Here is a 57375-nt window from a genome sequence, read left to right on the forward strand (position 1 = left end):
ATCCGTTACCGACAACGGTGGGATCTTCGGTACACGACGATTCACACCAAACCAACGATGAATCTCTGACTCAGGTCACTAGTAGTGCTTCGTTAGGTTCTGGAGCTGCTGGTCGGCAACGGTCGGCCGCAGGTGGTGCAGGTGCCGGTCCAGCACCTCAGCAGGTCCTGGATGACGTTAAGGACCTGGTAGAGGGTCAGGCCGGCATCGGGACTTTTGGGTCGAGCCGCCGCAGAGTGAGGAAGGCCTGGGCGGCGGTGACGAGGGTGACGTGGTGGTGCCAGCCGCGCCAGGTGCGGCCTTCGAAGTGGTCCAGGCCCAGCCCGTGCTTGAGTTCGCGGTAGTCGTCCTCGATCCGCCAGCGCATCTTCGCCCACCGCACCAGGTCGGCGACCGGCGTGGTGGCGGGCAGGTTGCTCATCCAGTAGCCGGTCGGCTCGGCCTCGTCTGCGGACTGCTCGACCCAGCAGGGTCCGCAGCGGCAGCACCCCGTCCCACCGGCTGCGTCCGCCGGCCTGTTCCTGGGCGGTGCGGGACGCTTCCTTGCCCGAGGGCCGCACCTGGAGCACGGCGAAGCGCGAGGTCATCATGCCCTTGCTGCCCTGCCGCCAGGTGACCTCCTCGAACACCGCGGCCTCGGCAACGAGACCGGGCAGCGAGCGGGGCGCCTCACGGTACTGGGGCAGGGTCGGCGGTCCCAGCCCGCCATAAGACGTCGTTTCAGTTGGTGAGTTTGCGGTAGCTGATGAGGGCCGCGGCGATGCCGACGAAGGCCAGGAAGTGCTCGGCCTTTCGCTCGTAACGGCTGTGCAGCCTTCGGCATCCGGCCAGCCAGGAGACCGTTCTCTCGACGACCCAGCGGTGTCGGCCCAGCCGGGTGGAAGACTCGATGCCCTTGCGGGCGATACGGTGGCGGATGCGACGCTCGCGAAGCCATTTCCGCAGGTGGTCGTAGTCGTAGCCCTTGTCGGCATGGAGCTTGGCCGGACGCCGGCGGCGGGGTCCGCGGCGGGAACGGATGGGCGGGATCCCACGCACGAACGGTTCCAGGCCGAGGCTGTCGTGCAGGTTGGCGCCGGAGACCCCCAGCGACAGCGGCACGCCGTTGTGGTCGGTGATGAGGTGGATTTTCGATCCCGGCTTGCCGCGATCGGTCGGATTCGGTCCCGTCAGCGGCCCCCCTTTTTTGCCGCCCGGACGCTGACGGAGTCGATCGCGCACCGCGACCAGTCCAGCTCGCCCCGAGCACCGAGTTCGTCGAGGATGACGCGGTGCAGCCGGGCCCACACCCGCTCCCGGCTCCACTGGGCGAAGCGCCGGTAGACCGTGGGCCAGGCCGGCCCGAAAACCGGCGGCAACTGCCGCCAGGCGCAGCCCGAGGTGGCGACGAAGATGATCGCCGCCAGGCATTCACGGTCCCCGGCACGCCGGCGACCGCCACCCTGCGGGCGTATGACCTCCGTCGGCGGGACCACCCGCCGAAACAGCGTCCACAACTCGCCCGGCACCAACCGCTCCACCAGATCCGTCACGCACGGCTCAACGAGCGAACACACCAACAGAAACGGCGTCTTACCCTCGCCGACGGTACCTCGGTGATCGGCGAGCGCATCTACCCCCGCCGCGACACCCACGTTCAGGGACTGCGCGCCTTCGTTGCGCACATCACCGCCACCGGCTCGACCCTCCACGTCCGCGGCCCGGCCCGCCTGTGCGGCGCCACGGTGGAGGCCGCGGGCATCCGTGCGGTGACCGCGCTGCTGATCGCCGCACTCGCCGCTCACGGCACGTTCCATCTCCGGCGCGGCTACGCACGCCTGCTGCCTCATCTGGCCACGCTGGGAGCCGAGATCACCACCACCAACCCGCAGGCCCGTGATGCCCGTCCCGTTCACCACCGATGACAGCACCCGCCTGCAGGACACCCTTGAGCGGGTCGTCGCCGACGGCGCCGCCCCGGGTGGCGTCATCGCCTATGGCACCACCGACGGCAGCCCCGGTTCCTCAGCGCCGGCGCAGTCGCTCCCGAGTGCGGCAACACCGCCCCGGGCCGGGACACTATGTACGACATCGCCTCGCTGACCAAGGTCGTGGCCACCTGGCCCCTGACCGGCCAGGCTCTGGGCGCCGGGCTGCTCGACCTCGACGCCCCCGATCCGCGACTTCCTGCCGCCGGTGAACAGCGAGACCCCCAGCGGCGAGGCGACCGTGCGCCAGTTGATCGCGCGCACCTCCGGCCTTCGTGCCTCCCCCCCCGCCTCGACCACTACCGCGGTTCCGACTTGCCGTTGCACGAACTCCTGTGCCGCGAACCACTGTAAGACACCCCTGGCCGGCACCGGTACATCAACCGCGGCTACATCCTGCTCGGTCTGGCCCTCACCCACATCCACCACCGCCCCCTCGACCAGCTCGGCAAAGCCCTGTGGAAGACGCTGGGGATGCACGCCACCGTGTACGGCCCCGTCGCCCGCACCCCCCAGGTTGCCCCGACCGAGCAGCGCATCCCCGGCGCCCCGCGGATCTGGGGCGCTGCGCACGACGACAACGCCGCCCTGCTCGGCGGCGTCGCCGGCCACGCCGGGGTGTTCTCCACCCCGGGCGACCTGGCCGTCTACGCCCACCGGCTCCTCGCCGCGCACGGGGACGGTGACGAGCGGGGCCTGGGCGCATGGCTGCACGCCAGCCTCGTCCCCCAAGCCCCGATCGAACCCGGTCTGGACCGCGGACTGTCCTGGATCCTCGCCGCGAGCGGGCGGGTTGCCTACCACCACGGGTTCACCGGCACGAGCCTCTACCTCGCGCCGGAGACCGGCCGCTACATCGTCATCTGCACCAACGCCGTCTACGGCGGCAACGCCCGCACCAAGATCGCCCCGCTGCGGGCTCTCGCGCTCAAGACGATCTCCGCCACCTGAGACACGGAGGCATCCCCATGGGTGAGCTGCTGGCCGACCACACCACCCTCTGTCTCGGCGGACCCGCCGACCAGTTCCTCACCCATACCGCCCCCGCCGCCTGGCCCGAACTCACCCACGCCGCACGCCGCAGCGGCACGGCGCCGTTCGTGCTCGGCGGCGGCAGCAACACCCTCGCCGCCGACACCGGCTACCCCGGCACGGTGATCCGCATGGCCACCCGCGGCATCGCCATACGTCCGCTCGGAGACAACCTCGTGGAGGTCACCGTCCAGGCGGGAGAGCCGCTCGGCTCACTGGTCGCCTTCACCGTCACCGAGAGCCTGTCCGGCATCGAATACCTCGGCGGGATCCCCGGTACCACTGGAGCCGCGCCAGTGCAGAACACCGGCGCCTACGGACAGCAGGTATCCGACACCCTCACACGCCTGACCGTCCACGACTGGGCCCTCGGCCGCACCCGCAAACTCCGCCCGGACCAGTGCCGCTTCGGCTACTGGACCAGCACGTTCAAGACCCAGCCCGGACGATTCACGATCCTCGACGTCAGCCTGCGTCTCACGCGGCGGACGTACGCCTCCCCTATCCGCTACCAGCATCTCGCCGACGCGCTGGCCGTACGCCTCGGCGGCCGGCCACCGCTCGCCGAGGCGGCCCAGGCCGTCCTCACCGACCGGCACAACCGCGGCCTCACCCTGCCCGCCGGCGGACCGGACGCCCGCCAGGCCGGCTCCGTCTTTCTCAACCCGTCTGTCGCCCCCGCGCAGGCGACGGCCATCCGCGCGGCCGGCGGCCCCGTGCACCACAGCCCGGACGGCAGCCAGCGCGCCAGCGCGGGATGGCTGCTGGAACAGGCCGGATTCCTCCCCGGCACCCGGGTAAGCCCCGGCGTGTACTGCTCCCAGGCCCGAGCCCTCACCCTCACCGCCCGCGACGGCGCCACGGCGCCACTGCCGCATCCTTCACGACCGCCCTCGACGTTCTCGCCCACGCGGTTCTCACCACACACCAGATCCGCCTACAGCCCGAACCTGGCCAGCCACACCCAAGCTGCCCTGCACAGTGGCGGAACCCACCATCGGGCACACAGTGCCGATCATGACCCCGGAGGCGACCGCGTCAAGCTGCCGAGTGGACGCGGTCGCGGATCAGGGCGCGCGGTGCGGGGGGCTGTGTCCGGCGCTCGAAGGCGGCGCGTCCTTCTCCGACCCTGTCGGTCGAGCACAGGGACCACAGACTGTGCAGGCTGTCCACCAGCACCTGGGCAGGACGTGATCCGGACGGGTACGCCTGTCGTGCGGTGGTCCATTCCGCGAGCATGCGGCCGGCCAGCCGGGCGTGCGCAGATGTTTCGAGGGGAAAGTGGCGGCTGCGCCCTTCTGATGCCATGAACCACATGGCATCCAGTGAGCGTTTTCAGCGCTGACGCTCCACGGTGAGGATGGCTGCGGCGATTGACGAAAGGCGGTTCGGACTGCAGCGTGCCCTGCGGAAGACCCGCCAGGACTTCAACCTTGCGACACCCCGTTCGACCGGTGCTCGCGCCGCTGACACGCTCGGTTCGTCGTGCGCTGAGTCGCTGTGCGTTCTCGGTGGGGCGGGCGTCAGACGGGTGTGGTCACCCAGGGGCCGGCGCCGATGTAGGCGCGGTCGGCGAGGACGGGGACGCCCTGGCGTTCGCAGATATGATCTTGTGAGTGCGGGCCGCAGTGAGGTCGTGTGTGTGCGGCCGGGCAGCGCGGGTGAGACCCACAGCAGTCTGCCCGTGGGATCGGTCATGACCTGCACGTTCACGCCGTGGCGGCGGTGCTTGTGGGAGTAGTCGGCCCGGCTGTCGCCGACCCGGTCGCACTCGGCAAGCGTTCCGTCGAGCAGGACGTGCTTGGGACCGGCCTCCCGCAGCACCCGCAACAGGCCGGGCGCACGTACGGACAGGTGGTGGATGACGGCGGCGGTGTAGGCATGGGCGGTGCCGACCGAGATCCCGAAGCCGGCCGCGATCTGCGCCAGGGCGTCGTGTCGGCGCAGGTACACCAGGCCGACCAGGGCACGCTGGTGCGGCGGGAGCTTGCAGCGGCGGTCACCCTCGCGGGTGACGATGAGCATGGTGACCCACTCGACCAGGGCGTGAGGCAGGTCGAGTGCGGCAGGATAGACAACCAACGAGGCTCCCGCGCCGATGGGTTGAGACGTAGAACACCTCCTCCAACGGCACGGGAGCCCTGTGCGTTGCGGGGACCGGTCCCGTCACCCGATCAGTGGCCACGTTGAAAGAGCTCAGTGACTCCCGCACCTGCTCCCTCAGAACGCCCAGCTCTTCGCCGGTCACCGCCATAAGGTTCTCGCGTCGTTCCCGGGCGCAGGTCTCGCTGCGCTTGGCGAGTTGCTGGCTGTGGCAGACGGCTGCGAGCAGCCACGCCGCGCGGGAGTTTACGGGCGGCCCGCAGAAGGCCATGGCGGCGCGCAGGTCCCCCATGAACTCGCTGTCGTGGACGGGCAGGGCCGGCATGTTCAGCCAGATCAGCACGCCGCGGACGCGACCGTCGAGTTCGTCCTGCGATGCCGCCGCCAGGTCACGGCGGCCCCGCAGGTTGTCTCGCATCTGTCGGACGGCCGCCTCGTACTCCTCCATGTCGGAAGCGGCTACGGCCTCTGCCCAGTCGTACTCGGGCCCGTGTTCCCCGCGGTGCTCCACCGGGATCCGCTGCAGATGCATGTTCTCCTGCTCGCGGGCCTCGGCATGCTGTGGGAAATAGACGTCGGCCAGGGCCTCACGGACAGCATCCGGGGGCACCGGCACCTCGTTGAAGAACGCCAGGAGTGCCAGGTCCTCATGCCTCCTGCATAAGGGAGCGCATGTCGCGAGCCCCGCTACGAGGACGGCCGTCGCCGGCGTATGAATCTTGCTGTCTCCGCTCCGCATCAGGGTGTGCGGTCCAAGCCGGGGAATGAGACCGACTGTGCGCCACCGCTCCAGTCGGTAAGGAATCAGCTTCAGATGTATGGACGGGCCTCGCTCCCACTCCTACGCAAACGAGTCCTCCTCGCATGACTCTCCGTCACTGCTTCACAGTCAACCCTGCTGTCTGCTCGGCGAAGGTTCGACGAGCACAGCGGGTGGTATCGCAGAACAAGCGCCGGACACTCAGGTCAATGACGACCGGGCGACTTCCCATGGCGGCATCGGCCAGATGCCGCCGGTAGCGACTGTGGACTCGCCGAGCCGACATACCGCAGTCGGGACAGGGCACGGCTGTGCCAACCCGGGTCCGAGCGACGACCAGTACCTTTCCTCCTCCACTCGCACCTGCTCCACCAGCACCGCGGCCAGATGCGGGAGGAACTGCTGCAGCATCGCCTCACACGATCGCAGCGTCCTACTGCCCCGACCGGCGCGTCACCGGCGCAGCACAGCACAGACCGTGCACGCCAGCCCAACATGACGTTCCGTCACCGCTTCACGAAAATCTTGACTGAACCCATCGAGAAGCCGGCCTCGTCCTCGAAGACGATCCAGGCACCGGACGCCGCCGCGAGCCTTTTACCTGCGGCCACACCTCCCTCTTCCACAGCTCCACCGTATGCTCGTCGCGTTCGAGTGCTCTGCGGGCAGGTGCCTGCCAGGACCAGCCGTGCCGTTTCAGCAGCCGCCAGACCGTCGCCACCAACAGGCTCACCCGCAGACGCCGGCGGATCACCGTCTGCACCCGCGTCAGGGTCCAGCTTTCGTCCTCCAAGCCGTGTGCGGCCGGTCCCTTGCCGAGTTCTTCCTCGAGCACGGCGAACTGGGCGTCTGTGACGGTCGGGGAGTTCGCCGGACCCGCCGAGCGCAGGGCCTCCATGCCGCCCTCGCGCCAGGCACGACGCCAGCGCTCCACCGACCGCACACTCACCCGCAGCTCCTTCGCGATCGCCGCCGTCTTCTCGCCCGCCGCGAACCTCTGCCGGCCTGAAGCCGGATCCCCTCACGAAACGCCCGACGCTCAGCGGTCAGGCCCCCCACCCTCTGGACACCTCACCTCATCGGCATACTGCGGGGATCATGAACCGTCACCACCCGACGACAACCCGAAAACCTCAGAAAGACCTGGAAGACCTCCCGGGACCCGGACTACGCGGCCAAGAAGGCCCGCGGCGAGCACCTCTACGCGATCGCCGACGGCGAGGTCATGCCCGAGGACGGCGAGCCTGAAGTCGTCTTCTGCCTGGACGAGTTCGGTCCGCTCAACCTCCAGCCCCACCCGGGACAGCAGTGGGCCGAGCGCGGAGGACGGCACAGGGATCCTGCCCGCCAGCCACGGCATCGAAGGCGGGCGACCTACACCCGCCTGCACGGGGTCAGGCACCTGTTCGCCGCCTACGAACTCGAGTTCTGCCGCTATCTGCGCAGCCTCTACCCGCCGAAGATCCGCATCGCGATCGTGCTCGACGACTTCTCGCCGCACCTGACCACGAAGAAGGACAGCCAGGTCGGTTACTGGGCCGCAGCCCACAACGTCGAATTCGCCTACACACCGACCAACAGCTCCTGGCTGAACCGCATCGAGGCCCAGTTCACCGCCCTGCGCTACTTCGCACTCGACGGCACCCACCACGCCAGCCACAAGGAGCAGGGCAGCATGATCTGCCGCTACATCATCTGGCGGAACAAGCACGCCGCCGACGAACGGCTACGCGAGGTCGTCGCCACGGCGAACGTTGCCTGATGCGGCACTAGCGTGCACCGGCGGTCATGTTGGGGTGCACGTCTCGGTGTCGTCTCTGACAGCGCCGGAGATATGGCTCCAGGGCCCTGTCTTGCCGCGGTCCGGCCGGATCATCACCACGCCGTCGTACTCCCCCTGGAGCGATCCGGGGGTCATCAGCGTGGCGCACCCGTCACCCGTGTTGTTGTAGGCGTAGTACACCGTGAGGTCCTGATTCATGTCCCGGGTCAGGGCGGTCATCGGTGACGAGGGTGACGTCCAGGCGCAGACGTCTCCGTAGGGGCAGCCGCTCACCTCTATTTGAGGGGCTTTGGGGGCGGCGTGTGCTGCTGATGACAAAGTGAGGCCAGCGGCGGGGACCGTGGCTGCGAGCGCGGCATGAATCTTGGGGTTCACGTCGGCTCCTTCCCGTCCCGAGCGCAGCAGCGTGGGCTGTTGAGGCTGGTGGATTGCCTTGCGGGCTCAAGTACGGAACCCGCCCGCGGCGAGAGATGGCGGCTGAGGCTGCCTCGGCTGTTGCAGGCGCGTGTGAACCGCCACTGGTATCCGACGGTATGGCCGAGCTGTGAGGGTGCCAACTCGAAGGCTGTTCGAGGCTAGTCTGTCGCACTTCCTGGCGCCACTGATCGGCGTCTGCGCTGTCCACCCAGCCGGTGTTGACATTTTCTGATCCGACCCGGAGCACCCGGGCCAGCGCGAGTATCGCCGACGCGCGAAGCGAGGCTGGCAGTTCGGGCAGTGGTTCCCTGAAGCCGTCATCGGGGTCAATCACGATGGGGCTGTCCGGGAGGGTGCTGGCCACGAGAGCGGCAACGGCTTCGGCTCCGTCTGCGGTATCGACGCGCTCTCCCGAGTCGGTGACTCGCTGAAACGCCCGCCCCAGCACGTCGATGCCCTGCTGGGGGGAGAGTCCCGCCGGCGACCCAAGCCGAAAGAGGGCCGAGCAGGCGTTCACCAAGGCCGCGGCGGAGACCCGGAAGGGCCAGGACCGAATTGGACGGCTGGCCGAGAGCGCACAAGCCGAGCTGGCCGCGGACAACGCCCGCCGTGCGAAGGTGGCGACGGTCCTCGAGGCCGGAGAGCGTGCGCGCACCCGGTTGCGGGTACGCCTGCGCGGCCGGTTGCCCGACGCGCTCACCGGCACCGACCTGCTGCCCGTGTGGTTCACGACGGCACTCGGCCCCATGACTCCACCACGCCGGGCAGAGGAATGACTGGAGACCGCCCTGGATGTCCTGTCCTACCGAGTGACCTACCAGGTCACCGATCCCGTCCTCGCACTCGGCAGCGCACCCGATACGAGCCGAGCCCCTCGCCGGGCCGCACGGTTCAAGGAGCTGAAACGGGACCTGCGGAACCGGGGATAACCGTGCGCTCCCTGGCCTGCCCAATGGTGCAGTCCGGGCCGGACCGAGTCCGCCCTCCCTGGTCCGGGTGAACCCGTCAGGCCCGTGAGGCATTCACCAGCAGCGAACTGAAAGGGCCCGTCACTTCCCGGCGCGCATGCGGGTCACATCCCTGCGAGGTCCAGCCGGGCGCGCTGTTCGTCGAGCATGCGCAGGAAGCTGCGGACCTCGGCCATGCGGGCCGGGTCCAGGTCGGCCAGGATCGTGCCCTCCTTGTCCGTGCCGGCGCCGGCCACCAGGGTGCCGTCCGGCGCGTACACGACGCTCCCGCCGCGCGCAGGGCGGGCCGCCGGTCCGCCGACCGGGTTGGCGAACACGCTGTAGACGGTGTTCTCCAGGGCCCGGGCCGCCAGGTAGACGGCGGCGCGGTGTTCGTTTCCGGACGCGAAGGCGCCGAGACACAGGTAGGCGTGCGCGCCGGACAGCGCGGCCGCCCTGGCGTGCTCGGGGAACGACATGTCGTAGCAGACCGCGAGCCCCAGCCGCCAGCCGTCGGCCTCCAGCGCCGCGCCTGCCCGCCCGGCCGTGAACAGCCGGGCCTCGTCCGCGTGCCACAGGTGCTGCTTGTCGTACACGGCGGCCACGGCGCCGGAGGGCCGCGCGGCCACGACGGAGTTCGCCAGCCGCCCGTCGGGCCGGCGGATCGCGGCCCCCGCCAGGATCAGTGCCCCGGTGCGGGAGGCCGCCTCGGCCAGGGGCTCCAGCCTGCCGTCCGTGATCACCCCGGACTCGTCCGCGGCGATCTCACACTCCGCGGGCGCCGCGGCGACGGTCGGCAGGTCGTAGGCGCACAGATGCAGTTCGGGCAGGACCACGACACGCGCACCGCGCGCGGCGGCGCCTGCGGCGAGATCGGCCGCCCGGCGGGCGTTGTCCGCGACGGCCCCCGGCGTCGCCTCGATCTGCACGGCGGCCACCCGCAGCGGTGCGGACGGCAGCTCCGGCACGGCGGACGCCCGGGCGGACGGCTGCTCGGCCGGCCCGTTCACGGCCGCGCGCTCCTCTCCGGCAGGCGCGCGAAGCCCGGCTTGGCGCCCTCGCGTTCCACCACGACCCGCATCCCGGCAGCCGGCGGAAGGTCCCGAGGGAGCGGCAGGTCGACCAGGAAGTCGCCGTACTCGGCCGACGGGTGTTCGCCGAGGTCGGTCCGGGTGCCGTCGGCACACACCAGGCTCACCCGCCAGACGTCGGCGCCCGGTGCCGCGGGCCCCGTGGCCGCCACCCGCAGCGTGCCGTCGGGCAGCACCTGCGCGGCGGCCGCGACGGCCGTGCGCTGCACGGGCTCCCCGAGTGTGTGCATGGGGCCGTGCTTCACCAGCGGCCGGCGGGCGGTCTCGGGCAGGTGGGCGGCCACGACCTCGGCGACGAACATGGTGTGCACGGGAAACGGTACGGTCTCGCGCAGCACGCACTCCAGAGCGACCAGGCCGCCCCCGACCCAGGGGGTGCTGGTGGCCCGCGGGGTGCCGAACTCGATGAGTTCGCAGCTCGTCTTGTCGAGGTCGCCCAGGGAGAAGCTGCCGGCGAAGTCGGCCAGCTCGGCCTGCTCCTCGGAGCACAGCGTCAGGCTGAACTCACCGCGCTCGGGGATCAGTTCGCGGCTGCGCGCCCGGGGACTGAGCACCACGGCCGCGTACAGCGGGTCCTTGTTGACGAAGTAGGACCACTCGGCGGACATCACGTTCACACCATGATCGTGGCGCACGGCGATGAGACCGATGGTGCTCGTCGCCTTCTTCCACAGCTGGTCGGGGATCTCCGGGGACACGTACCACCCTCATCACCTGTATCGACCCGGCTCACTGAGCCCTTGGGAACGGTCACTCTAATCCGGGGGTACGGTCCGACACCGATGCTTTTCGGCCAATCATCTCCGGTGCCGTGCCACCCTGGATGGGCACATGCCGAGAGTGGCGCAGATCACTCTGGCGGCCTCTTGTCACTCTCGAAGGACGGTCCCTTCCATTGAGTCGCAAGTTTGCTGTCGGATACCCGGAGGGGGGTGCTTTCCCATGAAGAAGCCGATCCGCCGCAACGTGCGCACCAACAAGTGACGCGCTGATCACTTCGCGGTCCACAGCCCGCGAACCACACGGTCCGGCCGACCGCCGATTCGTCGCGGCCGGCCGGGCCGCCGACCCGGCAGAAAATCTCGTACGAGGAATGTGGAAAGCCGCCGTGAAGCTGACAGACCGCGCCATGCGCATCCTCCACGTCGCGGGCGAAGGACTTCTCGTCTCGGATACCTTCGGCCGCGTGCACCTGCTCGACGACGAGTTCCATGTGATCCGCTCCTCGCCCCGGGTCCGGGAGGGCAGACCGCTGTACGGGCTTGCCGTCGCCGACGGCTGGGTCATCGGCAAGGACCGCATGGGAGCCGTGCTGCGCTGGTCGCTCGACACGCTCGACCTGGTCAACCGCCTCGACCCGGTGACCGTGTGCGACCCGTCGGGGCTGATCGAGGGGGAGGAACCCTCCCCGGTGAGCTCCCGCGGGATCGGCGTGTGGGACGGCCGGGTCTTCGTCACCAGCGGCTACCACCACCAGATGCTCGTGCTCGACCTGCACACCTTCGACGTGCTCGAGATCCGCCCCAACATCTGCGGGAACAGCCCCATGGAATGGGCCTGCGTCGAGCACCCCACCCGGCATGCCGTGTCCGACAAGGAAGGAAACCTTCGGTTCGGCAGCTTCACCGACCTGGAATTCTCCGACCACGTCAAACTGGACGACGGAAATATCCACCGGGTCCGCTACGACAGCCGTCACGACCGGTTCTGGTGCACACAGGACTTCGGCGAGGGCGACAACGCCGACATCGCCAACGGCGTGGTCGTCGTCTCGGTCGACGGCGAGAAGCAGGACGAATACCTTTTCGCCCGCGACGACGTCGAATTCGTCGCCTTCTCCCCTGATTTCAGCAAGGCCTACTCCGGCGGATTCGACGGCGAACTGCACATCTTCGACAACAGCACCCCCGAACTGCGGGTCCAACGCGTGGTCAGCGGCTTCTCCCACCAGCTCAGCGACATCACCGTCAGCCCTTCCGGCGATGTGTTCGTCCTGTGCCAGGACGGCGAGATCACCCGGCTCACCGCGGACGGCACCTTCGTCCGCGCGATGGGTTTCCGGCGGCAGGCCGTCTGGGACATCCAGCCCTCCCGCGAGGACCCGGCCGTCCTGTACTGCGCCACGGACTCCGGCGTCGCCGTCGCCGAGGTGCACCAGAGGGCGAGCGGGCCGACGCTGCACATCACGGAGGACCACGAGACCGGACTCGGTTTCACCCGCCGCGTCGCCCCGGTCGAGGGCGGCTGGCTGGCCGTCACCCGGGACCGCCACGTCCTGCGCGCCCGGCGCGGCGGCGAGGTCGTATGGGACCGCCGGCTGCCCGAGGGGCTGCTCCACACCGTCGCCGCCTCGCCCGACGGCACGCGCGCCTTGGTCGCCGGCAACGCCGGCGCCGTGGAACTCGACACCGCCACCGGCGAGACGCTGACCACACTCGGCGTGGACGGGCTGCCGGTGTGGGCCGCCACGTACCTCCCCGGCGGCGAACGCGTCGTGGCCACCCGCAACGGCGTCCTCGCGGTCTTCGGCGAGGACCCCGGGAAACCGCAGTGGCGCCTGGACCAGGGCGAGTACCCCAAGCGCATGTGGGCGCAGGACGGCTTCCTCTACGTTGTCGGCGACGGCGGCCTGAAGGAGATCGCCGTGGGCCGGGGCGTCACCCGCACCTGGCGGGAACTGCTGTCCAACACCGCCGAGAACGCCACCGTCAGCGACGGCCTGGTGTGCGTCAGCTCCTACGGCATGCAGGTGGCCGCCTACACCTACGACGGCGACGGGTTCGTCGGCTTCATGGAGGACCTGCCGGACTATCCCAAGGCGCTGAGCATCGTGCGCGACCGTGACGGCCGGCCCCATCTGCTCGTCGGCTGCCGCACGGGGCTGCTCTCCCTGTACCGCATGGACAAACCCGCCGAGGAGGGCACCTTCGCCAAGCTGGAGGACCGCTGGCTGCCGCGCAGGCCCGCCCGCTTCACGCTCAGCTACGGCGCTCCCGCGGCGCGCTGAGGCGCGGACCGGACACCGTACGGATGAACCTCCGGACAGCCGAGAGTCCCTCCCCCGGCCCCTGGCACGACCGCCGCTTCGTCGTCTTCGCCACCGGGAACTTCGTCAACAACCTCGGCGAGGCGGCCTACAAGGTGGGCCTGCCGCTGTTCGTCTACGAGCTCACCGGCTCGCTGACGACCATGTCGCTCCTCGCCGCCCTGGCCCCGTTCATGCTGCTGCTCAGCCCGTGGCTCGGGGCGGTCGTGGACCGCTGGGGACCGCGTGTCTTCGTCGTCCCCGGGCTGCTGGTCCAGCTCACCGGGGCGGTGGCGCTCAACCTCGCCGTGCTGGCCGGGCGGGCCTCCACCGCGGCGCTGTTCTGCCTGGGCGCCCTGGTGCAACTGGGCGGCGAGATGTACCGGACGGGGTGGATCACCGGCGTCGCGACGATGTTCCCGCGCAACGCCGCCCGCTCCCGGGCGGTGCTCAGCAGCCTCTTCGTGACGTCCAACGTCATCGGTCCGCTGCTGGTCGCCACCGGAGTCGGCCTGGTCGGATATCTGGGGCTGCTGTGGTTCAACGCCGCCACTTTCCTCGCGCCGATCGCCGTCTGGCTGATGGGCATCCACCCGCCGGCCAAGGACGGACCGCGCGACGGCGGGCCGGGCCGGCGGCCGGCCCTGTTCCGCGACATCGCCGCCGGCTGGCGGATCATGCGCGCGGAGAAGCGCGTGCTGTACGTGCAGCTGACCTCGCTGCCGCTGCACTTCGCCGGCGGGGTGGGCGTGCTGTCGTTCATGGTCTGGTACCTGCGCGACCACTGGCACATGTCCGCCGGCGGCGTCAGCACCGCCCAGGCCGTCGCCAACATCGGCGCCCTCGCCGGAAGCGTCTACATCGCGGCCCGGGCCCGCACCCGCCCCCGGACCGTCCTCGCTCTCTCGGCGACCGTCATGACGGGTGCCCTCTTCGTCATGGCGCTCCCCTCCACCCTGGTCTTCGTGGCCTGCATGGTGGCGTTTTTCACCATGCGGTCCGCCATGACGGCCGTCACCTCGATGATCGTCATCAAGTACCTGCCGCCCGAAGTCGTCGGCCGGGCCGAGGGCCTGTTCAACCTGATGAGCGGCCTGCCGATCCTGGTCGCGCCCCTCCTGATCCCCGCGGTGCAGCAGACGTGGGGCGACGTCGCCGTCCTGGTATTCCTGGGGCTGGCCGCCGGCCTGTCGCTGCTCTGCCTGCTCTGTTTCTGGCCCCACTGGAGCGAGGCGGACGCCACCGACCCGGCCGCCGCCAACGACGACGACACGCCTGTCACATAGCGTCACACAGCCGAACAGCAAGGGACGATATGCGCTCGATCGACCTGCCCGTCAACGCCACCGGACACGCCGCCCCCGTCACCCATGTCGCGCTGCGCCCCGACGGGCAGCGCCTGGCGAGCTGCTCCTACGACGGGACCGCGCTGGTCTGGGACATCCAAAACCCGGCCAGACCGAGGCTCCTGCACCGCCTGCGGCACCGGCGCCTGGTCAACGCCTGCGCCTGGAACCCCGCCTCCCCGGACGTGCTGGCCACCTGCTCCGCCGACAAGACCGTCGCCGTGTGGCGCATACCCGACGACGACTCGGACCAGCCCGACCTGGTCAGCGTGCTCGCCCGCCACACCGACGACGTCAACTCCGTCGACTGGATGCCCGACGGCGAGCGCCTCATCTGCGTCTCCGAGGACGGCCGGGCCACCCTGTGGAACGCCCTGACCGGAGCGTTCCTCTCCGAGGTGGGCTCCCACACGGCGCACTGCATGGCCGTCTCCGTCGGCCCGGACGGGTTGGTCGCCACCGCCGGCGAGGACGGCATGGTGGCCGTACGCCGTCCCGGTTCCGACTCCGACACCGCCGTACGGCACTACGACTCCTCGATCGAGGGCTGCGCCTGGTCCCATTCCGGCAAGGTGCTGGCCGTCGCCCGCGACGACGGCCGCGTCGACCTGCTCACCGGCCGGCTGGAGCTGCTGCGCACGCTGGAGGTGTCGGCCTCGGCGGCCCGCACGGTCGGCTGGTCCGAGGACGACACCTCCCTCGTCATCGGCGCGTACGACGGTGCGCTGCACTTCTTCACCGCGGACGGCAGGCGCACCCACCGCGTCCAGGACGCCCGGGTGTGGCCCCGCTCCGTATCGGTGGCGCGCGGGCTGATCGCGGCCGGCAGCTTCTGGAACGGCCCCCACCTGTACGCCCCCGACGGCGCCGAGATCGCCGCCCCCGCCGTGCCCAACCACGGCCCCAACGCGCTGGCCGCACACGACGGGCAGCTGTTCATCGGCTGCGACTCGGGGACCGTGTTCGCCGTGGACCTCGACGGCACCAGCGACGAAACCGGGGCGCCCCGTGCGGTGCGCGCCCTGGCGGTCGCCGACGGCCCGGTACTCTCCCTCGCCGTCCGCGACGGCGCCCTCTATGCGGCCACCTACTCCGGCCAGGTGATCGGCCTGCTGGACGGCCGCCGGATCGTCAGCGAGCAGCTCGGCGCGCCGCTGCCGTCCCTCTGCTTCCACGGGGACGCACTGGTCGCCGGCACGTACAACGGCGAGCTGGTCGCCCTCGACCCGCGGACGCTGGCCGTCACGGCCCGGCGCAGCGCCCACGGCGGCTCGGTCAAGTCGCTCACCTCGCTGCCCTCGGGGTTCCTGTCCGCCGCCACCGACCACACTGTCGCCGCGGGCGACCTGCACCGGCGCGAGACGCTGTGGGAGCACGGCAACCTGGTCAACGCCGTCGCCGTCCTGGGCGGCCGGGTCGCGGCGAGCGCCTCCCGTGACCACACCGTCAAGGTCGGCCGCATCACGGGCGACGGCCCGGGCGCGTTGCGGGCCGAAGCCGTCCAGACGCTCCTCGGTCCGGACGAGTCGGTCAAGTGTGTCGGCCTGCTCGGCGACCCCGACGCCCCGGTCGTGCTGGCCGGTTCCTATGATTTCGGCCTGTACGCGTGGCGCGTCGACTGGGACGCCACCGCGCGGACCCTCTCCTGCGGACACCTGCTGACCGCGTTCGACCAGGGCCTGTCCTGCATGGCATCGCTGGACGGCGACAACGTCGCGGTCGCCGGCTGGGACGGGCGGATCGTCGTCGTGACCCGCGGACCCGACGGCGAGCCCCGGGTACGGCGGGACTGGCGGATCGAGGACCTGGCCGCCCGGTCCGATCGCCACGAGGAGGCCCTGGCCGTATGAGCATCTCCGAGCCCCGGCCCACAGCAGTCGTCGCCGCCCCGGAGGTGGCGGTACGGGCCCGCGTCGGCGTCACCCTCCACCGAGCCGGCGGACAGCACGCCGAACTGGTCACCTTCTCCGGACTGCCCGACGCGGCCGAGCATCTCGCGATCGTCCTCGGCAACCCCGCCCCGAGCGTTCCGCTGGTCCGGCTGCACAGCGAGTGCCTCACCGGGGACGTCCTCGGCTCCGCCCGCTGCGACTGCGGCCCGCAGCTGGAGGAGTCCCTGCGGCGGATCGCCGCCGACGGAGGAGCGGTGTTGTACCTCCGCCAGGAGGGACGTGGCATCGGCCTGTACAACAAGCTCGACGCCTACCTGCTCCAGGACGGCGGGGCGGACACCTTCGAGGCGAACCGGCTCATCGGCCGCGAGGCCGACGAACGCGGCTACGGTGTCGCCGCCGCGATGCTCAACGCCCTCGGCATGAACCGCGTACGGCTCCTGACCAACAACCCCGACAAGGTGGCACAGCTGCGGGAGTACGGCATCGACGTCCTGGACGCCGTCCCCACCGGCGTCTACCGGACCGCCGAGAACGCCCGCTACCTCGAGGCCAAGGCCCTCCGCCAGGGCCACACCATCACTCTGGGAGGCACCTCGTGAGGCTTGAGGACGTCGCCCGCTCGCCCCACTTCCGGGAGCACGCCGCCCTGGCCCGACCCCAGGACGTACGGCCTCCCGGACCGCAGGCGGCGGCCCTGGCGGCGCTCACGCCGCAGCAACTGGCCGCCCGAGTGGAGGACCCGCAGGTGCCGCCGGCGCAGCGGCTCGTCGCCGGGGGCATCCTCGCGCTCACCGGTGATCCCCGCATCGACGTCACCCGTCCGGCCGTCTGCCACGTGCCGGGCGGCACGGTGGAGATCGGCCTGGACCCCGGGTCGGTCGACGCGGTCGTCGCCGGCTGGGCGCACGTCGGCGTCGAGCGGTCCTGGATCGAGAAGGAAACCCCGGCCCACACCGTGGTCTTGCGGGACTTCTGGATCGGCCGCTACCCGGTCACCAACGAGGAGTACCGCGCCTTCCTCGCCGACACCGGCCACCCCGGCCGCCCGACCACCTGGTACCTGGGCGCCTACCCGTACGACCGGAGCAACCACCCCGTCGCGGGCGTGCGGCCCGAGGACGCCGACGCGTACGCGGCCTGGCTCAGCGACCGCACCGGTCACCCGTGGCGGCTCCCCACGGAGGCCGAGTGGGAGCACGCGGCCAAGGGGCCGGACGGCCGGGAGTTCCCCTGGGGCGACACCTTCGACCCGACGGCCGCGAACACCCGGGAGACCGGTGTCCACACCACCACCCCCGTCGGCGCCTTCCCCGCCGGGCGCTCCCCGCTCGGCGTGTACGACATGGCGGGGAACGTCGAGGAATTCACCGCCGACGACTACCGCCCCTACCCCGGCGGACCGTTCGTGGCGGACCACCTGGTGGAGACCATGAACGTCTACCGGGTCGCCCGGGGCGGCAGCTTCTGCCGTTTCGGCGACCTCACCCGCACCCGCCGCCGCCACGGCGCCTTCCCCGGCCCCCTGTACCCCGTCGGATTCCGCCTGGCCACGAGCCGGCGGCCGCCCCATGCATGACGGCGGCGGCGCGGTCGGGGAAGACGCCGACCACGCCGGTGCGGCTGGTGGCACCTCCCAGGGCGCAGTCGCGGGAGGATTTCCTCGTTCAGCCGCTCCTGCGGGTTGTTCGACCAGCTCTGTCGTCAGATCCCCCGCGGGTGGTGTCGGACTGTTCGAAGGCGGTCCGCAGCAGGGTGGCCGCCCAGAGCCGGGCCGACGTCGGCACCTGGCTCGGCAGACACGGATCGTCAGTCGGTCGGTTGCGTGAACACCCGCTTCCGTCGGCCTACTTGGGCACGACCGCGAGCCGTACGGCGAGTCCGGCGAACACCGTCCCGCTGAAGCAGTCCAGGGCGCGCGACACCCGCCGGCTGCGCCGCAGCAGCGCGGCGAGCCGGCCGGAGAGCAGTCCCACCTGGGCGGCGAACGCCACGCTGATCGGGCACCAGGCATCCATCGGGCTCGTGAGCGCGTGGGGTGGCGGCTTCGTCGCCTCGGTCGCCGAGATGCGGTTTGTGGGAGCACCCCCCGCAGGGGCGGGGGATGCTCGTGGGAGGCGAGCCGTCTGACCTTGCCGGTGATGTCGTCCCCGCGCCCACGGGGGTTGCTCCTCCGCCTCGTCACCATGACGGACTGAACCCGCGGCACGGCCGCGCCCCGAGTCGTACGAGACGGCGGCGCCGGACCGTACCTGACCGCTGAACAACGTCGCACCGGTCCGGTCCCCTCTCCCGGGGCCCGGCCCCGGTCGCGCGCGGCGCCGAGCGGACGGGCGCCCGGTGTCGCCCGTCCGGACGACACCGGGATGCAGTAGCCGCCCAGTTCCGTACGGTCATGTGCAGGGCCGGAACACCCTCCGGCCCTGCACGTGAGGAGGCGCGCCATGCGTCACATCAGCTCGACACTCACCGTACTCGCGGCCGCCGGACTGCTCACGCTCACCGTTCCCGGCCCGGCGTCCGCCACGAACGGATTCCTCCGCATCGGCGGAGTCGTCCACAACCACCCGCTGGGCTGCTACGAGGTCGTACAACTGTCCACCGTACTCAACTTCACGGACGTTCCCGTCCGCGTCCACAACGTCCCGGGATGCCAGGGCAGCGTCGTCCAGATCCTCCCCCCGGGACTGGCGGCGCAGGTGCCCGGGACACACAGCATCCTCGTCAAAGACCCCCTCGGCGTGGCATGACGTGCACGGCCGACGGGTCGGCCGGGTGGGGGGTGATCCGCAGGGGGATGACCGCGCCGTCCGTGGCTTCCGCCTGAGTGACGAGCACCTCAGCGGCGACGTCCTTGCCGCGGCCTGGCGGCGGCCTGGCCAGCCGAGGAGGCCCAGCAGGACGGGGTGGAGGTTTCGGCGACGGCGGCAGGTCCGTCCTGTGTCGAACGCGGCCCGACGGGTTCCAGTGCCGTCTGGAGGGCGGACCAGTGGGGGCTGGTCCGGTATTCCTGCCGGATCATCGTCTCGGTCCGTCGCCGGGCTGCGGCGGGGTCGGCGATCAGGGCGTTCCGGATGGCGGTCTGGCGGCCCTGGGGCAGGTGGGTGGGCATGGACAGCCATCGGGTCCGTCTCGGCGGGAGACAGGGCGTCGGTGACGAGGTCGGTGCGCATGTGGTCCGCGATCGCCCAGCCGGCCAGGCGGCGTGAGGCGAGGCCGATGACAGTGGTCAGATACAGGAACTTCCCGCCGTCCAGTGGGAGATAGGTGATGTCGCCGACGTACTTCGTGTTCGGCTTGCGTGCCGTGAAGTCGCGGCCGACGAGGTCCGGGGCCTTCGCCGCGGTCGGGTCCGCGACAGTGGTGCGGTGTCTGCGGCGCAAGCGCACGCCTGTCAGGCCGATACTCCGCATCAACCGCGCGATCCGCTTGTGGTTGACCCGCTCGCCCGCCTCACGAAGTTCGGCCGTGATCCTGGGAACGCCGTAGCCGTGACCGACCGCGCGCGCGAGGCGGGTGCCGGTGAGCAGCACGCAGTGGCCCATCGGCAGATTGCTCGCCATCGGAAGCGTCCCGAACGTCCAGACGCCGCCCGCCGCGTGACGTCCCACAGGTGCCGGGCACGTCCAGGTTGTGTGGCTCCCGGCCTCGGCGCGCCAGTCAGCGGACCGACCGGCGCCCCAAAGCGGACCCCTGGTGATCGTGCGCACGTTGCGGATGGCCAGCGACAACGGGGGCAACGGGTCGTCGTCCTCCGCGAAGGCGACACGGGGCGCCCGTACGTGGTCTGTTGCGCGCGGGCGCGGGGCCCGGATCCGGCCGTGCGACAACACTCACTCGCGGGTCCTTCGCGATTTCCGGAGTGGCAAGTCTGGGTCGGCGTCCGGCCCTTTGGCAGCGACGATCCACTCCCACGTCGGGTCGCCGGGCCTCGCCCGCCGGGCGGCTGGACGGCTGGGACTTCATCGTCGGTCTCCTTCGTCTTCCGGGCGGGTGCCGGTGAATTCGGTGGTCCCGCTGCCGGTTTCCCCTGTGCGCACCCTCTCCCTCGACGTCGATGCCCGCCGCGGTGAGCAGGTCCCGGGCGCGCGGACGCGGAGCTGCTCTTGCCGCGGCCGATGCCGCCGAACTGCGTCGCGCTGCCGGGAAGGCCGGCGCCCGGCTGCGGGAGGGCCCGGCACGGCGAGGTGCCGCGCGGGCCGGTGTCGGCTGCGGCGCGACGGCAGCTGGCGCGGGCGAACCGGCCGGCCGGCCGCGCGGCGACGATGCCGCGCTCGGCGGCCCCTTTTCCGGCAGGACGCGCGCCGTGGCGAGCGGACCGCACACCGGGTGTCCCCCGGGCATCCGGCCGGTCATCGGGCGTCTTTGCGGGTACGGGCGGCGAGGCGGGCGAAGTCGTCGGCGGTGAGCAGGCCGCCGACCGGGCGGGCATAGGTGGTCTCGGTGCGCACGGTCCTCACCGTCACCGGAAACAGCGCCTGCTGCCCGGCACCGGCCGACTCCTCCTTCCCCCGGGGGTCCCCGGTGCTCTCGCGGGGGTTCACGCGGCGCCGCCCTTCAGGCCGAGGGCGTCGTAGGCGGCGCGGGCGTAGTCGCGCGGGGTGGCAGCGGGTCCGTGCACGGCGGCCATCGCGGTGAGCAGCCGGGTGTGGCGCGGGTCCGAGGCCACGGCGTCGGTGTCCTCCAGCAGCTCGAACCGGCGGGGGCTGACGAGGTGGTTGACGTGGATGGTGGTGGTGCGTCAGACGAGAGCGCCGTCCTGGTGCAGGTCATACTCGACGACGCAGGCGGCGCGGCCGTCGGGGCCGATGGGGCCCACGCGCAGCCGGTGGTCCCGGCCCGCCATGTACCGGTCGAGGTCGCGGTACAGCTGCCCCCTGCTCCACCGTGCGGCCCGCCGGTCCGCAGGGGGATGGGGGCGAAGCCGAAATGCCGGTAGAGGCCTTCCAACCGGCCCCGGTCGGCGCCGTACCCGTAGATCGGGGTGCACGCCACCCGGGGCCGCGGGCGTCGGCCTCGGCGCTCACCCGGCTCGGCTTCCTCGCCGACGCGGTGGCGGATGACGAGCCGGCAGGCCCTGTCCGCTGCCGGGTGTGCCGGCCGGCTCAGTCCTGCGCGGCGGCGTGGGACCGGATGGTCGACCAGATCCGGTGGACGGCCGCCTCGTCGGTGTACGGGGAGCCCAGCGCGGCCCGCAGGACCGGCCGGCCGTCGACGGTGGCGGGCGTGCACAGCACGACGGGGTCTCGGGTGAGGCGTTCGACGAGGTCGCGGGTCCGGGCGTCGGTGTCGCGGCGGAAGACGACCAGGCCGAGGCGGTGCACGACGACCTCGAAGCCCCCTTCTGCCTCGATCAGCCGGGCCAGCAGCACGGCGAGACTGACATCGTGACGGATCGCCTCCCGCAGCCCCTCCAGCCCGTGGGCACGCATGACGTACCACAGCTTCAGGGCCCGCATCGGGCGGCCGAGCGGCACCTGCCAGTCCTTGAAGTCGACGACGGTCCTCGACTCGCTGGCCGGGTTGCGCAGGTAGGACGCGGTCAGGCCCACGGCGTCGGTGAGGGCCGTGTGGTCCGCGACCCACAGGACGTCGCAGGGGATGCCGGTACGCATCCACTTGTGGGCGTTGACCGCGTAGGAGTCGGCGTGTCCCAGCCCGGCGTTCCCGTCGCGGAACTCGGGGCAGAGGGCGGCGCTTCCGGCGTAGGCTGCATCCACGTGGAGCCACACCCCGCGCTCTTGGCAGACCGCGCCGATCTCGGGCACGGGATCGGTGGCGCAGGTGGTGGTGGTGCCGACGGTGGCGACGACGGCCGCGGGAATCAGTCCCGCCGACCGGTCCGCGTCCATCCGGGCAGCGAGCGCGGCCGGGTCCATCTCGTGGGTGCCGGGCAGCAGGGGCACCTGGACGGCCTCTCCGGCCCCGGCGATCCGCACCGCCTTGGGCACGGACGAGTTGGTCTGCGCGGTGCAGTAGACCCGGTAGCGGCCCTCCGTGCCGTGCGCGCGCCAGCGTCCCACCGACGCCCGGTTGAGCGCCGCGACAACCGCGACGAGCACGGCGGACGACGCCGAGTCCTGGATCACCCCGCCTCCCTGGCCGGAGGCATGCTGGAACCGCTGCGGCAGGGCGAGGGCCCGGGCCAGCCAGTCGCAGACCCGCTGCTCGAGTTCGGTCGCGCCCGGCGACGACGACCACATCATGCCCTGCACGCCCAGCCCCGCCGTGACCAGCTCCGCCAGTACTGAGGCGGGCGAGTTGTTGGTCGGGAACCAGCCGAGGAAACCGGGATGCTGCCAGTGGACCAGTTGCGGCACGATCGTGCGCCAGGTGTCGTCGAGGATCTCCGCCAGGTCCTCGCCCTTCTCGGGCGCCTGCTCGGGGAGCGCCTTCAACGTGGTGCCCGGCGGACCGGACGGCACCACGGGGAGTTCCGCGGCGGCAAGAGCCCGCCAGTGGGCCACGAGCCGCTCGGCGGCGTCGGCGGCGACGGCAGCGAAGACCTCGTCGTTCATACGCCGACGCTAGACGCGACGCCTGCGACAACCCCTCCCGCGGAGCCCGTGATCACCCGTACGAGCCTCCCGTGGCTGACTCCGCTCGAACTGCTGCCCGCCTCCCCCACCGCGCCGCGGGACGGCGCCCGGTCAACGCCCCCGCCGGGCCCGGCCGAGCCCCCGCCCGATCCCCAGGACACCGTCTACAGCACGTACTTCGATGCCGCCCGCACCTCACGGGCGCCCGCAACCGCCCTCGCCCGGGCGCTGCCGGCGACCACCGCCGAGGTGACCGCCTGGGGGGCCTGCCGCCCGTCCCGGTCATTGCTCGGCTGGCCGGACGGTGGGCGAGCGCCGGAGTGAGGGTGGTGAGCAGTCGTCTGTTGGCGGCTTGGTCGTAGGTGAGGTCGACGGCGCGCCGGGGCAGACGGTTCAGGATCTGGAGGACCTCGTCGCGGGCCCTGGGGGTTCCGGTGTGGTGGCCGTCGGTGAGGCAGAAGAGGTCGGGGTAGCGCTCCTTGCTGGAGGTGACGAAGACGTCGGCGGTGACGTGTGTGCTGCGGTCGTCGTTCACACGGGCCGGGGCGCTGGCGACAGGACCGGCTGACGGGATCAGTCCGGTGCAGGAACAGAATCCTGGTCCCAGCAAGGCCAACGGTCCTAGATAAGCGGGTGCACCATCACGCCGCCTCATCCTGTGACCCGTTGCGATGCGGCATTGTCTGCGAGCAGCGCGCAGAAGAGCCGGTCGATGGGCGTGAGCTGCCGAGCCACGGCACGATGCGCAGCGCCACGAAACCCAGTTGTCTGTAAGCAGTTCTTTGGGCTCCACTGCACCGAGCTGTTGTGGCCCCACTGATGGGCTGAAGGGGCGTGCGGTGGTGTGATTCACGCCCCGGTAGCAAGGTGATTTGGCCCCACTTCGATCGGGTGGTTCTGCTGGCCCGAGTGGGGGGTGTTGACGGTAGTTTTGAAGCCTCGGTGGACCTCCGCCAGCGCATCCCCGACAGGTGCGTGGAGGGTTGCCGAAACCCGGCTCGACTCAGATCGTGGACCGCCCAGTGTCCGCGGTGGCTGGTCGGCCTCGGCCACGAAGTTGAAGCCGACGCTGGTCAGCCTGCCAGCGAGGATCCGTTCGTCCTCGGCCGCGTCGATCTCGGTGAGTCAGGCGTTCAGCTCCTGAAGCGTGGCGACTTCGGGGACCGGGACCAGGTGTGTGCGGCGGAACCGGCCACCCTCGTGCTCGACCCCGTCTTTCTCATGGGCGCCGTCCTGGCCAGGGATGCAGTAGAAGGCATCGAAGCCGTAGTGAGCGCGGAAGGCCAGCCACCGCTCGGATTCCACCCGGCTGCGGCCGGTGCAGATGCGGTTGACCGCCGGTTTGAGGTTGTCGTAGCGGATGTGCCGGGTCGGGACTCCGCCCAGGACGTTGAACGCCTCGACGTGTCCTTCCATGAAGGACTCCTGGGCTTGCGAGGCGTAGACGCGGTGGAAGGCTTTGCCGGAGTACGACAGTCGCAGCGTGAACAGGTGGCACTTGACGACCTCGCCTGCCAGGCGGACCCACACGTCGGCGAAGTCCACCTCGGCTTCCTCGCCGGGCAGATGGACCTGCGGGACCATGCCGGTCAGATGCCGGCGGCCCTCCAGTACCTCCGCCTCGATCTGCGGACGTCTGGCCAGGACGTAGTCGCAGACCGTGGAGTACGACGCCTGGTCGAAGCCGTTTCCTGAGCCAGACGTTGATGGATGCGGCGGGCGGTGTGCTTCTACTTGCGTGGCGCGGTCGCATCCTCCCGCAGCATCGCGTCGATCCAGCCCTTGGCCGGATCCAGGACCGTGGCCCTCGGTGCTGGTTTCTTCCTCGGCGGCGGGACCGCAGAGGTCAGTGCCTGCCGCACCGTCCGGCGGTGCACTCCGTATTTCTCCGCGAGTGCCCGCTGCGACATCTCCGGATCGAGACGCTTGTCCCTCCGGATCGCAGCGAACAGCTCCGTCCGCGACAAACCCATCCCGGCCTCCCGACAGGACCGTGATCAAGCACCACGGCCTCCGACATGACCGTGTTGACGCACAAACCCTGCCGTCGCCGGGCGGACGGAGCAGCGCATTCACCCCAAAGAGGGCACGTCGCGGAGTCCTCGTGTCACTTTCGCCAGAACAGGTGGTGCGTCACACCACTCGGGCTGGGCACGACCTCAAGGTGGAAGCGGTCAAGCAGCTCATCGGGGGAGTCCCACAGCCGCAGTCCGGATCCGAGCTTCACCGGTGAGACCGCCACATGCATGGTGTCGACGAGGTCGGCGTCGAGGAACTGCCGGATGGTGGAGACACCGCCACCGAGTCGGACATCCTTGCCCTGAGCCGCCTCCCGCGCCTGCTCAAGAACCGTGACCGGGTCGCCGTCGACGAAGTGGAACGTGGTGTCGGAGAGCGTGAACGAAGGACGCTTGTGGTGGGTCATGACGAACACCGGCGTGCGGAACGGGGGCTCGTCACCCCACCAGCCGCACCACTCATGGTCCTGCCAGGGCCCGCGCTGGGGCCCGAACTTGTTGCGGCCCATGATCTCGGCTCCGATGTTGCGTGCGTAGTCCCGCGTCAAGTAGTCGTCAAGGCCCCGACTGCCCCCGGGGTCGGTACGCATGGGCCAACTAGCTGTGGCGCCGGCCCACGCGAACAGCTTCGCCGGATCGATGCCGTGGCCGAACGGATTCTCGAAGCTCTGGTCCTCACCGGCACCGATGCCGTCACTTGAGACGTTGAAGTTCTGGACTCTCAGCAACTGGGTCACGTGTTTCCTCCCGCGTTGTCGATGACGGTGATGAGACCCTCCAGGCCACGAAAACTCATCGATATGTCCATGACCGGCCAGGATTCCGTCGTCCGGCACCCGACCCGGCAGCCCAGCTTGGCCCTGATTCCCTCAACCGCCCGTCGGTCTCATCGACCGCATAGTCGATCCGCAGAGCCTTTCACGGCCTCTCTGACCGCCAGGTGGAGCCAGATCAACTTCTTACGCCGCGGAGCCACTTCCGATCCGTGTGGTGGAGCCCAATGAGGTGCCCATGGACACCCAGTTCTTCAACAGCCCTGCGCAGTTCCCACCGCAGACTTGCTCCTGGGGGTACGGCCATGCCGCATCGAATTGGCGCTACGGGCTGCGGCCCCCGTGCGGCCCGAGCCGCACCAGTGCCGCAGATACGACAAAGCGGGGTCGGAAAAGCCGGGTGCGAGACACGGGGCGCCGCACGAGGGAGGTGTGGTCGCACTGTGGGCGGCCGCGCATTGCGCGACTCCTGTGACGCGAGACCCGCCTCGTGGACGCAGCTCGAGGCGGGGTCTCGTCGGCGAATCCTTCGCGATGCGTGCCCCGCTGCCTGATATCGCGGACGGCCGCGAGGAGCACGACGTCAAGACGAGGCGAGGCGCGCCTCAGTCTCCTCGATGGGCACGTCGTGCCCGGCCTCGCACCGCACCGCGGGCACCAGCAGGGCGCCGCAGTCCGCGTGAGCGAGTTCCACCCCGCCGTGCGCATCACCCTGGATGGTCCGCCCCCACCGCATCAGCGCAACGAGCAGCGGGAACAGCGCCCGGCCCCGTTCGGTGAGCACGTACTCGTAACGGGTGCGTGCGCCCGGCTCGCGATAAGGGCTGCGCTCCATGAGCCCGTCGGCCACCAGCTGCCGCAGCCGCTTGGAGGCCACCGTCTCCGCGAGACCGGTGCGCCGCACCAGGTCATCGAAGCGCCGCCCACCATAGAACGCCTCTCTGACCAGCATCATCGCCGAGCGGGTGCCGACTACCTCCAGTGAGCGCTCCATGGCGCACCAGCCGGCCGCCGTGAAGGCGTCCCGGTCGGCGAACTCGCCCGCGCGCGTGAACACCGCGTCTTGGCTGTGCAGGTCAACGTGTCCCATTCCCACATTCTACCCTGGCTAGCCTTTTCAGCAGGCAGACTGCTACCTTCCTGACTATGCAAAACAGCAGTCAGCCGTCGGCGGCAGGCGCCGCACGCCCACCCGTCCCCGCCGTCCCGGACCCGACTTCTCCACCAGCCGGACACGGCGGCACCCCGGCCCATCCCTGGCAGGGCGTACTCACCGTGTGCCTCGGCGTGATGATGGCGTTCGTCAACGTCTCGTCCACGATCGGCGCCCTCGGTGCCATCCAGCAGGACCTGCACCCCTCGGCGAGCACGCTGGTCTGGGTGACCAGCGCCTACTCCCTGGCCGTAGCCAGCCTGGTGATGTCCGCCGGCACCCTTGCCGACTTGATCGGACGCCGCGCGGTCTTCCTCGGCGGGGCGGTGGTCTTCACCGTCGGCAGCGTGCTCGCCTTCACCGCCGACAGCACCGCGTTGCTGATCACGGCTCAAGCGGTCATGGGCCTGGGCGGCGCGGCCGTCCTGCCCGCGAGCCTGTCGATCGTCAGCCACTCCTTCACCGACCCTCATGACAGGACCAAGGCGATCGGTGTATGGGCCGGCTGCTCCGGCCTCGGACTCGCCGTCGGCCCTGTCGGCGCCGGGCTGCTGCTGGTCCACTTCTCCTGGCACGCGGTGTACCTGACCGATGTCGTCATCGGCGCGCTCACCGTCGTCCTGACACCGTTGCTGGTGACGGAGTCCAAGCATCCGACCCGGCGCCTGGACCTGCCGGGAGTCCTGCTGGGCACCGCCACGATCGCCTCGGCGACCTACGCGGTCATCGAGGGCGGCTCCCGCGGCTACACCAGCGGCCGCATCGTCATCATGTACGCCGTCTGCGCGGTCTGTCTGGTCCTGTTCCTGGCCGCCGAGGCGCGCCACCGCGACCCCATGCTGGACCTTAGCCTGTTCCGCAACGCCTCATACAGCGCGGTGATGGGCGTCGCGGCGGCCTCCATGTTCGGTTTCGTCGGAATCTCGCTGCTCGCCGTCCTGTACATGGAACGCGTCCAGCAGCTGTCCGCGCTGGACACCGGCGTCCGCCTGCTGGTCATGTTCGCCACCTATATCGTGGTCAGCGCGCTCGCAGGACGCCTCGTCCACAAGGCCGGTTTCACGATTGTGCTGACCGCGGGCCTCGTCGTGCTGGGAGCCGGATCGCTCGCCCTGCTGGCCATCGGCCCCTTCGCCGGCTACCACGCTCTGTGGCCCGGCCTGCTGCTCGCAGGCGTCGGATCCGCGCTGCTGACCGCGCCATCGACGGCCGCCGCGGTCAACAGCGTTCCGCGGCTGCAGGCCGGCATGGCCAGCGCCACGGTCAACATGTTCCGGCAGATCGGATCCGTTCTGGGGCCCAGTGTCCTCGGCACCATCGTCACCACCCGCTTTCCCCGCTACTTCGAAGACCGCCTGGTCTCCGCCGATGTGCCGGCCCCGGACGCTGCCCGTATCGCCGCCGCCTTCCCCGGCGCCGGCACACGCGACCTGCCCGGCCCGCTCCGTCACACCGTCACCGAGTCCGCCGCCCGTGCCTTCACCGACGCCGTCCACCTCGGACTGCTCATCGCAGGCATCACCCTGCTCGTCCTCGCGCTGCCCACCGCAGCCTTCGTACGGCACCGCACACCGCACATCTGACACAGCCGCGGCGCTGAGCTGTGCAACAGGATCTCCCGACCGGCCCATCCCGCCAGCTGTGAGCAGCCCGCGCTCGCGGGCTGCGGTGCCTGCCAAGCACACCCCGGACCGAGCAACACCCGTTCCCAGCAGCACCCAGCCCGACCAGGCAACGCCCGCAATCCGCCGGACGGCCTCCGAGAACGCCGCCCAGGAGCGGCTCCCCCCTCGCGTCCGGACAGCCTCTGCGTTCCCGGACATGCGGGTGATGCGCAGCCGGACCACTCCGCCGGCGCAATGACCTTCCGGCCTCATGCACCACAGAACTGACCACCCCTCGATCCAGAGAGACGGACAAGGTCGGCGGCGGCGAGCCGGGCCGCAACCGGCAGCTCGCCGGGCGTGGCAGTCGGGACCAGACGGGTGAGCGCGGACAGCAGCGCGGCATGCGCGAGGACCGGCTGCGGCAGGAGGCCGGCGGCGGCCTCGCGGGCGGCCGGGTCGGCGAAGTGTCCGCGGTCGCGGCCAGGGCGCGGGCGAGCCAGGCGCCGACGTCGGCCTGGATGTGCCACCCGGAGCGGCGGGTGAGTTGGTCAGGGACGGCTTCGTCGCTCTCGCGGGGCTCGGCCTGCTCCAGTGTGTCGAGCTCGCGCAGCGCCTGGAGCTCGTTGCCGCCTCACGCAATTCCCCACCCTCGTGGTCACGTTTCCCCAGGGGGACGGCGATCGCGGACTGGTGCGCCATACGGGTCGGGGCGGGCAGGGGTGGATCGTCTCGGTTGGTGCGCGGGCAGTGTTCTCACGCGTGCTGTGGCGTCGCGTGCAGTCCTTCGAGGAGTGTGGCCAGATAGCGGTGGGCGGTGTCGATCCGGTCGGCGGGTGTGCCGCCGTGGACGTTGACGGCGTAGGCGATGCCGCACATGAGCGGGACGAGGTCGGCGTCGGCCAGGTCACGTCGGACCGCTCCGGCATCGCGAGCCCGGCCGAGGAGTGCGGTGCCGACCGACCGAAGCGTCTCTTTCAGTTCCGTGGTGCGCGGCAGGGTGTCGGTGGCTGCGGCGGCGACCGGGGCCAGGGACGCGTCGGTGACCTGCGCTTCGACGGTGCGGAGCAGGAAACCTTCGAGCGCGCGCCAGGGGTCGGTGCCGGTCAGAGCCTGCTGGCCGTGGTTGGCCAGGGCTTCCAGGCAGGGAGTGGCGACGGTCTCCAGTAGCGCCTCGGGGGTGGCGAAGTGCCGGTAGACGGTGCCGACTCCGAGTCCGGCGCGGCTAGCGACGTCGTTCAGTTGCAGGGGTATGCCCTGGTCGACCAAGGCACGGGCGACCGCGACGATCCGGTCCCAGTTGCGGGCCGCGTCCTTGCGCAGGGGCATCGTCATGGGGGACATGCTAATCGGATTCTCCATCCGGATGATGCCGCCGACAGCACCCGCACCGCTTGGCGGGTCAGGAAATCGTGAGAGGTGCGTACCGTTCACTGAGCCGGCGCACGTCCTGGGCGATGCGGGGGTCGGTCGCTGCTCGCAGCGGCGTCACCGGGTGTGCCTGGGCCCCGATGACGATGCCGGTCCGGCCCGCGAGGGCTTCGTCAGTGGCGGCGACGATCGAGGGCCGGGCAGCCACGGACGCCGGACCCGAGGTGGAGCGTTCGAACTTGCGGCGCACCAGCGGCCACAGCAGCCGCAGGGCTGGTGAAACGACCTTCGGGTCGGTCAGGGTCCCGTTGGTCATGTCGGTCGCGGCGCCTCCCGGGTCGGCGGCGAAGACGGAGGCGGCCGTGCCCTTCAGCCGGTTCGCCAGGTCGAGCGTGTAGGCGAGGTTGGCGAGCTTGGCGCGGCCGTACCAGTGGAAGCCGTAGTAGCCGCCGGGGGGCTCGACGGCGTCGAAGGCTCTCTTCGCGAGCCCGACCGCGCCCGAGGTCACGTTCACGATCCTGCTCGGCGCCCCGCCTGTCAGCGTGGGCAGCAGCAGTTCTGTCAGCAGGTACGGGGAGAGGTGGTTGACGACGAACGACGCCTCGATGCCATCCAGGGTCTGTCGCTGCGGGAACATTGCCCCGACGTTGTTGACCAGTACGGTCAGCGGGTCGCCGGATGCGGCGTGCTCAGCGGCGATCCGGTCGGCGAGCGCGCGCACTTGGTCGAGCGAGCCCAGGTCGGCGGGCAGGAACCGTCCGGGATGCGCCGGGTTCGTTGCGTTGATTCGGTCGACCGCCCGGGCACCCCGGTCGGCGTTGCGTCCGACCACGGTGACCGAGAATCCGGCGCCGGCCAGCCCCAGGGCCGTCTCCAGTCCGATGCCGGCCGTCCCCGCCGTGACCACAGCCGTCTTCGCCATGTGCTCCCCCATCCAGTCATGCGGATAGTTCATCCGCTTGTCGGGGACCGCAACACACAATCGGATGAGCTATCCGTTTAGAGATGTCGGGTGGCGGGACAGGCAATGCCGGGCGGCATGAAGCCGCGCCGATCCGAGCACGCCGGACGGCCCGGGCCCATCGGCCACTGCCGCTACCGCACGCCTGGGGAACTGCGTCATGTCGGCCCTGGCGCGCGGTGTCAGCCGTCGGAGTGTGGTGTGAGGGGCTGGGGTGTGGCCGCCCATGAGGCGAGCAGGCGTAGGGCTTCTTCGGAGGGTGAGCCGGGTTCGGCGGTGTAGATGGTGAGGGTGAGGCCGGGTTCGGCTGCCATTTCCAGGCCTTCGTAGGCGAGGGTGAGGTCGCCGACGGTGTGGTGGTGGAAGCGTTTGGTGCCGGTGCCGTGGTGGCGGACGTTGTGGGCGCCCCAGCGGGTGCGGAAGTCGTCGCTGCGGGTGGAGAGCTCGCCGACGAGGTCGTGGAGATCTTTGTCGTGAGGGTTGCGCCCGGCTTCGGTGCGCAGGATGGCGACGGCGATGTCGGCGGCCTGGTCCCAGTCGGGGTAGAAGCGGCGGGAAGCGGGGTCGAGGAACTGGAAACGAGCCAGGTTGGCCTGGTTGCCGGCCGTGGCATAGACGTCGTCGTAGAAGGCGCGAGCGAGCTGGTTGGCGGCGAGGAGGTCCATGCGGCCGTTGCGGACGAAGGCCGGGCCGGCGGTGACGGCGTCCAGGACCCACTGCAGGCTCCGGTGTGCGGTCCAGGTCCGGCTGGTGCGACGACGAGGCCGGGTGAGCGCGTCGGAGCCGTCCGCGGCCTGCGCGAGGTTGAGCAGGTGGGCGCGTTCGGCGTCGTCGAGCTGAAGGGCACGGGCGACGGCTTCAAGGACGGCAGGGGAGACGCCGGCGAGGTTGCCGCGCTCGAGCTTGGCGTAGTACTCCACGCTCACATCGGCCAGGGCGGCGACCTCGCTGCGGCGCAGGCCGGGTACGCGCCGGCGGTTCCCGGAGGGCAGGCCGGCCTGCTCGGGGGTGATCTTCGCTCGCCGCGAGGTGAGGAACTCGCGGACCTCTGATCGGTTGTCCACGCTATCGACGGTACGTCCCGACCGTGTCCACAGGGATGTACTGGCAGTACACCCCTCGAGGGTGTCTCGCTACCGGTGTGAAGAGCGGGTTACCTGGATGACGTGGTGCTTTCCGCCCGGTCATCACGACGGGCTTGCATCTGGCCCTGCACTCTGCGACGGCCCCGACATCCGGGATCGCACGCATCGGCAAGCAAAGGAACCTTTCTCATGCGCGGAGCAATGATCTACGCCCCAGGCGACGTCCGCTTCGAGACCCTGGAGGACACGAAGATCCGCAAGCCGACCGACGCGGTCATCCGTACGGCCGTGACCTGCGTGTGCGGCTCGGACCTGTGGCCTTACCGCGGGGCCGAGCCGATCGGTGATCCGCACCCGATGGGCCACGAGTACGTCGGCTTCGTGGAGGATGTCGGCTCCGCAGTCACCTCGGTGAAGCCGGGCCAGTTCGTCGTCGGCTCCTTCGCGACTTCGGACAACACCTGCGCGAACTGCAAGAACGGCTTCCAGTCGAGCTGCTTGCACCGCGAGTTCATGTCCACCTGCCAGGCCGAATACGTCCGCATCCCCAACGCCCAGGGCACCCTGGTCGCCACCGACGAGGTGCCGGACGAGAAGTTCTGGCCCGGTCTGCTGGCCGTGTCCGACGTCATGGGCACCGGCTGGTGGGCTGCCGACGCCGCCGGGGTGAAGCCTGGGTCGACCGCCGTGGTCGTCGGCGACGGCGCGGTCGGCCTGTGCGGCGTGATCGCGGCCAAGGAGATGGGGGCGGAGCGGATCATCGCCATGTCGCGGCACGAGACGCGGCAGAAGCTCGCCCGGGAGTTCGGCGCCACCGACATCGTCACCGAGCGGGGTGAGGAGGGTGTCGAGAGGATCAAGGAGATGACGAACGGGATCGGCGCCGACTCCGTCCTGGAGTGCGTCGGCACCGCCGAGGCCATGAGCCAGGCCCTGCACTCGGCCCGGCCCGGTGGCAACGTCGGCTTTGTCGGTGTCCCCCATGAGATCGCAGTCGACGGGCAGGAGCTGTTCTTCTCCCACGTCGGCCTGCGCGGCGGCCCCGCCCCCGTACGCCGCTACCTGCCCGACCTCATCGACCGGGTCCTGACCGACCGGATCAACCCCGGCAAGGTCTTCGACCTCACCCTGCCCCTGGAACAGGTCGCCGAGGGCTACCGCGCCATGGACGAGCGCCGCGCCATCAAGACCCTCCTCAAGCCCTGACCCACGCCCACCCCGCCACCCGTACAAGGAGCTTTTCATGCAGATCACCCGTAGCTCGATCGACACCGTCAAGGGCCCGGCCGACTGGTTCACCGGCGACGTCTACATCGACGCCGTCGCCGCCGCGCCCGCCCCATCCCGGGTCACCGCGTCGCTGGTGCACTTCATGCCCGGCGCCCGCACCCACTGGCACCGCCACCCGCTCGGCCAGACCGTCTTCGTCACCGAGGGCATCGGTCTGTGCCAGCGCCGCGGCGGACCGGTGGAGGTCATCCGCCCCGGCGACCGCGTCCTGTTCGAGGCCGACGAGGAACACTGGCACGGCGCCGCCCCGAACCGGCTGATGGTGCATGTGGCCATCAACGAGGGCGACGACGACCACGCCCTCGTGCACTGGCTGACCCCCGTCACCGACGAGGAGTACGCAGCCGCCCCAGCCACCGCCTGAAACCCGGCGCCGCGCCACCACGCCCTGCCGGCGCCCATCCCCGGCACTGCCGCGTGCGCGGCCCGGCAGCGCTCATCCGACCCAGCGGAGTCTGGAGAAACGGGCCCGTGCTTCGTGCCTTCCCTCGCACTGTCCTGACTGTCCTGCTCGCCGTCCTGGTCGGGCCCATGACGGCCTGCAATGATCAGCCGCCGCCTGCTGCGCCGTCCCCGCACCCGTCGGCTAGGACGCGCGAATCATCACCACCGTCCCACGGGAACGACGCCATGCGTATTCGCCTGACCATCGACGGCCAGTCGGCCGACGGCACCCTGAACGACAGCCCCGCCGCCCGCGACCTGGCCGGCCTGCTGCCGCTCACACTGAAGCTGGAGGACTTCCACGGCACGGAGCGGATCGGCTATCCGCCGCGCAGGCTCACCACCGACGGTGCCCCCCAGCCGTCCGCAGCCAAGGCGGGCGACCTGGCCTACTACGCGCCATGGGGCAACCTGGCCATCTTCTACCAGGACGGCCCTCCCCCCTCGGGCGACCTGCTGATCCTCGGCCACCTCGACGCCTCCGTCGAGCAGATGGCCAAAGCCGAGCGGATCACCGTCGAGCCCGCCACCTGACCACCCCTTCTCCAAGCCTGGAAAGAAGTTCTTCATGCCCCATCCCGCCGCTCCGGCGCCGGGCAAGCTGCCCTTCGTCGTGTGGATGCTCGCGGCCGGCACCTTCCTGATGGGCACCACCGAGTTCGTCATCGCCGGGATCCTCCCGGACATCGCCCCCGACCTGGGCACCAGCGTCTCCCACGCCGGACTGCTCGTCACGGCCTTCGCCGTCGGCATGATCCTCGGCGGGCCGACCATGGCCCTGGCCACCCTGCGCCTGCCCCAGCGTCTCACCCTCGTTCTCGCCCTGACGGTCTTCGCCGCCGGTCACATCCTCGCGGCCCTCACCAGCTCCTTCACCGTCGTCCTGGCCGCCCGTTTCGTCACCGCGCTGGCCACGGGGGCGTTCTGGGCCGTCGGCTTCGTCATCGCCACCGCCGCCGCCGGACCGGCGAACGCCACCCGGGCCGTGAGCGTGATGATGGGCGGCCTGACCTTGGCCAACGTCGTCGGCGTCCCCGCCGGCTCCCTGGCCGGACACATCACCGGCTGGCGCGGACTGTTCTGGGTCCTGGCCGCCCTCGCCGCCCTGGCCGCCGCCGTAATCGGCCGCTTCCTGCCCCGCACCCCGCAGCGCGCCCGGGTGTCCGTCCGCGACGAGATCCGGGCTTTGCGCCAGGGCCGTCTGTGGCTGGCGCTGGCCGCGGCCGTCCTGATCATGGGCGGGGTCCTCGCGACCTACACGTACATCACCCCGCTGCTGACCGACCGGACCGGCATCCCGGCCGGGGCCGTGCCGCTGGTCCTGGTCGCCTTCGGCGCCGGCGCGCTGGGCGGCACCGCGATCGGCGGCCGGTTCGGCGACCGGCGCCCGATGGCCACGACGATCCCCGCCGCCGCGGCGACCGCGCTGGCCCTGCTCGCGCTGATCCCGCTGTCCACCACTCCGCCGGCTGCCGTCACCCTGATCTTCCTGATGGCCCTGACCGGGTTCACGATCAACCCGGTCGTCACCGCCCTCGCGGTCCGCTTCGCCGGCGACGCGCCCACCTTGGCCTCGGCGCTGACCACATCCGCCTACAACACAGGCATCGCCGCCGGCTCCGCGCTGGCCGGCCAAGCCCTGGCCTCCTCTCTCGGCGTGACCGGCCCGGCGCTGATCGGCGCCCTCTTCACGGGCCTGACCCTGCTGCCGCTGATCGCCCTGGCCACCACCGCCCGGCGGGGGCCGGCCCGGAGCGTCACCCAGAACAGCCCCGATGCTCAGATCCCGGCACCACGGCAGACCACCGAAGCGACATCGACGCGGTCCTGAATCCGTCCGGCCGTCCGGCACTCCGTCCACCAGGAGGAAACCCCGTGAACCCCACCTACGACTTCACCGGCCAGGTCGCCTTCGTCACCGGCGCCGGCTCCGGCATGGGCCTGGCCGCCGCCCGCGCCTTCGCCACCTCCGGCGCCGCCGTCACCCTTGCCGACGTCAACGAGGCCGCGGTGCAGGAGGCGGCCAAGGACCTCACCGACGCCGGGCACCAGGCCCTCGCCCTGGTCTGCGACGTCACCGACGAGGATCAGGTCGCAGCCGCCGTCGACCGCACGGTGGCCACGTTCGGCCGTCTCGACATGGCCTACAACAACGCCGGCCTCCAGATTCCGCCCGCCGACGCCGCCGACGAAGGCGCAGACCAGTTCGACCGCGTCCACGCCATCAACCTGCGCGGCGTCTGGGCGTCCATGAAGCACGAACTGCGGCACATGCGCGAGCAGGGCAGCGGCGCCATCGTCAACTGCTCCTCCCTCGGCGGCCTCGTCGGCCTGCCCGGCCGCGCCTCCTACCACTCCTCCAAGCACGGCGTGATCGGCCTGACCACCAGCGCCGCCCTCGAATACGCCCCGCGCGGCATCCGCATCAACGCCATCTGCCCCGGCACCATCGACACCCCCATGGTCAGCGACATGATCGCCAAGGGAGAACTCGACCGCGCCGAAGCCGAAGCCAACCAGCCCATAGGCCGGCTCGGCACACCTGAGGAGATGGCTCAGGCCGTCCTGTGGCTGTGCAGCCCCGGCGCCGGCTTCGTCATCGGCGTCGCGCTCCCCGTCGACGGCGGCTACACCGCCCAGTGATCACCCGGCGCAGCTCGGCGGTGCGTTCGGGATGGGCTGAACTTCACTACGTCAGTGACAAGAAGGTTGCCTAGGGGCTGTCCCGTAAATGATCTTTGAGTCGCCAGAAGGGGGTCGGTCGCGGTGCGGTCCGCTCGCCTATCCGGCGAGGGCGAGGCTGTGCAGGCGGGCGATGCCGAGCATGGCGTGGTGGACCCCGTCGCCTTCGAGGCGGCAGTCTCGGAGGATTCTCCAGGTCTTCATGCGGGCGAAGGTGTGCTCGATGCGGGCACGGACCTGTTTGCGGGACTCGTTGTGCGCCTTCTTCCCGTCGGGCAGGTCTTCGCCCTCGCGCCGACGATGGAGCATGACGAGTCCCGTGCCCGGACAGCCGCCGTCGGCGATCGTGAGGGTCCTGCCGACGGCGGCTTCGGCACCGGATTCCTCCCATGCCTCGCAGTCGTTGCGGTTCCCGGGCAGCGGTTGGCCGACCACGACGACGAGTTCGGTGTCGGCGTCCATGACGACCTGGTGGTTGGTGGAGTACCGGTAGTTCTTCGACTGCTCGGCGATGGTGTGATCGCGAGTAGGCACCAGGGTGCCGTCCACGATGAGCACGGCGTCCTTGGCGAACCGCTTGCGGGACTGGAGCGCGAGCAGCGGCCCGAGGTGGTCGATGATGCGGTTTGCTGCCGAGGTTCCGTCCCGCTGTGCCCCCTTGACCTCACCGAACGGGTGTCGCCCCGGGCGGGCGGAGGGCCAGCAGGGAGGGCACGGCCTCCGGCGCGGCGAGCCGCAGCAGTCCGTAGCCGATCCCGGCGACCCCGGTCATCAGCGAGGGGCTGTGCACCCCGCTCGGCATGCCGCACACCCAGCCCCGCGCCTCCAGCGCATCCAGGGTCACGGCGGCCTGCCGCAGTGCCGTGTCCGCCGCCGCCCCGCCCGCCAGGAGCAGCGGGTCCAGGTTGCCCAGGTCGCCGTGGCAGAGGGAGAAGTTGTGCCCGAAGCCGTCGCGGGCCACCGTGGCCAGGGCCACCGCGCGTTCCTGGCGCAGCCGGGCGTCGTCCAGCTCCGCGCACAGCTCCACGCGGGCCAAGGCGATGCCCGCCGCCCCGTGGCACCAGAGCACGGGGTGGGACGCGGCGGCGCCGGGCGAGCCGTCGGCGCGTACGTCGCGCCAGTTGGCGGCCTCCGCGTCGAAGAGGGTCCGCTCGTACTCCAGCGTCTCCCGGGCGAGGGCGGGCAGCCGCTCGTCACCGAGCAGGCTCCCGGCCCTGGTGAGCGCCCAGGCGATGCCCGAGGCTCCGTGGGCGAACCCGGCCAGTGGCCGGTCGGCCGTGCCGGCCAGCGCGCGGGGCAGCCAGCCGACCCCGCCGCCGGGCTGCGGGGCGGCCCGGTCCGCGAGCCGCCCGGCACAGCGGGCGAGGGCGTCGGTCACCGCGCCGCAGGGGTGCACCGCTGCCCAGGCGGCCAGCCCGGCGATGGTGCCCGCGCAGCCGTCGATGACGTCGAAGGACTCGTCCTCGGCGGCGGTGGCGGCGGCCCGCTGGACGAGGGTGCCGGCGAGCGCGGCCAGTCGGGCGTCGGGGCGGTGGGCGGTGAGGTGGGCGAGGGTGTAGAGGATGCCTCCGGTGCCGGTCAGGCCGCCGGTGAGCCGGTCGGCGCGGCGCCCGGCCTGGTGGCGGAGGGTGACGCTGGCGGCCCGGGCGGCGCTCTGGTACGTCGCCTCGCCCGTGCGGAGGGCGAGGTGGTGGAGGAAGAGGGCGATGCCCGCGGTGCCGCTGTAGAGGTCGGGGCCGAGTTCCGCCGGGGCCCAGCGGCCGGGCGGGGTCCAGTTGGGGCCGATCCAGGCCAGGTCGGCCGGTCCTCGGTAGGCCCGGCGCAGCAGGTGGTCGGCGGCCTCGGCGGCCTTGGCCAGGGCGCGGGCGCGGATCGCCCCGGGGTCCGGGTCCGGGGCCGGGGTGACCGGGCGGGGGGCGGTGGCCTGCGGGCGGGACGGTTCGCTCGTACCGGTGGCGGTGGCCACCGACAGGCGCAGGAGTTCGCGTTGGCGGGCGAGGTCGGCGGGGCCCAGGGAGTCGAGCTTGTCGAGCGCGGTGTCGAGTGCGGGCCGGTCGACGACGGAGGGGATGAGGGCTCCGGTGGAGGCGCGGGCGTCGACGCCGTCGGGGCGGAGGGTGAACAGGGGGACGTCGTTGTTCCACAGGTCGGCGCGTTCGTGCGCGAGGAAGGCGTCGGCGCTCTCCTCCCAGGTCGCCAGCGCCCACAGCCGGTCCAGGTGGCGGTCGTGGTCCAGGGCGTCGCGCAGCAGGTCCGGGTGGTCACCGGCGGCGAGCAGGCTGCGGTACTCCAGCGTGTCGCGGCGCAGCAGCCGGGTGTGGTCGGCGGCGAAGGCCCGCAGCAGGCGGCGCACCTCCGGTCTGGCCCGCGCCATGATCCGGTACGCCTCGGTGAACCCGGTGTCGAGGTCGTCGGCGAAGTCCGCCAGCTCCAGGGGCTGGTCGACGGGGAGGGGTCGGCTGTCGACGCCCTGGAGGTTCCTCGGCCGGTACGCGATGCGCATCCGGTCGGTGCCTTCGCCGTCCACGTACGGCACGGTGCGGGGCGGTGCCTGGTCCGGGTCCCAGCCGAGGGCCGACACGTCCGCGCCGCCGTTGCCGTCCTCGTCCCACACCCGCTGGGGCAGCAGTCCGGACCGGAGCACCGAGTGGGCGGCGTCGTGGCGCGCCAGGCGTTCGGAGGGGGACAGGTCCTTGGCGGGTTCGCGCAGGTCGGGGTGGAAGAGTGCCTCGCAGTCGACGAGTACGGGCTGGTCCCCGTGGGCGATGAGGTTCTGCGCGTGGCAGTCGACGGCGTCCAGTACGTAGAGCACGGCGGCGAGTGTCCCGGCGCGGTGGTAGAAGGCATGGAGTTCGGCCGCGTCCCGGCAGTGCCCGGCCGCCACGTGGGCCACCCAGCCGTAGCCGTCCCGGGGCAGGTGGGTGACCTCCAGCAGCGGCAGCCGCAGCCGGGGGTTGAGCCAGCGCAGCAGGTCCTGGAAGTGGAGGTCGACGTCGAGCGGGCGGGGCTTGTAGACGATCCGGGTGCCGTTCTCGAAGCGCAGGGCGGTGACGGTGGCGCCGCCCCGATGGGCGTCGCCGAGGCCGGGGCGTATCTCGGTCAGGCGGCCCAGGGGTACGCCGGGGGAAAAGGTGCGGGAGACGTCGGGCAGGTCGGCCGCGAGGCGGCGTACGAGGGCGAGGTGGGTGTCGGTCCACTGCTCGGCGGCCACCGTGAGGCGGCGGGCCAGGACCGGGTACTCGGCGAGGATCTGGACGGCCCGCGCGGGGTCGGCGAGGCGGCGCACGAAGTCGCGGTAGCGCTCCTGCGGGGTGGCGCCGGTCAGTTGGCCGGTGAGCCGGGCGATCTCCAGTTCCACGATCATGGTGCGTACGGCCATGGCGTGGGCGGGGGCGGTCAGGGACGGCAGCAGGTGGGCGGTGATCTCCTCGGGGGTGCCGAGCGGGGTGGGGCCGAGGGCGGCGATGCCCCCGCGCAGCCGGTCGCGGGCGGCGGTGAGCAGCGGGGCGACCAGGGTGGCGAAGGCGTCCCGGTCGGGGATCTCGACGGCGGGGGTGGGCGGGGGTTCCTCGAAGACGGCCGCCAAGTGGCGCGCCCACGGCTCCTCGGCGCCCAGCCGTTCGGCCAGGGCTTCGGCGGGCTCGGTGAGCAGTTCGCGCAGGAGGCCGGGGTCGAGAAAGTCGGCTGCCAGCCGCCTTTCGAACCAGCCGCCCTGATCGAACGGGCGTTGTGCCCGCCAGCGGGCCAGTACGCGGTCGGCGCGCCCGCCGAGGGAGGCGTCGGTGACGGTGGCCCGGCCCCGGCGGCTCAACGGGACGGCGCGGGCGGCGGCCAGGCGCAGCGGGGACGTGTCCACCACGGCGGTACCCCCTCGGGTTGGCTCATACCGCGCGCCGCACCCCACGGGGGCGCGGCGCGGCGGGCGGTCGGGTCAGTAGCTGCACATCCGTGCGCAACTGGAGTAGGACTCACAGGTGTTGGCCGCTTGCCCGGCGGACACGTAGACCTCCTCGGCCGGGCTCCCGGCCGGGTGGTCCCCGAACTCCCGCGTGAGACTCAGCCGGAAGTCCTCGTCCTTGAGGGCACGGACCCGCTCTGCCGTGGTCAGCACGGCGCCTCCCCTGGTCAGTTGGTGTTTCCGCATCGTCGTTCGGACGGCTCATCATGGCAGCGGGGCCCTCACCACACCAGGGGGCCGCTGTGCGGTGGCCTACGACGTCACGGCCAGATCCTCGTCCACGTCCTCGCGCATGCGGCAAGCCTTCCAGAACGCGGGAGCCGTACGGATCGCTTCGCGAGGGCGCCCGTGCCCGGGCGGGTGATTCTTCGACTGGACGGTCCGGCTCGGCTGGGTCCGCTCCCCGCAGTCGATCGAGGTCCGCTTCGGCACCAGCCGGGCCGGCGCCGTCGACGTCGCCCTCTACACCACCGTCTCCGTCGACGCGAGCCCCGCCGCACACCCGGAAGTCGACTGGGAGCAGCTGCGCGCGGTGGAGAAGGGCCGGCGCTCTGCGCTGGCGTCGCTGCGCCCGGAACCGGCGGCGGCATCCGCGTGAGCCCGCCGGAACGGAGGCGGCCCTCGCACCCTGAACGTCGGGTGCGAGGGCCGCGTCCTTTTGTCGCCGTGGTCAGGGTGTGTCGCCGCAGTGGTAGCAGCGGCAGCTCACCCCGGGGCCGGAAGAGCGCTGTTCGCCGGGGCGCGGGTCGTACAGGGCCCGGCCGCCGGGGCCGAACTGCCCCAGCGCGGTGACCAGCGCGACGCCGGTATCGACCTCCTCGGGCGTCCAGCCGGTGATGTCCGGCAGCAGGGGCGTCCAGCGGGCCGCCGACCACTTCGGCGCAGGTCCGGTGCGCAAGCGGGCCGGGATCGGGATCGTCGTGGTCGGCGCCGTAGACCCGGCGGCGCAGCAGCTGTTCGCCCTCATGGTCCACCCCGTCAAGCCTGGCAGCCGCCGCTGACAACCGGGGTGCGGGTACGTCACCGATCCGCGGTCGCTGAGTCGGCCAGCTCTCCCGGGAGGCCGCCGGTTCCCTCGAAGGGGCCAGGTCTGCGGCGGCTGGCTCAGACTTGCCCGGCCGCTGGCTCCCACAGCGGGCATCGTGATCAACCGGGAGGGGGAAAGCTCTCCCCCTCCGGCGGTCGGACTCTGCCCACAGGGCCGCGGTTCGAGGGTGGCTTCGAGGCCGCCGCGATCAGCAGGGCGGCCCGACGATGAGTGCCTGTTCCCGGAACTCTGTATCAGCAGGTCGAAAGGTGTCAGTGGTGAGCTGATGCCACCAAGCCGCTACCGGACGAGGAGGCTCTCGATGTGGTCGATCACCGCTGACACGGCCTGCCGGTAGGCGGTGCTCGACCGGCGGACCTGGGACAGCAGCATGCCGCCCTGGACGGCGGCCAGCAGAGCGGTGGCGAGCGCGGCAGTATTGCCCGCTCGGCACCGGGACGTGCTGCTGCTGATGGCCTGGGGTGGTCTCGGCTACGAGGAGACGGCCGAGGCCCTCGGTATCCCCGTGGGCACGGTCAGATCACGGCTGCACCGGGCTCGCGGCAAGCTGCGCGAAGCATTGGGCGGATCCGATCCGACGGCACTACGAGAGGTATCCGAGCATGAGTGACGAACTCGAACTCTTGAGGAAGTGGGACGCGGACGCGGCCCCCCTCACCGGTCCGGCCCGGGACCGCGCCCGGCATCAGTTGCTCAACGCGATGGCTCACGCAGACCAGCTCACCGGCGCCGGCCCCAGTCGCCGCCGCGCACTGCGCCTCGCGGCGGCCGCGGTGGCCGCGGTGGCCGCCACGGCGGGTTACGGGGACGGCCGTGCTGATCGGCACGGACGGCTCCGGCGAGGGCGGCGCACTGGGCACCAGCACCCCGCGAATGCAGAACGCCGCCGCGACGGTGCTGAACGGGGCGGCGGCATGGGAGCGCGGGCAGGAGAAGGAGCCGGTGGCACCGCGCGACGACCAGTTCGTCTACTCGAAGCGGATCATCAAGGAGACGGAGCAGAAGACCGGCGAGGTCAGGACCTACACAGACGAGATGTGGGACTCGGTGGACGTCTCCAAGCCCTCCTTGACCATGGCACTGGGCCGCGAGATGTGGGAGCAGCCCGCGGGGAAGGGCGGCGGGGTGTGGCCACCCCGGAAGTGAAGCGAGCTGAAGAAGCTGCCCCAAGATCCGGAGAGGCTCATCTCGGCCATCATCTCCTCCGGCAGTTCCCGGTTGCCATCAAAGTTGGACCACCCCTCGGTCCTGCGGGAGCTTATAAGTGCCAGCAGAAGACGAGTAGCCGTGACAGGCAATCCCGCAGCGAGGCCGCCGCAACGTACCGCGGCGAACACGAAGGACCGATAAGGCCAGGAAGGAATCAGACCGGCCTCCTGCCTACGACTTCATGTCGAGACGCACAAGCGCGCCAATCTCCACGAGCTGGTCCGGCAGCGCCAGATCGGAAATGCCCATGACCGTGCTGGTGGGCCGGTGTTCTCCGAAGTACTCGGCGTGCAGGCGTGCGGTCGTATCGAAGTTCTCCCGCAAATTCCTCACCAGCACCGTGGTCTCCACTATCTGGCTACGCTCGGCTCCGAACTGCTTCAGCACTCGGTCCAGGTTTCCCAGCGTGGTGCGGACCTGCAGTTCGAAGTTGTCTGCGCCTACAAATTCGCCGTGATGGTCGTGAGACAGCTGCCCGGACACGTAAACCGTGTCACCGACCTGGATGGCCTGCCTGTACCCGTACGACGACTCCCACGGCATACCAAAACCGAATTCCTTCACCTGAGAACTCACGACACACTCCCCTGAAAATAATGCGCGGGGGCGCCGGTCACAGATAAGCCCCTTGGCCGAAGAAGTTACAGGGCCACATTAAAAACGCTTGTCTCACAGCGAAGTCGTACTGATCTCTGCGTGCACAAAAATGGCCGTACCGTATCGTCGCCGTGGTCATGGCGCTCACGGCTGGCTCCCTCCTCGGACCCCTGTGCCCGTGGCAGCTCCTCGGGGAACGGACGGATCACCTCTTCGCTGTTACGAGCCGACTAGACGGTGTCCCGTAAATGCTTCGGATCATGCTGGTTGACCTGCTCGTTTGCCTGTCATCCGGTGAGGGTGAGGTTGTGCAGGCGGGCGATGCCGAGCATGGCGTGGTGGACGCCCTCTCCTCTGAGGCGGCAGTCGCGCAAGATCTTCCAGCTCTTCATGCGGGCGAAGGTGTGCTCGACGCGGGCGCGGACCTTGCGGTGGGAGGCGTTGTGCTCCTCCTTCCAGGCCGGCAGTTCCTCGTCCTTGTGCCGGCGGTAGTGCGGGATGGTCAGGCCGGTGCCCGGTAGCCACCGTCGGCGATCACCGCGGGGGTGGTACCGACGGCGGTCTTCGCGCCGGACTCCTGCCAGGCCCGGCAGTCGTTACGGTTGCCGGGCAGCGGTTTGCCGACGACGACGACCAGGCGGGTGTCGGCGCCGATGACGACCTGGTGGTTGGTGGAGCCGGTCGGCCGCCGACTTGGACACGCCGAACAGCGGGGCGAGTCGGCGCAGGGTGAGGTTGGTGCGCCAGTACGCGGCCACCAGCAGCACCCGGTCCTCCAACGGCAACGACCACGGCCGTCCCTTGCGGACCGGATCGGCTCCCTCACGCCCCAACGCGGTGATCAGCTTGTTGAATTGCCGAGGGCTCAGCCCGGTGAACGGGCCTCTCCACGAGGGCTCTGACGCCGTGATCACACCAGCCAAGGCAAGATCATCTCACCTCCGACCAGCAGTTACGGGACGCCCTCTAGCAGTCCAACTTCGATGGTAATCGGTCCAGGTTTACTGTCACCGGACACCGGACATGAGGTGATCCCACGGCGGGCACGTGCACGGTCGGCAGGCGGCGCAGTCCGCGCAGCTCATGCAGAACCGGCGGGGGACGGTGGGGCAGTTGCAGATGGGGTTGTAGTCGGGGTCGTCCTCGCCGGGGTAGTACGTCTCGCCGAACGGCGGCTCGGTCCACGTGTAGACGGTGCCGTCGGCGAGCAGCTCCTCGAAGTGCCGGCCGACGGCGCTGGCTGTGTGCCAGACCGCGACGACCTCCGCCTCCTGGTCATCGGTCATGCCGGGTTCCCCGAGGAGTCGGCCGGCTCGGTGGCGCGGGTGAGGAGCGCGGCGAGGCCGGCGGCGGCCGCCGGCTTCCCCAAGGAACTTATCGAAGCCGCCTCCCTCGACGGTGCCGGACGCTGGACCATCCTCTGGCGCATCATCCTGCCCATGAGCTGGCCCACCCTGTCGGTGATGTGCGTCTTCTTCTTCGTCTGGGGCTGGAACGAGTTCCTCTACCCCCTCGTCCTGCTGATCTCCAACGACAACCAGACCGTCCCTCTCGGCCTGTCCGTCATGCAGGGCCAGTACACCAGCGACCCCACCGCCATGAGCGCCGCCGCCCTCCTCGGCGTCATCCCCATGGTCGTCTTCTTCCTACTCTTCCAGCGCTCCCTCACCCGCGGCGTCACCGCAGGAGCAGTCAAGTAGCCCCAAACGGGGCCCAATGTGCACGACAAACGACTGCTGCTCGCGGTCGGCGTCCACGATCCGGTCCCTGCCCGCCCGGGAGACGCCGGTGACGCGGGCTCCGGTGCGGACGCGGTCGCCGAGGACGTCGGTGAGCGGCTGCAGGTACTGCTCGGCCCAGTCGCCGCCGGAGGGGTAGGACACGCGGGGGTGGTCTCCACGACCAGTCCGCCCGGCGCTCGGGCACGCTGTGGTCCCCGCGCACGCGGGGATGGCTCCAGCGCGGCAGCCGGACGGCATCATCGCTCGCGACGCACAGGCCCGGGTTGCCGCAACAACTTCACCCGGCTCGTCACCGCAGTTCCAGCACCCGGCTCTCAGCATCCCACGGCCAAGATCTGGGCCAAATACACACCAGGCCCAGAGCCGATCCCCTTCAGCCCTCGTTTCTGCTGGCCAAAGCACCACTCAGGCGTACCTCTGGCGCTACACATCTGCCTGCATGGGAGCGCTTGTCACAGCCCGGCAGCTTGTCACACCTGCAGAGCCAGGAGACCGCTACGACCACAGCGACGCGATACACCTGATGTCCCATCAGAACTAGCGTCAAATGAGCGTCAAGATGCCTCGCAGAGCGTCATTCGAGCGTCAAGATATCGCCCGTAACGCCCATAGCGCACATCATAACCGCAGGTCAGCGGCCCTTTTCGGCAGGCTCCAGAATCGCCACGCACTCCACATGATGCGTCATCGGAAAGGCGTCATGTCACGCAGAGCGAAGAGAAAGCCATGGTCAGAGGCCCTTTTTCAGCCTTTTGGGTGACCGTTTGGGTCATCTGAGCGTCAAACGAGCGTCACCGCATCGGCTGCTGACCGGGTCCAGGAGCCGGTTGCACATGCACTCTCACCCACAGGGAATCGCTCCACAGTTTCCGGCCGTACCCACTCGCGCAACGCCTGGCGTTCAGGTGTCAGCCCACCACCTTGCCGAAATCTCACACAACAGGCATACCGCCACGATGGTCACGCGTCGTGAACCCTCAACGACAGCACGCCACGGAGGCCAGTAGCTGCACGTGGGGGGCAGCGCCCCTCTTACGGGCCTCAGTGAGCGGCCGGGAGCCGCTGGATCCCCGGATCCGCAGGCAAGGCCGTGCGGAACCGCCTGTCCCGGGTACGAGCACTGCAGAGCGCGCCTCCGGGACGACGCCTTGTTGCATCGCCGGTACTGGGCAGAGAGACATCCGGCGTAGTCGGCTCGGCCTGCCGATTGTCAGTGCCTCGTGGGAGTCTTTGAGTACGTCAGCGGCACAACGAGCGGAGAGTACTGAGGTGCATGCCATGACTGTGCGTGTTCGCCATTCAGATCCCCCCGCCCCGTCCGGTTGCCGATGGTGCGGCGAGGAAAGAAGCCGGCACGGCCGGCGCTGGGTGTCGTCTGTGGGAGTGCACTCATGGCAGGAGCCCACACGCGAGCAACGTCTGAGCCGTATGAAGGCCCGCCGCGCGCTACGTGGGCTTCAGTCTCCCTCGGGCCAGTAAGCCAGGCCGGCCGCACGGGCCACCTTGATCGCATCTTCGAAAGACTTCACCAGGGCGCGCGGGACGTCGGATGGCTTGCGCAACCGGCGAGCCAGCTCCACGACCATCTCCTCCTTTTTGTCAGGGGCGCTGCTTGAGGACTGACGGAGCAGGCTGTGCAGCGACTTGCTGAACTTGCCGCCGAGCCTCAGAGCGCCGATGTCCTCAGTAGTCCATTGCCGGGCATCGTCACGGGGCCAGACGGCGTTCATCGTGTCTACCCACTGGTCGTCGCTGAAGACGTCCTCCAGCTCGTTGGGATCACCAAGAAAAAGACAGTCGGCCTCGGTGAAGCCTTGCTTGTTCAGACGGTCGATGTTGAACTTCTTCTGCTTGTCGCGCATGGTGTCGGCGTCGACCAGGAAGACGACGGTGCGCTTGTGCGCCTTGAGGAACTTGGCGAAGCTCAGGGCGCCGTCGTTGCCCCCGCAGTCCCACAGGGCGATCCCGGTGGACTGGATGGGATACCCGAACGCCAGCTTGAACAGAATGGGCAGCGCCGCGTACTCCGTGGGGCCTTCGACGCCGACAAAGCAGCGCTCGTGCAGAAGAACGCTGTTGCGGAAGCCCAGGGAGAGGGCCATGTTCGACAGGAATCGACGGGTCTCCTCGTCGTCGTCGTTCGCGCCGAGTGACTGTACGTAGGCCCGTCCGTTCCGGCTGTTGAGGTGCACGATGTCCTGGATGTCGACACCGTCGATCAAGTTGAGCGAATGGGTGGCAACGATCACGGTGGATTGGGCAGCCGACGCCGACACCTTGATCATCTCCATGATGCGGCGCTGATGGTCGTAGTCCAAGTGGGTGTCGGGCTCGTCATAGGCGATGATCACTCCACCGATACTGTCCTCGACCTGCTCCGACAGCAGTTCCTGGCTCGCCTCCCACAAGGCCAGGGAGATCCGGCGCGACCGGCCGGAGCCCGCTGCCGTCAATGACACGGCCCGCTGGCCCGGGGCCGCGGCAGCCAACGACAGACTGCCGACCGCCGGCCGGAACTGCACGCCGGGATCCACGGTGAACACGTCAAGCGCACATCGCTCCTCGACCAGCTTCTGCAGCCGCACGACATCGTCCTTGAGAAGGCTGGAAAACTCCTCCTCCAGGTCAGTGATTTTCTGCCGGGTCTCCTCGCGTAGCGTGTACTCGCGCAGCTTCGCCGTCAGGATGCTGCGGACGACGGCCTCCGGGGACTCAGCGGCATCGCCTTTGAAGTAGAGCAGCTGAGGCAGCGCAGCCGTGACGGGGTCAGGTGCTGCTACCCAGTCAGTGATCATCTCCGTGCCGGCGGCATGCTCCTCAAGCACCTCCACCCAACTGGCCTTCACGTTCGGCTGGCCCTCACGCAGGCTGACCCCCACCTCGGAAGCGAGCGCCCGCAACTCGGGGACCTTCAGAGCGGGGATGTTGCGTAGTGCCGGGTTCCGTGGCACCGCAGCCCACCACTCCAGACAGCTACCCTCGCTCTCCACATGCCGACGGCGCACACGGAGAGAGGGACCGACTCCCAGAGACCTCTCTTCAGTTGCCGAGAGAACAAAGCGACCCTCGACGGTGACTGTGCGCGGTCCTTCGGCCTCATCCGAGGGCAACGCCGCACGCGCCGGCTCTCCTACGGCGAAATCGGAGATGTCGCTGTCGGCAATGGCACGCTCGCCGAGCAGGAAAGCGATCGCATCCAGGGTGGCTGTTTTCCCGCAGTCGTTATGCCCTGTCAGGATCGTCTGCTTATGGATGGGTATGCCCTGAACATCACCCAGCGAGCGGAAGTTGGTGACACTGAGTTCGACGAGACGCACAATGCTCCCTTGCAGTACGGCACGAGCGCGTGCGGTGGGCAGCCAGCAACGCGCCGTTGTAACGCACCCATTTCCGACGTGGGTGGGAAAACTCTAGCGCCAGATGAGAGGGCGGAGAGCCGCGATCCCAACGTTGCAGCAGTGACCGCACCCAGGGAGAGTTGGTGATCTGTTACTGGGACATGCGGGCGGCGACGGGGGCACCGAGGTAGCGGGCGAACTCGGTGGCGAGGGTCTTGGCGCTGGCGGTCCCCGCGCGTGCGGAGCCAGCCATTGCTGGCCGGTGTCGGGGCGCGGTGGGATAAGGGAACTACGTATATGGGTGCCCCTCTCGCGAGGACCGCCCGCCCGCGCTCGCTGCACTGGCTGGGTCAAGGAAAGACGTCACATCATGCGGAGCAGAGAGACAGCACAGGTCAGAGGCCCCTTTCCGGCTCTGTGGGTAGCCGCTTGGGCCATCGAAGCGTCTAACGAGCGTCATCAGCAGCTGGCCAGGTTCTACCAGTCGGTTGGCCATGTACTCCGTCGATGCTCTGTGCCGGGTCGAGCTGACAGCGCCGGGCCAAGGAGCGGCGCACCGCTTCTCGGCCCAGGTTCACTCCAGCTCGTCGGATGAGCTGGGGCGTCCGGTGGGTTCAGGCTCGGTCTCCGTGACCGTGCAGGAGGTAGTGGGAGTCGCCCGGGTGGCGCTGGACCCGGGCCTGCCGCCAGGCAGCGTCGAACGAAAGGTGCTGGGGAGGCGAGGTGTGCGCGCGAGCGCGGCGCATCAGGAGCAGCGCATGCCAGCTGGTTCGCGGGGACAGCAGGAAGCGCCATAATGCCGTATATCGGGCTCTCACGTTGCGTCCGTGGCGGTGGGGCTGGCCTCACTCGTCGCCGACGGCGGTTTCAGCAGGGCTTCGGCCTGGTCGGCATGGCCGGGCTTCCGGGCGGCACGCATCCCGTTGGCCATGAGTACCACCAGTAGGCGCTTCTGTTCCTCCTTGGGGAACTCGGCGAGGAAATCCCGCAGGATGGTCAGGAGTTGCCGCTCCACGGGTTCGTCGCGCTCTTTCGGGTAGCCGCGCAGCCGTCGTGCGAGCGCTTCCAGCTGTGCCTCGCCCGGCGGCTGGGTGATCTGCGCATCAGGCTGCTGGAGCCATCGGGCCAGGAGGGCTGCCGGATGGGCAAGTTCCCGGGCGAGGGCTTCTGTGCGCTGCCGGGCGAGGGTGTCTGTGACTGCCTGGGCGCGTATGGCGGTGAGCAGCTCCTTCACTGCGGCACGGTCGTCGTCGGCAAGTTGGAGGTGAACGGAGGCGGTGACGGTGGCGCCGCCCGGAAGGCCGAGCTCCTGAGGTTGACGCAATTGCTGTGCGCACGCGTCCTGTGCGGCGGGAAGGTTGATCGGGTCCTGGTCGCGTACCGCAGCTGCCGCCACGGTACGCAGGGCGGTGCGGACACGGTCGGCGATCTCGTCCGGGTCGTAGGGGCCTGAGGGCTCCGGGGTCAGGGTGGCGTGGATGGTGGCGGTGAAGTGGATGCCGGGCCGGCTGCTACGCAACACTGCGAAGAAGGTGCCGATCTCCCGGTGGAGTCGCTTACGGCGGGCCCGTTTGGAACCCTGCCTCATGTCGCGCCCTCCGTCCCGGTACGAAGGGAGGAATCATCTTCAGGCGCGATTGCGGGGCCCAGCAGCGTCTGGGTCTGGCCGCCGGGCGGCGTCGGCCGGGGGTCATTCCATCGCAGGATGAGACGCTCGCGCAGGTCGACGACCGACTGTGCGGTGTATCCCGTGCCGGCCCGTCCGGCGATGAAGGTGGACAGCGGACCGGTCATCCAGTGCTCGCGGATGACGCGGTTGAGTACCTCGACCACTGCGTCGGCGTCGAGTGTGCCGTCGGCCACGGCTTCGGCCCAGGCGGTGAGGACCTCCTCGCACCGTGCTTCCAGCGTCGGCACGGACAGGGCGGCGGACCAACCCCGCACCAGCTCGTCGGCTGTGTCCGGGTGCTCCAGGGCGTTGGCCACCAGCAGGGTCGCGGCAGGGTGCTCGGTGGAGGGACGGAGCAAAGACAGGACCGCGCGGCGTGCCGCGAGATGGTTGCGATCGTCCGGCTGCTGGTATTCGGTCAGCCATTTGTTGACCGTGTCCCACACGCGCGGCAGCAGCCGGACGTCCGAGCCCATGGCGCGCAGGACCTCTTCAGCCACGGATACGGCGCTGTCGTGTTCGCCGCGGCCTAGCACCCAGCGCAGGCAGGTGAGGGCCTGGCGGGGGTATTCCTTGGAGAAGGACCCCTGGCACACCACCGCGGCCACGGTGGCGTTGGCCAGGGATCCCTGGCCGGCCCAGGATCGCAGTTTCGTACGGACTTCCGGGCCGAGGGCGGGGTCCCTGGCGACGCGCGCGAGCAGACGGGAGGCACCGTCCTGCCCGGCGTCGCCGGCGGCGGCCCATGACTGGGCGACGTCCAGGGGACGCAGATCGCTTTCCTCGACGGCGAGTTGGGCCAGCAGATCCGCGATCTGCGGGATCCGTCCGGCGCCAATCCCCTTAGGGGCAGTGAGCTGCTTGACCCACTGGATCAGGCTGGGCTGGATGTCACTGAGCTGGCGCCAGAAGTGCCGCAGTACAGCAGCAGGGTATCCGGGCAGGTGGCTGAAGGAGACGCGCTGCCCGTCACTCTTCGCCTGGACCGCCTCCAGCCGGGTGACGAGGTCACGGCCCGTCAGAATGTCCCGGATGCCACGCGTCTTCTGGTCCCCGAGCAGCAGACGCGCCCCGGCCAGGACCTCGGCGGGGCTGTGCCCTTCCAGCATGATGGCCGCCAGCAGCAGCGCCCGATCGTCCGCGCTGTCCTGTGTCTCACGGAAGACGTTGCCGACTCGTTCACGCCAGCGCAGTACGAGGTCGCGGGCGTCCTTGAGCGTGCCGCCCGATTCACTGATGCGGTTGAGTTCACGGGCGAGTACTGCGGCGTCGCCCGGATGCATGTCGGCACGGAGAAGATCATCCAGTGGGGCTCGCCGGTCCTCACTGTCGCTCTCCTCGCCCTGTCTGGCGACATCCCGGACACTTTCCTGCAACCATCCCCGGCGTGCGACCCCCGGAAAAAGCTGCTCAATGTGGTGCCGCGCGATCCGGTCCCCCGGGGGTGCGTGGACGGCGCGGACGACGGTGCGCCCCAGGACCGGGTCGCTCTCGGGCCAGCCGTGCTCACCGGCTACCACGACGAGGTAGGAGCCTCTTTTCCGCAGCATCTCGGCGTGCCCGAGGAACTTCCGGGCCGCGACCTCCGGCTTCTCCCAGCGCGCGCTTTCACCCGAAACGTCGAGCAGGTACCCCCGGCCGTGTCCGGCGGGGAGCAGGAATTTGTCCTTCTCGACCGATTCCCAGTCCGGCAGCACGTGCTCGAGGCGCAGCCGTAGCCTGGGCCCGCTGTTGCCGGGCAGAACAGGCCGCAGCTCGGACAGGGCGCGTAGTCCCGCTGCGGTCTTGCCCGTCCCGGGCGGGCCGGCGATCACGACTACGCGCTCATCCAGACCGAGCATCGCCAGCACTTCCGGGGCGGTCGCGATCTCCTTGCCCTCGCCGTCCTCGGCGACCCATGCACGGCGGACCGCGTCGATCTCCGACGTAGGCACGGGCACGCTGGGCAAAGGCTCCTGCTGGTGCAGGTTGATGTCCCGCCCGGCTTGCAACAGGGTCGAGTAGGTGTTGTTGGCGGCGTGAATCCCCCCACGGGACACACGGTTGTCGGGCGGCACACTGAACGAGGTCACGGCCCGCTCACGCCCTCGGGTTGCGTGGCGGCACCCCGTAGTTGATGCCTCCGCTGCCCGCGTCCAGATTGCCCGACGCTTGCACGATCTGGCTGTTGGTGTTGTTCTGCGCGGTTAACGCCGGAGCGCCCTCCGACGGCGCGTCGTCCTGCGTGGCGGGCAGGAGCGCCGCCAGTTCCTCGCCCATGTCGGGATAGCGGTCCAGATAGGCGGCGAGCTGCAGGACGAGCCGCTGCTCCAGTCGGCTGCGCAGACCGCCGCGGTCTTCCTCTGCCGCCTCAACGAGAGTCTGCTGTGCCTCATCCAGTAGCTCCAGTTGCCGCTCCACAGACGACTCCCCGTCCCGCCTGAAGAACCGGCGAAGGGCTTCGCGCAACGACAACCAACCGCCCCTGGCCATCTCCGCCGCCACGGCACTCGCCGCTGGCACGGCCACGGCCATAACGTCCAGTTCGGAAGCCACGTTCCCCCTCGTCTCATACATCGTCGCTCCACAGCCGGAGAACAGTCTGCGATCACCCCTGCACACCGAGCAGCGAGATGGGTAAGCATGACGGAAACGGATAGGGCCGGGCACACCGCAGCACATCGCACGCACTGTCCAGAACGAGTCACTCAGCGGTGAATCGAATTGCCTACCATGCTCGTGAGCGGTGCCGCCGATCAGGAGTTCGACACATATCCGGCCAGCTCGGTGCATGCTGTGCGAAGCCGAGGTCTATATAAGGCAATCGGTAGGATGGCTAAATTCGGACTCTCGTTGCCTTCTCCGGGCGGATCCTCACGTCCACCCCTGGCCGTACGACAGTGATGGCCGCTGGACGTCGCCCGACGAAGCGCTAACGGAGCATCCCTGAGTGCGCGGACGCCTCCGCCCTGTCCTTGAGGGGACAGGGCGGAGGCGTGTTCACGCGGCGATGACGAGCGGGGAGTCCAGGCGCTGCCACGCGCCGAGGACGGCCTTGTGAGCGTCGGGCTGGAGGTGGGCGTAGCGCTGGGTGGTCTGGAAGCTCTCGTGACCGAGGAGGTGCTGGACCTCGTAGAGCGATACTCCCTTCTGCACCAGCCACGAGGCGCAGGTGTGGCGCATGGAGTGCGGCGGATAGTGCGGGACGGGCTGCTGTTCGCCGTCGCTGTCGAAGTAGCAGGCGGCGTCGACGGCCGGCCACCAGGTCTGCCGGCGCCAGTTGCCGTCGTCCAGGCGGCGACCGGCCCGGCCCTTGGTGATGGTGGTGAAGACCAACGCGTCACGGTCGAGCCGGTGGATGTGGCGTTCGAGCGCCTCCAGGACGTGGGGCGGGAGCGGGACCTCGCGTCGGCTCTTGGAGCTCTTGGGGTACTCCTTGATGCCGCTCTTGGTGTTGACCTCCACCACGAACAGGCGCGAACGGCGCCGGTCGATGCGGTGGCAGTGCAGCCCGGAGAGTTCCCCCCAGCGCAGCCCGGTGTAGAAGCCGAGCAGGCACATCGTCTTCCACGCGGTGGGGAGTTCGTCCAGAATGCTCTGCGCCTGGTCGAGCGTGAACCACTGCGGCGGCTTCACGGCAATCGGGGGCAGGTCGATGCTGCGGCACGGACTCACCGCGATGACGTCGTCGTCGACGGCCGCCCGCATGATCGAGGACGTCAGGTTGTAGGCCCGCTTGATGGCCGCGGGGCCCGTGCCCTTCTCGATCAGGGACCGGATCCAGCTCTGGACGTCCATGCGGGTGATGGCCCGCATCTCCCACTCCGCCCAGTAGGGCAGAACGTGGTTCTTGATGCTGGAGGCGTCTCCCCGCAGGGTGTGGGGCTCGACCACACGGGCGTTCCACCACCGGTCGTGCCACTCACGGAAGGCCATCTCACCGGCCCGCGGATCACGCATGGTGCCGCGGGCGAACTGGGTCTCCATCTCGATACCCCAGGCACGGGCCTGGGCTTTGAGCGGGAAGCTCTCGCTGAACCGGTCTCCGCTCCGGTTGCGTACCGTCGCCTGCCACTTGCCTGACGTCAACTTGCGCAGGTACGCGGTACTACTCCTTTGTTCGGGGATGGGGGACAGGCTGACAGCACGAGGTCAGCGACGGTTGCGCGGGGAAACGACCGACCTGCTGGCGATGAACTCCTCCAGCCCGCCGACAGGCACACGGACACGGGAGCGACCCGTTCCGGTACGCAGGTCGACAACCGGCAGTTCCCCGGCGGCAATGAAGCGGTAGACGGTACGCCGGTCGACGTCCAGAACGGCGGCTACGGCAGGAACGGACAGCAAACGGGCAGACATCGATGAGTCCTCACGGGAGCTGGAGGGGGAAGAGGAGCAGCCGGAGCACCGGCCCCAGCCGCGCAACGAGAAGGACAAGGCCACAGCCACCAGAGCAACCGCCGCTCCAGAAGCGTGGAACGTGGGCCCCGCCTTCGCGCGCCGGCCAGGGACCGGCGCGGGAATCATTGCTTAAGCGAGTCCGGCAGAGCCATGACCTGATTCAGGTGCTCCCAGTCGAGTTCGACGTCCTCTACCCGGAAGCGATGCGGGTAGCGCTGTGCGAACCAGCTAGCGCTCAGGCCAGCCCATTCGGCGACACCCCAGACGGGGACACCCGTCTTGAGCCACAGATCCAGGCAGGACTCGCGGAGACTGGCAACCTTCTCCCCCACTCCCGCTTCATTCTCCTCGCGGCTCAGCACCGCCTCGCACGCCTGCTTCCACGCCTTCCGGTACACCGAAGACGGAAGCGGCCCACCGCGCTCGCCGGGAAACAGCAGCTCGCCCGGCTTCAAGCCAGCCTGGTCGATCCACCCCCGCAGCACACCCACGAGGTCCGGGGTGAGAGGAACACTGCGGCCCTCACCGGCGCGGACCCGCACCTCACCGAACCCCTCCTCCGGGAGCGTCACATCGTTCACCCGGAGCCGAGTGGCCTCACCAGGCAGCAGGGCCGCACCCGCCATGGAAGCGAGGAAGGGAAAAACCACCCCCGGTAGCCCGGGATTCTCCTGCACCCACCGCAGCAGGGCACCGATGCGCCACTCGGAAAGCAAGGTCGATTCGTCTATTGCGAGCTGTGACAAAACTGCATGACTCCTTACACGAGAGATCGGGACGCACTGACGTCCCCTGGTTCTTCAATGGTCCCAAGAAACGCCGGTTTGGCCAACCGGCGATCGTCGGCTATGTTGCGCCCAGTCCGGCGCTCGGCGCACCCGCTGATACACCTAGGACATGAGATAGGTCGCCGGGCTTTCCTAGGACCGCTCTAGATTTACTTGCTTCGCCGCTGTATTCCAGTCCCTACCGGGGTCAAATGTGTCTGCCGTCGGCGAATCAACATTCTCAGCCATGATGAGTCGGCCAGAGGATGCGTCTGCCACCATCCCCGCCAGCAGGGCAGCGGCAGGGCGCAGCACACGGATAGGACCCGCAACTCTCGGAATCGCTGGTGTACGCCAGAACAGAGCAGGCGCCTTCTAAGCGCTTGGCCGCAGGTTCGAGTCCTGCCGGGGGCGCCAGGCTCCACCCTCCCTCTCGGGAGGGCTTTTCGCTGGTCAGAGCGGCTTTCAGCGGGCACGACGAAGCCCCGGACGCCCTCTTGGTGATCAAGGGCTGACTCCGGGGCCGTCCGGCTGTCACCGGGTTCTCGCGGGTGGCCGTGTCGAATACGTGTCGAAGTTCTCGACCGGTGGGAGATCAGCCGGCGCCCGGCACCTCCGCCTCCGGAAGATCACCCGCGGGCAGCGGCCGATGTAACCGTCACTAAGGCGGCGCGATAAGCGAAAGTCTGGACCTTCTCTGGGCCGTCCTGGCCGCTCGACAGCGGCCAGTGACGACCACTACGGGCTGTCCCGTAATGATCAGCAATCCGACGTGGACTGCACGAACAGCAGCAAGACGGTTCCAGTAAGCGATCCTCGATCCCCCAAGTGATGCCCCCCGCTTTTTCCTACCATCTGCCTATGCCGTCCGTTAATCCTGATTGTGGAGTCTCGGCGGTCAGCGTTTGACGCGGCTACGGACGGCTAGGACCGCCAAACCGAGCAGGGAAGGTTCGATCATCCGAGAGGCCATCTCGGTGTAAGTGCCGGCCGTGGTCAAATCCTGGCCGGATGAACGAAAAATCACCGAGTTGATCACCACGCGTAGCGACTTCTCGAACCGTTCGCTTGTTACCCGGTTGATAAGGGGGCTGGTTGGGTTGGTCGGGTCGGGGATATCGGTGACCAGGGTGACATTTTGCCCGGCCTGCGCTTGGCGGCCGGTGGTGGTCTGTTTAGGTGAATCGACTGGAATGCCCCACAGTACCATGACTGCCATAGTGGTGGTAATAGCTACAGCCAGCCAGGCCAGGGCGCGGGAGGCACGCAGACCATAGCCGGACAAGGCCCAGTACATATGAAGCAAGACGCGCTCAGTCTTCGAAGTACTTTCTCTGTCGTGACGGCGCATCTCGCACTCGCCATAGTAGAAGTCCGCCGCTCCGGGCTCGTTCTTGCCGTCTTCCAAAGCCTTGCGCAACTGTCGGTAGAGCGCGGCGAGGGTCTCCGGACCTGAGATGTGCACCGAATTCGGGTGTTGCGGCCCAGGCCGCCACCCGCGGGCGGAAGGCTCCTGATTCGGGGAGAGATCTCTTGAGGCCGCGCGCCAATAATGTTCCTCGGCCAAAGTACGGCGTCGCGACCACCGCAACGGCATCAGTCCGCGACGGTGCCATCCGATCGGAGGGTGAGCGAAGGTCGTGCGGCCTCCCATATGGAGCTGATCTAGGTGCACCACGCCGGTGAAACGGCACTCGGAAAGGTTTACGTCTGTCAGTGCTAAATGCGCGGTGTCCACTCCAGCAAGAGATGTGATCTTCACGCTCGTATTTGAATCAGCCAGCACTTCCTCCAATGTAGGTCCCCCATGGCTGACCATGGGGGCTAGCTCTGCCGCCAGAGTAACCGGGTACTCCATCACAGCCCCGGTTAGGTCTACGCTGGCATAGCGGAGCCGCAACGCCGCCGTGGAGGCCCATCGTACCCGTCGGCACGACAATTCCTTCGCTGAAACCTCCAGCGTCACCGGCGCATTGAATACAGCATCATCCAGCCACACCACGCCACCGCTTGCCAGTGGTCCCACCTGCCGGGCTGCCTCGAACCTAGCCCTGTGGAATTGAGCGTTACATTTGAAGACTGCGCCACTGAAATGAGTGGCACTACTGAAGACCACCTCCCTGAACCGTGCGGTGCCGTTGAAAGTCACCTCGTTGAACCCAGCGGTACCTCCGAAGATCACCCCTCTGAACTGGGCGGTGCCATTGAAAAGTGTTTTGTCGAACCAAGCATTGCCATTGAAGTTCGCCTTGTCGAACTGAGTGTCACCATTGAAGGCCACCCCCCTAACCCACGTTGCGCCATTGAAGGACGCACTTCTGAACCGTGCTGTTCCTTCGAAGGTTACTTTGTCGAGTCGAACGGTGCCGTCAAAGGTCGCTTCG

48 protein-coding genes and 13 pseudogenes (2 of these 61 only partly in view) are annotated in these 57375 nt (G+C 69.7%); 22 read left to right on the forward strand and 39 right to left on the reverse strand.

What is annotated here, in order from left to right; genetic code table 11:
• The 3 genes and pseudogenes from HB370_RS00480 to HB370_RS00490 form a co-directional block, all read right to left on the reverse strand.
• Positions 1–45, reverse strand: a pseudogene (locus HB370_RS00480) (IS630 family transposase) (it extends 1048 nt beyond the left edge of the window).
• A 151-nt stretch (positions 46–196) separates the two neighbouring features.
• Positions 197–626: pseudogene (locus tag HB370_RS41305) on the reverse strand (transposase); the annotation flags it as partial.
• 94 nt (positions 627–720) lie between these two features.
• Positions 721–1520 (reverse strand): IS5 family transposase gene (locus HB370_RS00490; protein WP_167513364.1). Its coding sequence is split into 2 segments (ribosomal slippage): positions 721–1188 and positions 1191–1520, totalling 798 coding nucleotides; the frame shifts between segments, so codons are not numbered across the junction.
• A gap of 75 nt (positions 1521–1595) precedes the next feature.
• Here HB370_RS00490 and HB370_RS00495 point away from each other — a divergent pair.
• Positions 1596–1904: a hypothetical protein gene (locus HB370_RS00495; protein WP_030793937.1), complete on the forward strand. Its 309-nt coding sequence runs from the start codon at positions 1596–1598 to the stop codon at positions 1902–1904.
• 69 nt (positions 1905–1973) lie between these two features.
• On the opposite strand, the gene HB370_RS41520 is transcribed toward HB370_RS00495, so the two are convergent.
• Positions 1974–2447: a hypothetical protein gene (locus HB370_RS41520; RefSeq protein WP_244405305.1), complete on the reverse strand. Its 474-nt coding sequence runs from the start codon at positions 2445–2447 to the stop codon at positions 1974–1976.
• On the opposite strand from HB370_RS41520, the gene HB370_RS00505 reads away from it, so the two are divergent.
• Both HB370_RS00505 and HB370_RS00510 read left to right on the forward strand, forming a co-directional pair.
• On the forward strand, positions 2388–2918 hold the full coding sequence (locus HB370_RS00505; RefSeq protein WP_244405987.1) for a serine hydrolase domain-containing protein: 531 nt from the start codon (positions 2388–2390) through the stop codon (positions 2916–2918). The genes HB370_RS41520 and HB370_RS00505 overlap by 60 nt on opposite strands.
• Positions 2919–2935: 17 nt before the next feature.
• The gene (locus HB370_RS00510) at positions 2936–4309 is read left to right on the forward strand and encodes a UDP-N-acetylmuramate dehydrogenase (RefSeq protein WP_051816205.1); all 1374 of its coding nucleotides are present in this window, start codon (positions 2936–2938) and stop codon (positions 4307–4309) included.
• A 25-nt stretch (positions 4310–4334) separates the two neighbouring features.
• Here HB370_RS00510 and HB370_RS00515 read toward each other — a convergent pair whose 3' ends face one another.
• The 4 genes from HB370_RS00515 to HB370_RS00530 form a co-directional block, all read right to left on the reverse strand.
• Entirely contained in the window at positions 4335–5024 is a 690-nt protein-coding gene (locus HB370_RS00515; RefSeq protein ID WP_280117719.1) for a transposase, read from the reverse strand.
• Positions 4999–5841, reverse strand: a complete 843-nt coding sequence (locus HB370_RS00520; protein ID WP_157855671.1) for a hypothetical protein — start codon at positions 5839–5841, stop codon at positions 4999–5001. Before HB370_RS00520 ends, HB370_RS00515 begins: the two co-directional genes overlap by 26 nt.
• Positions 5842–5977: 136 nt before the next feature.
• Entirely contained in the window at positions 5978–6148 is a 171-nt protein-coding gene (locus tag HB370_RS00525) for a hypothetical protein (protein WP_078637822.1), read from the reverse strand.
• Between the two features lie 228 nt (positions 6149–6376).
• Positions 6377–6811, reverse strand: coding sequence for a winged helix-turn-helix domain-containing protein (locus HB370_RS00530; protein ID WP_342451006.1), 435 nt, complete (start codon positions 6809–6811; stop codon positions 6377–6379).
• Between the two features lie 189 nt (positions 6812–7000).
• Between HB370_RS00530 and HB370_RS00535 the strand changes: the two are divergent.
• A pseudogene (locus HB370_RS00535) lies at positions 7001–7624 on the forward strand (transposase); the annotation flags it as partial.
• A gap of 24 nt (positions 7625–7648) precedes the next feature.
• On the opposite strand, the gene HB370_RS41525 reads toward HB370_RS00535, so the two are convergent.
• Positions 7649–8020 carry a hypothetical protein gene (locus HB370_RS41525; protein ID WP_244405309.1) on the reverse strand — a complete coding sequence of 124 codons (372 nt, stop codon included), beginning with the start codon at positions 8018–8020 and terminating at the stop codon, positions 7649–7651.
• A 494-nt stretch (positions 8021–8514) separates the two neighbouring features.
• On the opposite strand from HB370_RS41525, the gene HB370_RS00545 reads away from it, so the two are divergent.
• The gene (locus HB370_RS00545; protein WP_051816207.1) at positions 8515–8838 is read left to right on the forward strand and encodes a hypothetical protein; all 324 of its coding nucleotides are present in this window, start codon (positions 8515–8517) and stop codon (positions 8836–8838) included.
• 296 nt (positions 8839–9134) lie between these two features.
• Here the strand turns inward: HB370_RS00545 and HB370_RS00550 are convergent, their stop codons facing one another.
• Both HB370_RS00550 and HB370_RS00555 read right to left on the reverse strand, forming a co-directional pair.
• Positions 9135–10019, reverse strand: a complete 885-nt coding sequence (locus HB370_RS00550) for a carbon-nitrogen hydrolase family protein (RefSeq protein ID WP_244405311.1) — start codon at positions 10017–10019, stop codon at positions 9135–9137.
• Complete coding sequence (locus HB370_RS00555; RefSeq protein WP_030793948.1) at positions 10016–10798, reverse strand: flavin reductase family protein; 783 nt, start codon at positions 10796–10798, stop codon at positions 10016–10018. The genes HB370_RS00550 and HB370_RS00555 overlap by 4 nt, the downstream gene beginning before the upstream one ends.
• A 410-nt stretch (positions 10799–11208) precedes the next feature.
• On the opposite strand from HB370_RS00555, the gene HB370_RS00560 reads away from it, so the two are divergent.
• From HB370_RS00560 to HB370_RS00580, 5 genes are read left to right on the forward strand one after another with little or no spacing between them, the layout of a single operon-like run.
• Entirely contained in the window at positions 11209–13107 is a 1899-nt protein-coding gene (locus HB370_RS00560; RefSeq protein WP_106980817.1) for a PQQ-binding-like beta-propeller repeat protein, read from the forward strand.
• A 23-nt stretch (positions 13108–13130) separates the two neighbouring features.
• Positions 13131–14411 carry an MFS transporter gene (locus HB370_RS00565; RefSeq protein WP_030793954.1) on the forward strand — a complete coding sequence of 427 codons (1281 nt, stop codon included), beginning with the start codon at positions 13131–13133 and terminating at the stop codon, positions 14409–14411.
• Positions 14412–14440: 29 nt separating this feature from the next.
• Positions 14441–16321: a WD40 repeat domain-containing protein gene (locus tag HB370_RS00570; RefSeq protein ID WP_030793957.1), complete on the forward strand. Its 1881-nt coding sequence runs from the start codon at positions 14441–14443 to the stop codon at positions 16319–16321.
• Complete coding sequence (ribA, locus tag HB370_RS00575; protein WP_051816211.1) at positions 16318–16965, forward strand: GTP cyclohydrolase II; 648 nt, start codon at positions 16318–16320, stop codon at positions 16963–16965. The genes HB370_RS00570 and ribA overlap by 4 nt, the downstream gene beginning before the upstream one ends.
• On the forward strand, positions 16962–17942 hold the full coding sequence (locus HB370_RS00580; RefSeq protein ID WP_030793964.1) for an SUMF1/EgtB/PvdO family nonheme iron enzyme: 981 nt from the start codon (positions 16962–16964) through the stop codon (positions 17940–17942). Before ribA ends, HB370_RS00580 begins: the two co-directional genes overlap by 4 nt.
• 268 nt (positions 17943–18210) lie before the next feature.
• Here HB370_RS00580 and HB370_RS00585 read toward each other — a convergent pair whose 3' ends face one another.
• Positions 18211–18381, reverse strand: a complete 171-nt coding sequence (locus tag HB370_RS00585) for a hypothetical protein (protein WP_280117720.1) — start codon at positions 18379–18381, stop codon at positions 18211–18213.
• Between the two features lie 426 nt (positions 18382–18807).
• On the opposite strand from HB370_RS00585, the gene HB370_RS00590 reads away from it, so the two are divergent.
• Complete coding sequence (locus HB370_RS00590) at positions 18808–19113, forward strand: hypothetical protein (protein ID WP_030793967.1); 306 nt, start codon at positions 18808–18810, stop codon at positions 19111–19113.
• Between the two features lie 393 nt (positions 19114–19506).
• On the opposite strand, the pseudogene HB370_RS00600 reads toward HB370_RS00590, so the two are convergent.
• The 4 genes and pseudogenes from HB370_RS00600 to HB370_RS00610 form a co-directional block, all read right to left on the reverse strand.
• Positions 19507–19851, reverse strand: a pseudogene (locus tag HB370_RS00600) (IS3 family transposase); the annotation flags it as partial.
• Between the two features lie 864 nt (positions 19852–20715).
• A complete protein-coding gene (locus tag HB370_RS00605; RefSeq protein WP_030793974.1) occupies positions 20716–20907 on the reverse strand; it encodes a hypothetical protein in 192 nt (63 codons plus the stop codon).
• Positions 20904–21353: pseudogene (locus HB370_RS41530) on the reverse strand (DUF6354 family protein). The gene HB370_RS00605 and the pseudogene HB370_RS41530 overlap by 4 nt, the downstream one beginning before the upstream one ends.
• Before the next feature lie 115 nt (positions 21354–21468).
• The gene (locus HB370_RS00610) at positions 21469–22881 is read right to left on the reverse strand and encodes a pyridoxal-dependent decarboxylase (RefSeq protein WP_037703312.1); all 1413 of its coding nucleotides are present in this window, start codon (positions 22879–22881) and stop codon (positions 21469–21471) included.
• 48 nt (positions 22882–22929) lie between these two features.
• Between HB370_RS00610 and HB370_RS00615 the strand changes: the two genes are divergently transcribed.
• Positions 22930–23226 (forward strand): hypothetical protein, encoded by a 297-nt coding sequence (locus HB370_RS00615; protein ID WP_030793979.1) that lies wholly within the window; start codon positions 22930–22932, stop codon positions 23224–23226.
• Between the two features lie 801 nt (positions 23227–24027).
• Here the strand turns inward: HB370_RS00615 and HB370_RS00620 are convergent.
• The 3 genes from HB370_RS00620 to HB370_RS00635 all read right to left on the reverse strand — a co-directional run bounded on the left by HB370_RS00620 (position 24028) and on the right by HB370_RS00635 (position 26783).
• On the reverse strand, positions 24028–24486 hold the full coding sequence (locus HB370_RS00620; protein ID WP_051816212.1) for an IS21 family transposase: 459 nt from the start codon (positions 24484–24486) through the stop codon (positions 24028–24030).
• A gap of 523 nt (positions 24487–25009) precedes the next feature.
• Entirely contained in the window at positions 25010–25657 is a 648-nt protein-coding gene (locus HB370_RS00630; protein WP_030793984.1) for a dihydrofolate reductase family protein, read from the reverse strand.
• A 619-nt stretch (positions 25658–26276) separates the two neighbouring features.
• Complete coding sequence (locus HB370_RS00635; protein WP_030793987.1) at positions 26277–26783, reverse strand: helix-turn-helix domain-containing protein; 507 nt, start codon at positions 26781–26783, stop codon at positions 26277–26279.
• A 56-nt stretch (positions 26784–26839) separates the two neighbouring features.
• Here HB370_RS00635 and HB370_RS00640 point away from each other — a divergent pair, with 56 nt between their 5' ends.
• A complete protein-coding gene (locus tag HB370_RS00640; RefSeq protein ID WP_030793990.1) occupies positions 26840–28429 on the forward strand; it encodes an MFS transporter in 1590 nt (529 codons plus the stop codon).
• A 777-nt stretch (positions 28430–29206) separates the two neighbouring features.
• Here HB370_RS00640 and HB370_RS00650 read toward each other — a convergent pair.
• From HB370_RS00650 to HB370_RS00660, 3 genes are all read right to left on the reverse strand, one after another.
• The gene (locus HB370_RS00650; RefSeq protein ID WP_030793992.1) at positions 29207–29785 is read right to left on the reverse strand and encodes a TetR/AcrR family transcriptional regulator; all 579 of its coding nucleotides are present in this window, start codon (positions 29783–29785) and stop codon (positions 29207–29209) included.
• Between the two features lie 67 nt (positions 29786–29852).
• The gene (locus HB370_RS00655; protein ID WP_030793995.1) at positions 29853–30743 is read right to left on the reverse strand and encodes an SDR family NAD(P)-dependent oxidoreductase; all 891 of its coding nucleotides are present in this window, start codon (positions 30741–30743) and stop codon (positions 29853–29855) included.
• 221 nt (positions 30744–30964) lie between these two features.
• On the reverse strand, positions 30965–31846 hold the full coding sequence (locus HB370_RS00660; protein WP_030793998.1) for a helix-turn-helix transcriptional regulator: 882 nt from the start codon (positions 31844–31846) through the stop codon (positions 30965–30967).
• Between the two features lie 210 nt (positions 31847–32056).
• Between HB370_RS00660 and HB370_RS00665 the strand changes: the two genes are divergently transcribed.
• The 5 genes from HB370_RS00665 (at position 32057) to HB370_RS00685 (ending at position 36244) form a co-directional block, all read left to right on the forward strand.
• Entirely contained in the window at positions 32057–33073 is a 1017-nt protein-coding gene (locus HB370_RS00665; RefSeq protein ID WP_030794001.1) for a zinc-dependent alcohol dehydrogenase family protein, read from the forward strand.
• Between the two features lie 37 nt (positions 33074–33110).
• Complete coding sequence (locus tag HB370_RS00670; RefSeq protein ID WP_030794003.1) at positions 33111–33521, forward strand: cupin domain-containing protein; 411 nt, start codon at positions 33111–33113, stop codon at positions 33519–33521.
• 266 nt (positions 33522–33787) lie between these two features.
• On the forward strand, positions 33788–34135 hold the full coding sequence (locus HB370_RS00675; protein WP_030794005.1) for a cyclophilin-like fold protein: 348 nt from the start codon (positions 33788–33790) through the stop codon (positions 34133–34135).
• 34 nt (positions 34136–34169) lie between these two features.
• Positions 34170–35432 carry an MFS transporter gene (locus tag HB370_RS00680; RefSeq protein ID WP_051816216.1) on the forward strand — a complete coding sequence of 421 codons (1263 nt, stop codon included), beginning with the start codon at positions 34170–34172 and terminating at the stop codon, positions 35430–35432.
• 44 nt (positions 35433–35476) lie between these two features.
• Positions 35477–36244, forward strand: coding sequence for a glucose 1-dehydrogenase (locus HB370_RS00685; protein WP_030794009.1), 768 nt, complete (start codon positions 35477–35479; stop codon positions 36242–36244).
• A gap of 138 nt (positions 36245–36382) precedes the next feature.
• Here the strand turns inward: HB370_RS00685 and HB370_RS00690 are convergent.
• The 3 genes and pseudogenes from HB370_RS00690 to HB370_RS00700 all read right to left on the reverse strand — a co-directional run.
• Positions 36383–36919, reverse strand: a pseudogene (locus HB370_RS00690) (IS5/IS1182 family transposase); the annotation flags it as partial.
• A gap of 28 nt (positions 36920–36947) precedes the next feature.
• Positions 36948–40142 (reverse strand): type 2 lanthipeptide synthetase LanM family protein, encoded by a 3195-nt coding sequence (locus HB370_RS00695; protein WP_030794014.1) that lies wholly within the window; start codon positions 40140–40142, stop codon positions 36948–36950.
• Between the two features lie 72 nt (positions 40143–40214).
• On the reverse strand, positions 40215–40394 hold the full coding sequence (locus HB370_RS00700) for a hypothetical protein (RefSeq protein WP_030794017.1): 180 nt from the start codon (positions 40392–40394) through the stop codon (positions 40215–40217).
• Between the two features lie 214 nt (positions 40395–40608).
• Between HB370_RS00700 and HB370_RS42610 the strand changes: the two are divergent.
• Positions 40609–40839 (forward strand): annotated as a pseudogene (locus tag HB370_RS42610) (hypothetical protein); the annotation flags it as partial.
• A 72-nt stretch (positions 40840–40911) separates the two neighbouring features.
• Here HB370_RS42610 and HB370_RS00710 read toward each other — a convergent pair.
• Positions 40912–41215 (reverse strand): annotated as a pseudogene (locus HB370_RS00710) (hypothetical protein).
• A 474-nt stretch (positions 41216–41689) separates the two neighbouring features.
• Between HB370_RS00710 and HB370_RS00720 the strand changes: the two are divergent.
• Both HB370_RS00720 and HB370_RS00725 read left to right on the forward strand, forming a co-directional pair.
• Positions 41690–41899, forward strand: a pseudogene (locus HB370_RS00720) (RNA polymerase sigma factor); the annotation flags it as partial.
• A 203-nt stretch (positions 41900–42102) separates the two neighbouring features.
• On the forward strand, positions 42103–42435 hold the full coding sequence (locus HB370_RS00725) for a hypothetical protein (RefSeq protein ID WP_051816218.1): 333 nt from the start codon (positions 42103–42105) through the stop codon (positions 42433–42435).
• 234 nt (positions 42436–42669) lie between these two features.
• On the opposite strand, the gene HB370_RS00730 is transcribed toward HB370_RS00725, so the two are convergent.
• The 3 genes and pseudogenes from HB370_RS00730 to HB370_RS41535 all read right to left on the reverse strand — a co-directional run bounded on the left by HB370_RS00730 (position 42670) and on the right by HB370_RS41535 (position 44381).
• Positions 42670–43074: a Rid family hydrolase gene (locus tag HB370_RS00730; RefSeq protein ID WP_078637824.1), complete on the reverse strand. Its 405-nt coding sequence runs from the start codon at positions 43072–43074 to the stop codon at positions 42670–42672.
• 308 nt (positions 43075–43382) lie between these two features.
• Positions 43383–44018, reverse strand: a pseudogene (locus HB370_RS00735) (transposase family protein).
• 84 nt (positions 44019–44102) lie between these two features.
• Positions 44103–44381 carry a hypothetical protein gene (locus HB370_RS41535; protein ID WP_030794023.1) on the reverse strand — a complete coding sequence of 93 codons (279 nt, stop codon included), beginning with the start codon at positions 44379–44381 and terminating at the stop codon, positions 44103–44105.
• 75 nt (positions 44382–44456) lie between these two features.
• Here HB370_RS41535 and HB370_RS41540 point away from each other — a divergent pair.
• A pseudogene (locus HB370_RS41540) lies at positions 44457–44795 on the forward strand (carbohydrate ABC transporter permease); the annotation flags it as partial.
• 15 nt (positions 44796–44810) lie between these two features.
• On the opposite strand, the pseudogene HB370_RS00745 reads toward HB370_RS41540, so the two are convergent.
• From HB370_RS00745 to HB370_RS00785, 10 genes and pseudogenes are all read right to left on the reverse strand, one after another.
• A pseudogene (locus HB370_RS00745) lies at positions 44811–44975 on the reverse strand (flavoprotein); the annotation flags it as partial.
• 1319 nt (positions 44976–46294) lie between these two features.
• A complete protein-coding gene (locus HB370_RS00750) occupies positions 46295–48154 on the reverse strand; it encodes an AAA family ATPase (RefSeq protein ID WP_051816296.1) in 1860 nt (619 codons plus the stop codon).
• 175 nt (positions 48155–48329) lie between these two features.
• Positions 48330–48401, reverse strand: a pseudogene (locus HB370_RS41545) (ATP/GTP-binding protein); the annotation flags it as partial.
• A 588-nt stretch (positions 48402–48989) separates the two neighbouring features.
• Positions 48990–49763, reverse strand: a complete 774-nt coding sequence (locus HB370_RS00755; RefSeq protein ID WP_030794874.1) for a hypothetical protein — start codon at positions 49761–49763, stop codon at positions 48990–48992.
• The gene (locus HB370_RS00760) at positions 49760–51916 is read right to left on the reverse strand and encodes a hypothetical protein (protein ID WP_030794876.1); all 2157 of its coding nucleotides are present in this window, start codon (positions 51914–51916) and stop codon (positions 49760–49762) included. Before HB370_RS00760 ends, HB370_RS00755 begins: the two co-directional genes overlap by 4 nt.
• Positions 51917–51923: 7 nt before the next feature.
• Positions 51924–52379, reverse strand: a complete 456-nt coding sequence (locus HB370_RS00765; RefSeq protein WP_157855692.1) for a hypothetical protein — start codon at positions 52377–52379, stop codon at positions 51924–51926.
• A gap of 444 nt (positions 52380–52823) precedes the next feature.
• On the reverse strand, positions 52824–53912 hold the full coding sequence (locus tag HB370_RS00770; protein ID WP_167512927.1) for a site-specific integrase: 1089 nt from the start codon (positions 53910–53912) through the stop codon (positions 52824–52826).
• A 63-nt stretch (positions 53913–53975) separates the two neighbouring features.
• Positions 53976–54182, reverse strand: coding sequence for a helix-turn-helix domain-containing protein (locus HB370_RS00775; RefSeq protein WP_078637875.1), 207 nt, complete (start codon positions 54180–54182; stop codon positions 53976–53978).
• Between the two features lie 164 nt (positions 54183–54346).
• The gene (locus tag HB370_RS00780; RefSeq protein ID WP_030795333.1) at positions 54347–54970 is read right to left on the reverse strand and encodes a tyrosine-type recombinase/integrase; all 624 of its coding nucleotides are present in this window, start codon (positions 54968–54970) and stop codon (positions 54347–54349) included.
• A gap of 919 nt (positions 54971–55889) precedes the next feature.
• A protein-coding gene (locus HB370_RS00785) for a pentapeptide repeat-containing protein (protein ID WP_244405315.1) crosses the window boundary here: on the reverse strand, positions 55890–57375 show its 3' portion. The gene runs 371 nt beyond the window's last position; 1486 of the gene's 1857 nt are visible here — the last part of the coding sequence; the start codon falls outside the window, past its right edge; the stop codon is at positions 55890–55892.

Source organism: Streptomyces sp. DSM 40868 (assembly GCF_011820545.1).
In the GTDB taxonomy this organism is placed as follows: Bacteria; Actinomycetota; Actinomycetes; order Streptomycetales; family Streptomycetaceae; genus Streptomyces; species Streptomyces eurythermus.

What these genes read in the sequence shown, in the direction of transcription:
- HB370_RS00510 (WP_051816205.1), top strand. Translation starts at nt 2,936, where the DNA reads ATGGGTGAGCTGCTGGCCGACCACACCACCCTCTGTCTCGGCGGACCC.
- HB370_RS00515 (WP_280117719.1), bottom strand. Translation starts at nt 5,024, where the DNA reads ATGCTCATCGTCACCCGCGAGGGTGACCGCCGCTGCAAGCTCCCGCCG.
- HB370_RS00520 (WP_157855671.1), bottom strand. Translation starts at nt 5,841, where the DNA reads ATGCGGAGCGGAGACAGCAAGATTCATACGCCGGCGACGGCCGTCCTC.
- HB370_RS00525 (WP_078637822.1), bottom strand. Translation starts at nt 6,148, where the DNA reads ATGTCGGCTCGGCGAGTCCACAGTCGCTACCGGCGGCATCTGGCCGAT.
- HB370_RS00545 (WP_051816207.1), top strand. Translation starts at nt 8,515, where the DNA reads ATGCCCTGCTGGGGGGAGAGTCCCGCCGGCGACCCAAGCCGAAAGAGG.
- HB370_RS00565 (WP_030793954.1), top strand. Translation starts at nt 13,131, where the DNA reads ATGAACCTCCGGACAGCCGAGAGTCCCTCCCCCGGCCCCTGGCACGAC.
- HB370_RS00570 (WP_030793957.1), top strand. Translation starts at nt 14,441, where the DNA reads ATGCGCTCGATCGACCTGCCCGTCAACGCCACCGGACACGCCGCCCCC.
- ribA (WP_051816211.1), top strand. Translation starts at nt 16,318, where the DNA reads ATGAGCATCTCCGAGCCCCGGCCCACAGCAGTCGTCGCCGCCCCGGAG.
- HB370_RS00585 (WP_280117720.1), bottom strand. Translation starts at nt 18,381, where the DNA reads ATGGATGCCTGGTGCCCGATCAGCGTGGCGTTCGCCGCCCAGGTGGGA.
- HB370_RS00590 (WP_030793967.1), top strand. Translation starts at nt 18,808, where the DNA reads ATGCGTCACATCAGCTCGACACTCACCGTACTCGCGGCCGCCGGACTG.
- HB370_RS00610 (WP_037703312.1), bottom strand. Translation starts at nt 22,881, where the DNA reads ATGAACGACGAGGTCTTCGCTGCCGTCGCCGCCGACGCCGCCGAGCGG.
- HB370_RS00620 (WP_051816212.1), bottom strand. Translation starts at nt 24,486, where the DNA reads ATGGTCCCGCAGGTCCATCTGCCCGGCGAGGAAGCCGAGGTGGACTTC.
- HB370_RS00635 (WP_030793987.1), bottom strand. Translation starts at nt 26,783, where the DNA reads ATGGGACACGTTGACCTGCACAGCCAAGACGCGGTGTTCACGCGCGCG.
- HB370_RS00640 (WP_030793990.1), top strand. Translation starts at nt 26,840, where the DNA reads ATGCAAAACAGCAGTCAGCCGTCGGCGGCAGGCGCCGCACGCCCACCC.
- HB370_RS00650 (WP_030793992.1), bottom strand. Translation starts at nt 29,785, where the DNA reads ATGACGATGCCCCTGCGCAAGGACGCGGCCCGCAACTGGGACCGGATC.
- HB370_RS00655 (WP_030793995.1), bottom strand. Translation starts at nt 30,743, where the DNA reads ATGGCGAAGACGGCTGTGGTCACGGCGGGGACGGCCGGCATCGGACTG.
- HB370_RS00665 (WP_030794001.1), top strand. Translation starts at nt 32,057, where the DNA reads ATGCGCGGAGCAATGATCTACGCCCCAGGCGACGTCCGCTTCGAGACC.
- HB370_RS00670 (WP_030794003.1), top strand. Translation starts at nt 33,111, where the DNA reads ATGCAGATCACCCGTAGCTCGATCGACACCGTCAAGGGCCCGGCCGAC.
- HB370_RS00675 (WP_030794005.1), top strand. Translation starts at nt 33,788, where the DNA reads ATGCGTATTCGCCTGACCATCGACGGCCAGTCGGCCGACGGCACCCTG.
- HB370_RS00680 (WP_051816216.1), top strand. Translation starts at nt 34,170, where the DNA reads ATGCCCCATCCCGCCGCTCCGGCGCCGGGCAAGCTGCCCTTCGTCGTG.
- HB370_RS41535 (WP_030794023.1), bottom strand. Translation starts at nt 44,381, where the DNA reads ATGACCGATGACCAGGAGGCGGAGGTCGTCGCGGTCTGGCACACAGCC.
- HB370_RS00755 (WP_030794874.1), bottom strand. Translation starts at nt 49,763, where the DNA reads ATGAGGCAGGGTTCCAAACGGGCCCGCCGTAAGCGACTCCACCGGGAG.
- HB370_RS00775 (WP_078637875.1), bottom strand. Translation starts at nt 54,182, where the DNA reads ATGTCTGCCCGTTTGCTGTCCGTTCCTGCCGTAGCCGCCGTTCTGGAC.